Below are 57,671 nucleotides of genomic sequence, written 5' to 3'. Positions count from 1 at the left end.
TACCATGACAAAAAAAGTTACGGTCATTGCTTCTTCTGCATCGGGCTATCAATTTGAAGTGCTGCCTGAAACGACATCTGCAGATGCGGTATGGCGTGAAACTTTTGAAGCGGACTCTACTACTCGCAATGCATGGACAAGCTCACAGCCAAGTGTGGCGAATGTCGATTGGCAGCTGCTAAACAAAGGTCACAATATTCGTAATAATCAAGTGAATCAGCGTGTGCGCTTAGCGCCAAATGACCAAAGTCAAGGCAAGGTACCTGAGCCACTGCAAGGTAATACGGCATATTGGTATGGTGACAAAGTAAATGGCAACTTTATTGGTGCTTTAAGTGATTCATCTACGGCTCCAGAGTTTGATGGCGGCACCTCGCAGCATGACAATAGGGGAGAATTGATTTCACCTGTGATTAATCTAAGCCAGTATCAGGCGCCTTTGAGTTTAAGCTTTAAAACATGGTGGGAAATTGAGTCAGTCAATCCAAATAATCAGGGGTTTGATTTGATGAATATTTTAGTTTCTACCGACGGCGGTAACAGTTTTAAGACTTTGGCTCGATTAAACCCGCTGGCAGATCCATCTTCTGCATATGATCGCGCGCCGATTCCATACAGTAATTTAGGCTTTAACCTCGCACCGGCTGCTGTTCAGCAAGAAGCAATTTCATTAGATGAATATGCAGGCAAGGCCAATGTTCAGCTGAAATTCCAATTTAGAACGGTCGATGGACTTTATAATGGTTTCCGCGGCTGGATGATTGATGATGTGGTGATTCAGAAAAAAGCCGGAACTTTCCCATTATTTGATGGTGTGAGTTTTGATGAAAATTCAGATAGTTTCTCTCAGGACTATAGTGGCGTCGCTGCAAAACAAGCGGGCGTTTTGTTGAAAAGCACGAAGAGTTATGCACGGTGGGCTGACGAGCCACAGCGTAAATAAAGATTTACATGGCGGTGCAGTATGAATGAATAGAATAGGTTTAGACACATTGCATTCGCGATCAATCAACCATCAAGCGTGGTGAATACTAAAAACAGCTCTCTATTGAGGGCTGTTTATATTTAAAGGGGCAATTTATTCAGCCACTTCAGCATAGCGGTAACTAAAGCGTAAGCGTTCGCTGAACACAATCTTACGAATTCATCCTATAAGCCTTAATTCAATCCCCTTTAAAAAACAGGCGACTCAATTTTATGACTACAAATAACCAGACATTGATCGCATTTCTTGCCAAGAAACTAAGAACATACAGTGAATCATAGTGAGTTTGTCGAAGACGAGATTGTAAATAAAATTGCGTAATTGATTGAATTTTATATGTTCATAGTCACAACGAAGTCAGGCATCATGTTGGAAGAACAAAAATTAAATGACCTTATAGCAGAATTTGCTAAATCCATAAAAACAGAAGATGATCTAAATCCATTCAGCCGATTGTTGACTAAACTGACTATTTTAGCGGCTCTCAATGCCGGACTTACCCTACACCTCGGACATGAAAGAAAGCTCGTAAGCGCGGTTCTAATGCTCGCAATGGTCATTCAAGTAAGACCTTACGGATGATGGTGAGATTCAGATCACGACACCAGGAGATCGTGATGACACACTTCAGTCACAGCTGTTTAAAAAGAAAGAGAAGCACGACTTCGCAAGGCTATCACGCGAATGGATAGCCAGATTCTATCCCTTTATATCAAAGGCTCCCAGAGGGAAACTGGAATTTACAGCCTTGTACCCTGTCATTTTCTTCACCATTTTCAACTGCAATAAGCTTATGAGTATGATGACTGTGATTCAATCCTTTACTGAATTTCATGCTGGCTTTTTGAGTCCTGAACTTTGACTCATCCAGATAAGGAAAACGTCAGCTCAATATTGACGGGTATCTATGGAACACAAGGGGTTCTTAAAGCGAAATATGGGACAGTAGTGGCATTCGGACTCCTTTTTTTCTGCCTGTATTTTGGGCTAAATAAAAAAGTGTAACCCGAAGATTACACTTTTAAAGCTCAAAAACTAAAGTCCAAAACAGTTTTGTTTTAGAAATTACAAACGCATTTCAATGCCTTGCGCTGCCAAATATTGTTTGGCTTCTGGAATAGTGTGCTGACCAAAGTGGAAAATTGAGGCAGCTAGTACCGCATCTGCACCGCCTTTTAAAATACCATCTGCCAAGTGCTGTAAATTACCTACACCGCCAGACGCAATGGTGGGTACAGTTACACGGTCATTGATGGCACGCATGAGCGCCAAGTCATAGCCTGCCTTGGTACCATCGGCATCCATTGAAGTGACCAATAGCTCACCTGCGCCGTAGTCTGCCATTTTCACTGCCCATTCAATGGCATCAATACCTGTTGGTTTACGACCACCGTGGGTGAAAATTTCCCATTTGTTATCACCCGTTTTTTTCGCATCAATGGCAACCACAATACATTGCGCGCCAAAACGCTGTGAGGCTTCTTGCACAAATTCAGGGTTAAACACGGCTGCAGAGTTAATGCTGACTTTATCTGCACCTGCGTTCAATAATAGGCGAATGTCTTCAACCTTGCGCACGCCACCACCAACGGTGAGGGGCACGAACACGGTTTCTGCCATACGTTCTACGGTACGATAAGTCGTATCACGACCATGATGGGTAGCGGTAATGTCTAAAAAGGTGATTTCATCGGCACCTTGTTCATTATAACGACGCGCCACTTCGACAGGGTCGCCCGCATCACGAATATCAAGGAATTGCACGCCCTTAACCACGCGACCATTATCTACGTCTAGGCAAGGAATAATACGTTTCGCTAGCATAAATTTTTCCAATTATTACAGCCGATTATGAAACTCACCCACACAAGCGCTACACCTTGGCAGATGGAGCGGGTATTCTATCAAACTTAGCTCAGGTTTTTCGCAGGTTTTCTATGTCGGTTTATACTCCTTTGACTTTAAAGGAAGTTCAGGTCTTTGCAGCGCCTTATGGATTGGAGGTGGTCGAGCTGATTCCCATTCAAGGGGGGATTCAAAATACCAATTATTTTTTGCGTTGCGACAATCAAAACGAGTACGTGCTGACCATTTTTGAAGAATTAGATCAGCAAGCGGCAGGCGAATTAATTCCTGTATTACAGCATTTGGGGCAAGCGGGTTTGCCTGTGGCAGTGCCTTTATCCTATTCGGGACAAGCCATTCACCAATTAAAAGAAAAACCTGCACAAATTGCACCGCGTTTAATTGGGCAGCATCCGACACTGGCAACAGTGGCGCAAGTGGAAGCGATTGCGATTGCACAAGCCAAAATGCATGTGGCCTTACAAAATTTTCCTTTGCAGCGCGATCATGTACGTGATCACGCTTATTGGGCAGGGGTCGCACGCCAATTAAAACCAAGAATGCATGTGGCCGATCAAGCCTTACTGTCCAAACTTTTGGGCTTGTATGAAGCCTTAACCGCAGTCTATCCGCAGCGTCCTAAAGGTTTTATTCACTCGGATTTATTCCGTGACAATACCTTGTTTGCAGATGATCAGTTGCAAGGCATTTTAGATTTTTATGAATTAAATCAAGATGAATTGCTGTTTGATATTGCGATTACGCTGAATGATTTTTGTACCGATTTTCCTGAGCTGAGCTTAAATGAAAGCAAGGCGATTGCATTTTTAAATGCCTACGAAACGGTGCGTCCTTTAACCCAAGACGAAAAAGCCTGTTTGGAACTGTATTTGGCAATGGCGGCAGGACGTTTTTGGTTAATGCGTTTGCAGGTGGCTGCTAAAAATGCGGCAGAAGGGCGGACAGGCGCAGATATTTTGCAGAAAAATCCAGATGAAATGCGGAATATGCTGATTGAACGCTTAAAGTTTGTGACAGCTTGAGGGATATAGAACATGCGTGATCAAGGGCGTTTAGTCGAATGGTTTGATGAGCAGGGTTATGGGTTTATTCAGCCGAATGACCACCAAAAAGATCGCGTGTTTTTACACATTAAGGACTTCGCCCGACAAGGGCCACGTCCAATTGTGGGCTGTGCCTTGGAATATACCGTAACTGTGGATGAGCGCGGACGTTACCGAGCACAGCAAGCGGTGTATTTAAAAGCTTCGCAGACCAAAGCAGCAAAGGCATCTGCTGTGAGTGCGAAAACATCCAACATCACGCAAAAAATGCAGCCGATGCAAATATTATGTGTGGCTTATATTGTTGCTTTGGCTTTGCTGACGCTGTTGGGATTGCTCAGCGGCATGTTGTTATTATTCATCAGTTTGATGAATGCGCTGAGTTATTGGCTGTATGCACAAGATAAAGAAGCTGCACAGCAGGGTGGACGTCGTATTCCTGAAAATAACTTGCATATTGTGGCTTTTTTAGGGGGTTGGCCTGCAGCATGGTTAGCACAACAAAAATTACGCCATAAAACACAAAAACAACCCTTTGGTAAGATTTATTTTTGTACGATAGGCTTAAATATCTTTCTGATTTTATGGATGATTTCTCCGTTGAATCAGCTTAACATCTAATTGGGAATATTGTTCCAGTAACAGGCTTGTCAGGTGCATTATGTCAGACGCAGAGCATTCATATTCAGTAGATCAAGACCCACATCGTTCATTGACCATGATTTTATATGTGCTGTATATCGTGGCGATTTTTTCTGCGGGGATATTGGCCGTGATTGCCTTAATCATCAACTATTTAAAACGTAGTGATGTACAAGGTTCAATTTTTGCCAGTCATTTTACTTGGCAAATTCGCAGCTTCTGGTGGTATCTGTTTTGGAATATTGTGGCCTTTGTGCCGTTCTTTTTGGTGTTCTTTAGTCCAGATGCGCAAAGCTTTGCCAGTATGACTTTGGCTGCGACACTTTTCTGTATCGCAGTGGTTGCTATTTCGTGGTTATGGATTGTTTACCGTGCTATACGCGGTTTAATTCGCGTGAATGATAATTTACCGATGTATCATTAAATTCACGTTCGTTCGTCTTTTTAAGATGTTTTGAGCGATCTTGCCTAGATGCTGTTTATTCAACTTTTTGGGATGATGTGTTTCGTTTTAAAAATTTTGGTCGCCATTCGCTGACCAGCACGCCTAAAACCACCAGTAGTCCACCGAACAACGCCAGAACTGCCAAGCGCTCGCCTGCCAAACGTCCAATCAATGCGGCCCAAACAGGCTCACCTGCATAAATAATAGCAGCTTGCGCAGGGTCTACTTGTCGTTGCGCCCAGTTCATCACCAATTGAATCACGGCACTGGCAATGCCTAAGCCGAGCAAAACAGCAAGGAGTGACCACTGAAATTCGGGCAATTGAGTTTCTCCAACCCATGGTGCAATCGCAAAACACAATAACGATGCACAACCCAGTTGGATGAGGGTAACGCGCTTTAAATTGACCCGATTGGCAAAATAGCTAATTAAAATAATTTCAAAGGCAATCGCAATTGAACCGATTAAAGTAATGGCTTGTCCAAAACTTAACTGAATTGCGCCTAAGCCATTGCCTGTTAAAAAGACCAAGCCTACAAATGCCAAAATAGCACCCAACCAAGTCATGACATGCGGACGTTGATCAAAGCATAACCACAGCAATAGCGGTACAAGCGGGACATACAGCGCCGTTAAAAAGGCCGATTCGCTACTGCTGATACTTTGTAAGCCAATGGTTTGAGTGACATAACCTAGCGCAATGACTGCGCCTATGGCAAAGCCTGCATAGAGTTCATCGAGGCTAAAACCACGTAAGCTTCGCCATGAAATCAGCCCCACGGCCAACGTGGCTGCGGCAAAACGTAAGCCTACAAACAGTACTGGACTGCTGAAGTTCAAACCGTATTGCACGGTAATGAAGGTTGCACCCCAAATTAAGGTAATCAAAATGAGCGCCAGTTGCGGCGCTTTGCTGCGAAGCATTGGTGAAAGCTGAGACATAGAACCAGTGGGAGATGAAGAAAACTCAAAATGAGTAAAATAAAATCAAAATAAAAAAGAGGTCCGCAGACCTCTTTAAAAATACGCGGCAGAATTACAAAGATTGCTCATCTAAAAGCAACTGTGCCTCACGCAGGCTTAACGTGCCTTCGTAAATTGCACGACCTGTAATCGCACCTAAAATGCCAGGCTGACCTTTTAGGTTGCGTACGTCATCTAAATTGGTCACACCGCCAGAAGCAATCACGGGTAAGCCTGAATATTGCGCCAAGTTTACGGTTTGTTCTACGTTCACACCTTGCATCATGCCATCACGGGCAATATCGGTATAAACAATGCTAGATACACCTGCATCGGCAAAACGCTTAGCTAAATCTGTTGCCTTCACGTCTGTGACGTTGGCCCAACCATCAGTAGCCACCATGCCATTCATGGCGTCAATGCCGACAATGATGTGTCCTGCAAATTTCTTGCAGGCTTCTTCTACAAAAGTAGGCTCTTGTACGGCTTTGGTACCAATAATCACGAACGATACGCCTGCATCCAAATAGTGTTCGATGGTTTCGAGTGAACGAATACCGCCACCAATTTGAATTGGAAGATCCGGTTGTGATTTTGCAATCGCTTCAACCACAGGTTTATGAATTGGCGTACCTGCGAAAGCGCCGTTTAAATCGACTAAATGCAAGCGACGCGCGCCTTCATTTACCCAGTGTTGTGCTGTTGCCACTGGATCGTCAGAAAATACAGTATCATCTTCCATACGACCTTGTTTTAAACGAACACACTTGCCATCTTTCAGGTCAATTGCAGGGATGATCAGCATGCTTTCGCTCCTTGCCAAAAACTTATTGAATTCAATCTGTGCATCTTAACAAAGTATTGTTAAATATCTAAGCATCTGTTGTAGGTTTTGTTTTAGAGGGACGAATCCGCAATTTGAGTGAACTGTTTGGGATATGCTCGGGCAATAGACCCAAACGCCCCAATTCTTCAAATATCAACACAGGTGCGTAGGCATCGGCGGCAGCATAGGCAATTTGTGCTTCACTGAGCTGTTTGCATGCCCAGTTTGAGGTGCTGATACTTCGGCTTTTAGGGAAATGAACGTGAAATAATAATGCCATGGCATTTTTAAGCCCAAGCGGACTTTTAAAACCAAAACTGCCAAAACATTTGGATAGTTCAATCACGCTATTCAGTTGTATACCTTTTTTACGAAATAAATGGGCATCATTTTTCAGCCCAAAACCTACTTTAATTTGATCGCGATTGGCAAAAACTGGCTGCAAAAATTGCCAAATGTCATCATTGAGCTGAAATAGATAGGCTTTTTCTAAGGTTGCGAGCTGAATTAAATGCGGGCCTGTAGAAACTTCGCCTACATTAAACGTGGGTTTAGATTCAGAATCGAAACCCAAGACAGCTGCGGTTTTCAGTTCAGCTTCAATTGCTAGACATTGCTCTAGATTTTGAATCAGTACAATATTTTGACGCGCAATATTTTCAAACAGTGGCAATTGCCGAATTTCATCAGGGCTAGGCAGGGTACGCAGACGAGTGAGATCCATAACATTCAAAGCGGTAAAGAAGCGGTTTTAGCCTAAAGCGTTTTGCGGAATTTGGCAAAGTTTAAAAGATTGAAAATGCTGTGCAGGACAAAGATTGCAGCGAATATCCTGAAAAAATAGCCCAATAGATGGGCTATTTCGAAATATCAACCAAGTGGAATATTTTTGCTTAGACGTTGCTGAATATACCTGACAAGAAGCTGCCAATAATCGCCAAAATCATCAGCACAATAAAAATCCAAGCCAGTACTTTTTCCCAACCTGCAGTTTCACGTACCGCACCATAGCTATTTTGACGATCATCGCCAGGTGCAAATACCAAATATAAACCCATAATAATATTCACCAAAGGCACCAAAATCAGCAAAGATAACCAGCCAGTATGATTGCGGTCATGCAAGCGGCGGATGGTGAAAATAAAGCTAAAATAGAACGCAACGATATAAATGATCACGAGCAAGATCATGCCGATGCCCATAGAGCCAGAGCCGAGCTCTAGCAATAAATTGGGTGCAACAACGGCAATAATTGCAATCAGTACTGCAAGCCCCAAGCTGAGCAAACAGTTCCACGCTAAAAATGATAATCGACCAAAACGCCCCGCTGCACTGAGTGCAGAATCTTCTACATATTGACTCATTGTTGTAATTCCTAGATTTTTTGAATTTTCTGTCGCATACCGTATATTTGCTCAAAAATCTTGTGAGATATCTCTCTCACATCGCAAACATAGACCAATTATCGACAGACCCTCAGTTTATTTTGAATAAAAGGTATAAAAAACGCTTTAATTTTAAACACAAATCAATGTGCAATAAAAGTGAAAAACATTCACGCAAAAATAAAGCCGAGATTAACTCGGCTTTATTGATTGAAGCATCCTGAATATTAGATATTCCATTCCACAAAGTTTTTTAGTAACTGCAAACCAACAGTGTGACTTTTTTCTGGGTGGAACTGCGTTGCAAACAAGTTGTCTTGATGCAGGGCTGTACAGAAAGTTAAACCATAATCACAGGTCGCGGCCACGATTTTTTCATCTTGCGGTTCAACATAAAAACTATGCACGAAGTAAAAACGCGCATCTTGTTCAATGTTGTTCCACATAGGGTGGCTCGGGTCACGTTGATGTACCTGATTCCAACCCATGTGTGGCACTTTTAAACCTGCTACTTCAGGAAAGCGTTTGACTGTACCTGCAAAAATGCCCAGTGCATCTGCTCCGCCATTTTCTTCGGAATGTTGCATCAGCGCCTGCATGCCTACACAAATTGCAAGTACAGGTTTATTAAAGACCGCGTTGCGTACCACGTCATCAATGCCAGCTTCATGCATGCCTTGCATACAATCACGCATAGCACCCACACCTGGAAACACAATTTTATCGGCTTGTGCAATCAGTTTTGGGTCATTGGTCACATCTACCGTTGCACCCACATGCTCTAAAGCTTTCGCTGCAGAGTGTAAATTTCCCATGCCATAGTCAAGAAGGGCAATTCGGGTCATTAGAGTGTTCCTTTGGTTGATGCCACTGTATTTTCAGCACGCGGATCGACTTCACATGCCATGCGTAAAGCACGTGCAAATGCTTTAAATACGCTTTCAATTTGGTGGTGGCTGTTTTTACCTTTGAGGTTGTCGATGTGCAGTGTCATTAATGCATGGTTGACAAAGCCTTGGAAGAATTCTGAGAATAAATCCACATCAAAAGTACCAATACGTGCGCGGGTAAATGGAATATCCATAAATAAACCCGGACGACCCGATAAATCGACAATCACACGGCTTAAAGATTCATCAAGTGGTGCGTAAAAGTGACCGTAGCGTCGTAAACCTTTTTTATCGCCCAAAGCTTGAGCAAAAGCTTGTCCAAGCGTGATACCACAGTCTTCTACAGTGTGGTGATCATCAATTTCCAAGTCGCCATCACAATGAATATCAATATCAAACAAACCGTGTCGCTTGATTTGATCAATCATATGGTCTAAAAATGGAACTCCAGTGTTGAGTGTGCCTTGACCCGTACCGTCCAGATTCACACGAACTCGAATTTTAGTTTCGTTGGTATTTCTCACCACTTCACTGATACGTTGGGTCATAGACACGTTCCTCAAAAAACGTCAAAAATGATTGATGTAAAATGTTTTCGCTGTGACGAAGTCTCAGCATATTAGATTGCTCAGGAGGGTTAATCAATGCCTATTACCGTACATGCCTATACTTCACTGGAAAATACCGAAGTGCGCAGCCAGCTTGAGCGACTGTATGATACCAGCCCTGAATTTGGCGATGGGCAAGATGCGGTAAGCCAACTTGAGCAGAACTTGGCTCAGTATACCCTACTTTACACGGCAGAATTTAATACTAAAGTGATTGGTGCGATTTGGTGCACAGGGCAAGATGATCATCGTACGCTTGAATATATTGTGGTGCATCCTGCAAACCGTGGTCGAGGTGTGGCAGATCGTTTGGTGAGTGAGGTGTGCCGTATGGAAGAAGCCAAAGGTGTGCAGCACTTTCAGCCGGGTTGTGGTGCGATTCATCGTTGTTTGGCGCATTTGGGTAAGTTGTGAGTTTTTAAAAAGCTGACGTTGTGTCTGTCTTTTCAGTTTATCCGTATAGGTCAAAATTAAATTAGTATCGAAAATCCCTTCTCTTGCGCCATATATGGCTCAGGGATGAGGAATATCTTCCGTAAGAGGATGATGGGGGGTTGAAGTATGGTTTTAATCGGATTTGTGAAAGAAGTTTATCTAAATCCTATATTGTTTTTTGTGCTTGCACAGCCACAATTTTTAGCTAAGGTTTAAATAGCTTTGCGTAGGCATCTTCCTACTTTGGCAAGACCCAAAGTAGGCAAAAGTCTTTTGTTACCCATACACGACATCCTTGTCGTGATGGGTAACGTGGGGCATCCGTGCCCCACATTCGCGTATCGGAAGTTTGTCAAAATTTAATTGGAAAAGAACTCATTTTTAAATTTTTGGGTGATATTTCAGCAGAAATAGAATGAGGTTGCTGTAAAAGTAAACATTTGCACTGAAAAGCGAAAAAGACTATTGACGATTTACAGCTGAAACTGTTTAATACGCGTCATTGGCGTGATAGCTCAGTCGGTAGAGCAACGGATTGAAAATCCGTGTGTCCCCAGTTCGATCCTGGGTCTCGCCACCATATTCAAAACGGTTAAACGTTTTCAATCCCTGATCCCATCAGGGATTTTTTTTTGCATAAAATTTATGCGATCAAATAAAAAAGTGATGATTTTTATTGACTATTCAGCCGAGATACGGCTTAATACACGGCATTGGCGTGATAGCTCAGTCGGTAGAGCAACGGATTGAAAATCCGTGTGTCCCCAGTTCGATCCTGGGTCTCGCCACCATATTCAAAAAGCCTCAAACAATGTTTGGGGCTTTTTTATGCGCAAAATTTTTTATGTCTAAAATAAAATCTTGTATTCAAACCCGCTTTGCATCTTCATCTAAAGTCCACAATACGTATTAAACAAGCTGAATTAAAATCAAGCGATCATGGTCAGGGAATGCAGCATGAAAGATTTGTTTTCGCAGGGCAGCGATTTATATCGTCAGGCACGTCCGCAGTATTCAACCGCGATTGTCGATACGATTTTACAACATGTGCCAGAGCGCGGTTTGACATGGGACTGCGGTGCAGGTTCAGGGCAGTTTACCCAGTTATTAACGCCACATTTTCAGCAGATTTTAGCCACGGATTTAAGTCAGGCACAGCTGGATCAAGCACCACAGTGGGAAAATGTGCGTTATCGCGCTTGTTTGGCGCAAGACAGCGGATTGGCAGATGCGAGTGTGGATTTAATTACCGTTGCACAAGCGATTCACTGGTTCAATTTTGATGCCTTTTATGCCGAAGTGCATCGGGTGCTAAAACCGAGTGGAATATTTGCTGCGGTGGGCTACGGTCTGATTCAAGCTGTAGATCCTGAGGTGAATACCGCAATTCAACGCTTGTATTTTCAGACCTTAAAAGGTTGTTGGGATGCTGAACGTCGTTATATTGATGACTTATATCGCACGATTCCTTTCCCATTTCAAGAAATCGTGACACCCGAACTTTGCCTGAAATATCGTTGGTCGGCAGCACAATTGCTGAATTATTTAAACACTTGGTCGGGACTGCAGCATTATTTAAAGCAACATACTGATACGCCCTTGCTTGAATTACAACAATTGTTGCAGCAGCAACCTGCTCAGGGCTTGGAAATTCAGTTTCCAGTTTTGCTGCGTTTAGGTCGCTTGGTATAAAAAGTCAATGTATTGAGTGATTTTTGAACTTAAAATATAAGTTGGTGAAAAAAGGATGTTTCTCCACAGGTGTAATTTACCTATGTGCGAGGTGTCCAATGTTAAAATTTTCTCTCCCTATTTTATTCAGTCTTGCGCTGAGTCTCCCTGCGACTGCTTTTGCCAATCTTGATCAGCCTTTACAGGTCTTGGATGATTGTGCATTAAGTGCAGAATATGGGCAATCCAACAGCTTAAATTTGCTGCATGATCAATACCGTTTTACCGCGCAAGATGTGGTGAATCAAGTTCGAGCTGAACAAAACCTAGACTTAGCAAGCAAATTTGCAACTTTGGGTTCTCGTTTTTATATCAACCCGCAAGGTCAAACTGTGCTGCAAATTCAACGTGATGTGGTGTCTTTGGGTGTGATTGAAACCACACTCAGTGTGGATGGTTTACGCCAGTTAGGGCAGCATTTTATAGATGAATTTAAAGCTTTGGCATTTGAGTAAAATGGAGTGCGTTGTCGCAAATGACCTTGTGACAATCTAAGACATAAAAACTTAAGACATAAAAAAACGCCCTGAAAAATCAGGGCGTTTTTTATTGCACGCGAATTATGCTGGTTGCGCAGATTCTTGTTGTGCAGGAGTCAACATGTGACCGTGTTCTTCGAAGTTTGCATGCCAAGATAATGCTTCACGAAGTAGGTGAGGAGTGTGACCACCTTTTGCACATGCACGCTCAAAGTAATCATTCAATGCATTGCGGTACATTGGGTGTACACAGTTGTCGATAATCGCACGAGCGCGTTCACGTGGTGCAAGACCGCGTAAATCTGCTAAACCTTGCTCAGTGACTAAGATGTCAACGTCGTGTTCGTTGTGGTCTACATGCGCAGCCATTGGAACGATAGATGAAATGTCACCGCCTTTCGCAATCGATTTAGTCACGAAAATCGCCAAGTGTGCGTTACGCGCGAAGTCACCTGAACCACCAATACCGTTCATCATTTTGGTACCGCATACGTGGGTTGAGTTCACGTTACCGTAAATATCAAACTCAAGTGCAGTGTTAATACCAATGATGCCTAAACGACGTACTAACTCAGGGAAGTTAGAAATTTCTTGTGGACGTAAAATGAATTTGTCTTTGTAGTGTGCAAGATTACCAAATACGCGATCGCCACATTTTTCAGACAAGGTCATTGAACAGCCAGAAGCGAACTTCATTTTGCCTGCATCAATCAATTCAAACGTACAGTCTTGGAGTACTTCTGAGTACATCACCAAGTCTTCAAAGTTAGAGTGTTTGAAGCCTGTTAATACTGCGTTTGCAATTGAACCGATACCTGCTTGTAAAGGTGCCAAGTTTTTCGGTAAACGACCTTGAGCTACTTCGTTTTCAAAGAATGCGATCAAGTGATCTGCAATTGCTTGAGTTTCGTCATCTGGATCGGTCACGTTAGATGGAGAGTCAAGCAAGGTATCGTTAAATACAATACCCACAACTTTTGCAGGGTCTAACTGAATACCTTTGGTTCCAATACGTTGTTCAACGTGAGTTAATGGCACTGGACCACGTGTTGGACGTGCTTCAGGAATATAAATGTCGTGTAGGCCTTCAAATTCTGTGCTTACAGTGGTGTTGATTTCGATAATGACTTTATCTGCATATTCAACAAAGCTTGCAGAGTTACCTACAGAAGTTGTTGGAATAATTAAGCTGTCTTCAGTAATTGCAACTGCTTCAACAATCGCGATGTCTGGGCGTTTTAGCGTGTTGTTACGCATTTGCTCAACAGTTTCAGACAAGTGTTGGTCAATGAACATAACTTGACCTTGGTTAATTGCTTTACGCAAGGTGTTGTCTACTTGGAACGGCATACGACGAGCCAAAACACCTGCTTCAGTCAATTGCTTGTCTAAATCATTACCAAGACTTGCGCCAGTAATTAAGTCAATTTTTAAAGGGTTGGTTTTAGCGCGTGCCACCAATGCAAGTGGAACAGCTTTTGCTTCACCCGCACGAGTAAAGCCACTCATACCTACGGTCATACCATCTTGAACGAATTCAGCAGCTTGTTCTGCGCTGATTACTTTGTCGTGGAGGGAGGCTAAACGGATGCGATCTAAAGACATGGCGAACTCTCGTAAAATACTAGACTGATACCGATTGTACCGATCAAAAAAGGTATTTTGCATAGGTGTTAGGCTAAGGTCTAATTTTTTGCCTAAATGGTGGTATAAAAATATAAAATAATACATAAATAATTGAATTTAATCGTTTATTTATATATCAAAAGGTAAATATTACAATTTGTTTGATATATTTTTATACAATTTTGATATGCACCATCTGAATTTTTTACTTTGATCGTCCATCCGATTTGCTGTTGGTCTGAAATTGGTATATAGCAAGCCAGATAGAGATCAAAAGCGTCAGCCGTTTAGAAGTGTTCACTCAAACTTTGTTTGATTTTTTCCAGCGTGCCAACATTATTTTTTTCTTCAACGATTTCAGGTTGTAACGGCAGGGTAATGATGGCTTCAAGACCACCGTGTTCACGGTTTTGAATGGTGAGCTCGCCCTGATGAATATCGACAATACGTTTTACAATTGCCAAACCTAAGCCACTGCCTTGTACAGTACGTGCTTCATTGCCGCGTACAAAAGGCTGCATTAAATCGGCAATTTGGTCTTCTGGAATGCCTGTACCGTTGTCTGCCACGCTAATCCGAATGTGTTCATCCAGCACTTCTGCAGACAACTCAATTGGCTCTGCACCATAGCGTTTCGAGTTATTAATCAGGTTGCCAATCAGACGTTTCAGCGACAAACTGCGCGCCTGAATTAAAGGTAATTCTTGTGCGTTAAAGCGAATATCCAACGGTTTAAATTGAATAATCAATTCCTGCAGCAAAACATTTAAATCGGTTTCTTGTAATTCTTCATCGGAACCATCACGCATATAAGAAATGAATTGATTTAAAATCGCATCCATATCTTCTACATCGTAAATTAAGCCTTCTTTTAAAAAATCATCATCGGGCATCATTTCGGCACTTAAACGAATCCGTGTCAGTGGCGTGCGCAGGTCGTGTGAAATACCTGCCAACATGATACGACGGTCACGTTCAGTCTGTTCCAAGGTATAAATCATGTGATTAAAGGCTTGGTTGACCTCACGAATTTCCTGCGGACCGTGATTGGTTTCTAAATAAGGTGCTTTGCCTGTTTTACTGTAGCTATTGGCGGCATTTTGCAGACGACGCAAAGGACGATTCAGCTGACGTACTAGAGTTAAAATAATTGCTGCAGCTAACAGTGGAATACCCAAAAGCCAGCCAAAGACCAATTCAGGGCTGTAGTTGGCATAGGTTTTAAGGGGTTCACGTACCCAGTTGCCATTCATTTCTGGGGTTTGAATCCAAATACGCGGGCTTGGTTTGAACTGGAAATAGACCGTGACATCCTGCATTTTTAATTCAGTTGCCAGTTTCTTTTCTATTTGTTGGGTAAAAAACTCTGCAATGACTTTTTCCCGTACATTAGGAAACTCACGTGGATCGGTTACATATTCAATGCCGACCCGATTTTTAAGCCACGCATCGACATCGACTTCGGCTTCATTGTGAAAAATGCGCAAATCTGGATTGTTTAAAATTTCCAGTTCAACCGCTAAATAGCGGGCGTGTTGTTGAATTTCAGGTAAATACAAGGTGCGCCAAAAGAACCACAACGACATAAACAGGCTAAACAACACCACAAAAACCACCAGTACCGTGGTGCGCATGGCTGCAGAGCGTGGTTTGATTTTGTCCAGAAAACGCTCCCAGCGGGTACGTTTCTTTTCAGAATACGCCACATAGTCGGTAAATTCTTGTGGGTCGATGGGTTCGAGTTTCACATCTTGTCCTGTGGCAGAGGTTGTAAAGCGAATTTAGTAAGTGAAATTTTATGATGAATATACTTGTTATTGGAATGTCTGTTCTTTAAATCTAGCACAATGATCGGTGTGCATAAATGTTGATCATTGCATGAAGATGTGAGGCTGAAGCCTCACATCATTTTCAACTTATTCCGCACCATCTGGAACAAATACATAACCGACACCCCAAACCGTTTGAATATAACGTGCACGGGCAGGGTTTTCTTCAATTAAACGACGTAAACGTGAAACCTGAACATCAATCGAACGCTCCATCGCACCCCATTCACGACCACGCGCCAAATTCATTAACTTGTCACGGGTTAAAGGCTCACGAGGATGTTGTACCAACGCTTTGAGTACTGCAAATTCACCTGTAGTTAGGGTCACGACCTGACCTTCACGTGTCAAAGTACGGGTCGATAAATCTAGTGACCATGGGCCAAAACCAACCACTTCCATTTGCTGACTTGGTGCACCTGGTACCTCGCGCACTTGACGACGCAATACAGCACGAATACGCGCTAACAGCTCATTTGGATTAAACGGTTTTGGTAAATAATCATCTGCACCTGCTTCAAGTCCTGCAATACGGTCAGAGTCACTGCCGCGAGCCGTCAGCATAATAATTGGCGTGTCGATGTTAGATTGACGTAAACGACGGCAAATACTTAAACCATCTTCAACAGGCAGCATAAAATCAAGCACGATTAAAGAGAACAGTTCACGCTGTAACAAACGATCCATTTGTGTCGCATCGTGGGCAGTTTTGACCACAAAGCCCTTATCTTCCAAGAAACGCTGTAACAGGGTACGTAAACGCACATCATCATCGACAACGAGAATGCGTTCAACGCGGTCAGTTTCGCTGTGTACGGTATCTGTTTTTTCAGCAGGTACAACTAAACTCATGATGTGCTCCTTTATTCTTTATTGTCATCGTAAACAAAAAGTTGAGTTGGCTTTGAGTATACGATTCATTGGTATCTATTGCCTATGCTCTAAAGCAACAAATATTGCAGATAAAATCAAGACATAGATACCAAATATATACAGCATTCCCATGCGAAAAACTGACATATTTGTCCGTTTGAGTCTAACATAAGCCTGAATTTTATTTAGATTTATAAAATTTAGCCGAATTGGCAAAAATCGCCAAAAAACCACCATTTATAAAATTCATAAAACAATTGTGGATTTTATAGTCTTGGTCTTTATAATCATGGCTTTTAGTACTTATCCTTGTAGGATCACACACGATGACTGACTTAGTTCAGCAGTTAGCAAAAGAACTTGCCGTACGACCAAATCAAGTAGAAGCTGCCATCAAACTTATTGATGAAGGTGCTAGCGTTCCATTTATTGCACGTTACCGTAAAGAAGTGACGCAAGGTTTAGATGACACGCAGCTACGTCAGCTCGATACACGTTTATCGTATTTACGTGATTTATATGAGCGTCGCGAAAAAGTAATAGAATCACTCAAAGAACAAGATAAATTATCTGATGATTTATTGGCACGGGTTAACGCTGCTGAAACCAAAAATGCTTTAGAAGAAATTTACGCGCCTTACCGTCCAAAACGCACCAGTAAATCGTTTAAAGCTAAAGAAGCAGGTTTAGGCCCAATTGCAGCGCAAATTTTTGCAGAACAGGTTGAGCCAAGCGAAGCTTTAGCAGGCTTTAGTCATGCAGACTATCCTGATGCAGACAGTCAGCTAGATGCGGTACAACACATTCTGATTGATGAATGGGCACAAAATATTGCCTTAACCACAGAATTAAAAGAAATTTTTGCCAAAACAGCGGTATTAAAAAGCTTGGTTGCTTCTGAAGAGAAAAAAGAAGTGGGCAAAAAATTCCGTGATTACTTCGATTTTTCAGAAAACCTCAACAAAGTGCCTTCACATCGCCTATTGGCGATGTTGCGTGGTCGCCAAGAAAACGTCTTGGGTTTAAAAGTTGATGGTGAAGACAGTGCACCTTTGGCACGTATTGAAACTGAATACAATTTAGATCAAATTCAGCCGCAAGCACGTCAGGACTTTTTAAAGCAAACGGCAAAATTGTTCTGGTTGGGCAAAGTGCGTCCACAAATCGAACATTCATTATTGACTGAAAAGCGTTTGGCTGCCGAAGCTGAAGCGATGGATGTCTTTGCAGAAAACTTGCGTCATTTATTGCTCTCTGCACCTGCAGGTGCGCGTTGTACGCTGGGCGTAGACCCTGGCATCCGTACAGGTGTCAAACTGGCTGTGGTGAACCAATCTGGCGATGTGGTTGCACATAGCACGGTTTATCCATTTGCACCTAAAGAAGACAAAGCAGGCGCGATTGAAGAACTTGCACGTTTATGCCGTGAGCACAATGTTGATTTAATCGCGATTGGTAACGGGACTGCAAGCCGTGAAACTGAAGCGGTTGTGGCAGAAATGATGGCGGCGCACAGTGACTTGAAATTAACACGTGTGTCTGTATCTGAAGCGGGTGCATCTGTGTATTCAGCTTCTGAATTGGCATCGCAAGAGTTGCCAGAACTAGATGTGTCGATTCGTGGTGCAGTGTCGATTGCACGTCGTTTGCAAGACCCATTGGCAGAGTTGGTAAAAATTGATCCAAAATCAATCGGTGTGGGTCAGTATCAACATGACGTGAATCAGGCAGGTTTAGCAAAAACCTTAGAAGCTGTGGTAGAAGACTGTGTGAACTCGGTCGGTGTCGATGTCAACACGGCATCTTCAGCAATTTTGGGTTATATCGCAGGTTTGAATAAAGCCATTGCACAGCAAATTGTTGAATACCGTAAAGAACATGGCCATTTTGACAATCGCCAAGCTTTGAAAAACGTACCGCGTTTAGGCGAACGTACTTTTGAACAAGCAGCAGGTTTCTTACGTATTCAGGCAGGTTCTGAGCCTTTGGATGCTTCTGCAGTGCACCCTGAATCTTATGGTTTAGTAGAAAAAATTGTGGCTGCCAAAGCGACCACGGTTAAAGATATTATTGGTAATACTGAAATTATCCGTTCGGTGAATGCTGAAGAATTTGTGGATGAGCAAGTCGGCTTACCAACTATTCAGGATGTTTTGTCTGAATTGGAAAAACCAGGTCGTGACCCACGTCCTGAATTCCGTACGGCTAAATTCCGTGAAGATATTACTGAAGTGGCGCAGTTGACTGAAGGCATGCAGCTTGAAGGTGTTGTAACCAACGTGACCAACTTTGGTGCTTTCGTGGATGTGGGCGTACATCAGGATGGTTTGGTGCATATTTCTGAGTTGGCCAATGAATTTGTGGCTGATCCGCATAAAGTGGTGAAACCAGGTCAAATTGTTCAAGTGCGTGTGTTGCAGGTTGATGTAGAGCGTAACCGTGTGAATTTATCGATGCGTCCTGAAGGTTCGGCTGCACCTGCAAAAGCAGCGCGTGCACCACGTCGTGATCAAGAACAGCGTACAGAGCGTAAGCCACAAGCGAAACGTCCACAGCAGTCACGTCCTCAGACTGAGCGTCCACAAGCGAAAAAACCACAAGCCGCTAAACCACAAGAAAATAAAATTGGTGGTTTAGGTGCATTGTTGTTACAAGCAGGGATTAAAGGTTCGAAGTAATTTTGAATTGCTCTAACAAAAAGCTCCCGAAATTCGGGAGCTTTTTGTTTTGCAGGAACATTTTTATATACAGATTTTTTGATGGATTTTAAATCAACGGTACAATCCAACTCACCAAAATCAGCATAATTCCCAAATGTCCAAGTTTACGAGTCACTGCGACTAGTTTTGACGGTGGTGCTTCAAGTTGGCGAGCATATTCCTGAAGATTTAAACCTTGTGAGGCTTTGCTGCTAAATAAAAATACGCCCAAATCAATACAAATTAAAATCGTGCCGACATCGGCAACAACCTCTAAAAGTTCATATTCTTGCTGATAAAGCGCCGTTGCAACCTGATAACTCAGAAACAAGGCAAAGGCAAAACAGCCATACTGTAAAATGAGGGCCAGTGCTCGCATAATCCATTCAAAATACTTAAAACAGCTGTGTTATAGCATAAAAATGCGGTGCAATTGAATGTTTTGTTATGGTTGAGATTGTGGATCTTAAATAAGCAATTAACGGATTAAGCCTTGCAGAACAAAACTTGTGGCAATACTGCCTGCTGCCAATTTAGACATGAAATAACTGTAATTAGAAGAGGCAGAAACTTCGGACATCGCACCAGATGAATGCGACATGGACACGGCAAGTTGGCTGCGATAGCCCAATTCGACTAACAAGACCACCAGGCCTGTCAGTGTCATCACTTGAAATGTGTCTACATGATTGCGCGTAAGCTCAGTATATAAGTGATAAAAACTTAAGCCCGCAGCAGAAAAACAAAATAGCTTAAACAGATACAGAGTTTTCATGTGTTGTACCTTTTTCTTAAACCAATATTAAAATCACATGAAAAGTTGCGGCTGCACAATTTAAAAATTGTTGAAGTGATGTTGTATTGTTGTGCGCTGTTCAACCTAAGCTGTAAAAACAAATAGGCGACCCGTAGGTCGCCTAAAGCAAAACTTGAATTGTGTATAAATTACCAGTGTTCACCTGGGAACAAGCGCGCATACGCTTTTTGTACCCAGTTCAGTTTTTGCTGCTCGCCCACAGAAGCGGTAGAGCTTGGGAATAAGTTATAACCAATCGACATGAGTTTGTTGTTAATGTCTGGTGCAATCGCATAAGTGATTGAAGCCAAACGACCCAAATGTGTCGCAATTTTCTTCGGACGTTTCACAATCGCATAAGCAATTAAATCTGCCGCTTGCTCAGGTGAAAGGGTGGGCACGTACTTATAAATTTTGGTTGGTGCGATCATTGGGGTACGAACCAATGGCATATACACCGAAGTAATCGCAATTTTGTGTGTATGCGCTTCTGCAGATAGACAGCGACTAAACGCATCCAATGCGGCTTTAGATGCCACATAAGCCGAGAAACGCGTTGCGTTGGCTAATACACCAATCGAGCTGATGTTGATGATGTGACCATCTTTACGGTGCATCATCTGCGGCAAAATATTGAGTACCAAACGCACAGCACCAAAATAGTTGAGCTGCATGGTACGTTCAAAGTCGTGGAAACGATCAACCGACTCATGTACTGCACGACGGATTGAGCGGCCTGCGTTGTTAATTAAAATATCAATATGATCGACAGAGGCAAGAATTTGTTGCGATACAGCATCAATAGAGTCCATATCGTTTAGATCACAAGGGAAAACTGAAGCCTTGCCACCACGTGCTTCAATTTCAGCTTTGACTTGTTCGAGCGTTTCCTGAGTACGTGCCACCAAAAGCACATGCGCACCTGCATCGGCTAGCTTATGTGCCACGGTTAAACCAATACCACTCGATGCACCTGTAATAAGGGCAACTTTACCATTTACACGCTGTTGAAAAAGTTTCTCTAATTTTGGCTTCACGCTAATATTCCTGATTTAGATTCCTGAGTTGTCATTTTTATTGAGATTGATGATTCAAATTTCAGACTGAATTTGAACTGTTTTACTTGGCTTTATGATAGCCGATTGCACAAAAAAAGCTATGGAATAAGTGGTTGAATTTAAAAATGAATTTAGAGTAATTGCTCTATTTTTGTGAGCTGTATATCTTTATTTTTACCATGAAATAAAGCTAATGCAAAGACATACAAAGAAAAATTAAAATAAAAAAGCATCCTGTTGAAATTAATCAGCAGGATGCCAGTACAAAGTTTGAACTGATGAGTTTTTATACGGCTGCTAAAGCTTGCTCTAAATCGGCAATTAAGTCATCGGCATGTTCAATCCCGATGGATAAACGCACCATATCTTCACTCACACCAGCCGCTTTGAGTTCATCTGCACTCAACTGACGGTGAGTGGTGGTTGCAGGGTGGCAAGCCAGACTCTTGGCATCGCCAATATTGACCAAGCGTGTGAATAATTGCAGTGCATCAATAAAGCGGGTTCCGCCTTCACGGCCATCTTGCACACCAAAAGACAGAATTGCAGAAGGTTTGCCTTTCACATATTTTTGTGCCAACGCATGTTGCGGGTGATCTTTCAAACCTGCGTAATTGACCCATTTCACTTTTGGATGTGCCTGTAAATATTCCGCTACTTTTTGCGCGTTTTCAGTATGGCGTTCCATACGCAGGCTTAAGGTTTCTAAACCTTGTAAAATTAGGAATACGTTATGCGGGCTAATCGCTGCACCTGTATTGCGTAGTGGTACTACACGTGCACGTGCAATAAATGCTGCAGCGCCTAAGGCTTCTACATAGTTCACACCATGGTAACTTGGGTCAGGTGTATTTAAGGCTTTAAAACGCTCAGGATATTTGCCCCAAGGGAATTTACCGCTATCGACAATAATGCCGCCAATAGACGTACCGTGACCACCAATATATTTGGTCAGTGAGTGAATGATGATGTCTGCGCCAAAATCAAATGATTTTTGCAAGACAGGCGTGGCTACAGTGTTATCCACCACCACTGGAATGCCGTATTCGTGCGCAATTTTCGCAATCGCTTCAAGGTCAATAATATTGCCCAATGGGTTACCAATGGATTCTACAAAGACCAGTTTGGTTTTGTCATCAATCAGGTCGCGTAAGCTTTCAGGCTGTTGATAATCGAAGAAACGTACTTCAATGCCTTGTTTAGGCAAGGTGTGGGCAAATAAGTTGTAAGTACCGCCGTATAAAGTTGATACTGAAGCAATGTTATCGCCTGCTTCGGTAATGGTCTGAATTGCGTAGGTAATTGCAGCCATACCCGATGCTAAAGCCAATGCGCCAATCCCGCCTTCAAGTGCTGCAACACGTTGCTCCAATACTGCAGTGGTTGGGTTCATAATACGGGTGTAAATATTGCCTTGTACTTTTAAATCAAATAAATCGGCACCATGTTGCGTATTATCAAAGGCATAAGAAGTGGTTTGGTAAATAGGCACAGCCACGGCTTTGGTGGTTGGTTCTGGGCTATAGCCTGCATGAATGGCCAAAGTTTCGTCTTTATAGGTCATGTTTACTTCATCTTCGTGAGTTAAATTGGTTTGAGTCTAGCACTTTTAAATATGAAAGAAAGTGTAAAAATGCTGCAATATTTAGCTGTAAATTTGATATAGCAGGCAAAAAGTCCTGTGCTTATCCGCTGATCGCTAGAGTTGTAACAAAGCATGCAAGATGTTTGTGGTGTCTTATTTTTTCTCCGTATTCAGGTATAATACCCGATTATTTTTTCGCTCATTAGAGCAGGGGCTGCTCATCTGAGCCCCAGATTTGGTTTTCTATTGAGGAGTCCTACGTGGCCCAATATATTTATACGATGAACCGAGTGTCGAAAATGGTTCCGCCTAAGCGCGAAATCTTGAAAGACATCTCCTTATCATTTTTCCCAGGTGCGAAAATTGGTGTGCTTGGTTTAAACGGTGCAGGTAAATCGACTTTGCTCCGTATTATGGCGGGCGTAGATAAAGATTTCTCTGGTGAAGCTCGTGCACAGCCAGGCATCAAAATTGGTTATCTTGAGCAAGAACCACCACTAGACCCGAGCAAAGATGTACGCGGCAACGTGGAAGATGGTGTGCGTGAAGCTTTAGATGCTTTAGAGCGTTTAGACCAAGTTTTTGCAGAATATGCAGATCCAGATGCAGATTTCGACAAACTTGCAAAAGAGCAAGAGAAGTTAGAAGCGATTATCCAAACTTGGGATGCACACAACCTGAACAATCAGCTTGAACAAGCAGCGGCAGCATTAAATTTGCCAGCTTGGGATGCTGATGTTAACAAATTATCGGGTGGTGAGCGTCGTCGTGTGGCTTTATGCCGTTTGTTATTGTCTAAACCAGACATGCTGCTTCTAGACGAGCCGACGAACCACTTGGATGCAGAATCTGTATCTTGGTTAGAGCGTTTCTTAAAAGACTTCCCGGGTACGATTGTGGCAATTACCCACGACCGTTACTTCTTGGATAACGTTGCAGAATGGATTTTAGAACTTGACCGTGGACATGGTATTCCATATCAAGGTAACTACTCTTCATGGTTAGAGCAGAAAAATAACCGTTTAGAGCAAGAACAGAAGCAAGAAGAATCTTTTGCTAAAGCCTTGAAAAAAGAATTGGAATGGGTACGTTCCAATGCGAAAGGCCAGCAAAAGAAAAACAAAGCGCGTATGGAGCGTTTTGAAGAGCTTAACTCGCGTGAATTCCAACAGCGTAACGAAACTTCTGAAATTTATATTCCACCTGGCCCACGTTTAGGGAACAAAGTGGTGGAAGTGGAAAACATCAGCAAGTCATTTGGTGATCGCTTACTTTACGAAAACCTTTCCTTTACTGTGCCGCCTGCAGCGATTGTGGGGATTGTCGGTCCAAACGGTGCGGGTAAAACGACTTTATTCCGTATGATGACTGGCGAGCAGCAACCTGATACGGGCAGCGTGACTTTAGGTGACTCGGTAAAAGTGGCTTATGTCGGTCAGATTCGTGACACTCTAGATGATGACAAAACTGTTTGGGAAGAAGTTTCTGGCGGTTTAGACATTTTGAAAGTGGGCGATTATGAAATTGCATCGCGTGCTTATATTGGTCGCTTTAACTTTAAAGGTCAGGATCAGCAAAAACGCGTTGGTGAATTGTCGGGTGGTGAGCGTAACCGTTTACAACTGGCAAAAATTCTACAGCAGGGCGCAAACGTGATCTTGCTGGATGAGCCATCAAACGACTTGGATATTGAAACTTTACGTGCACTGGAAGATGCAATTTTAGTCTTCCCAGGTACAGTGATGGTGGTATCGCACGACCGTTGGTTCCTAGACCGTATTGCAACGCACATCTTGTCATTCGAAGATGAGCAACCAGAATTCTTTACAGGTAACTATACTGAGTTTGAAGAATATCGCCGTAAGAAATATGGTGATGATCTGGCAACCAAACGTAGCAAATACCGTAAAATTGGCGCTTAAGTCTAAAAACTTGAGTTCTCATTAAAAAAACCAGCCGAGAAGGCTGGTTTTTTTATATTTGCTCGATGATGTGGTCTTGTGATCAACCTAGCAACATTTTTCTTAATCTAGATGTAGACCAGTGAGGTTTAAACTTCCCACTCATGTGCACATTCACGGCACTTCCATTTTTTTTGTGACTGCATAAAGGCTTGCATAGAAATTTTGAAATCAGGCAAATCACGATAAAACAAGAAACCTGCAATTACACACAGCACAAATACCGCCACAGTAATGCTTTGTAAGGTTGTGCCTGCACCATCACCAAAAATCCACATGGCGATACTGATCAAGACAAGAAGTAATAAGACAAATACCGCTGGAATAAGCATCACCAAGCTTTTTGGCACCACAGGACGCGGTGTTGTTTGACCTGCCTGCGCAACAGGCATGATTTTTGGGCTTTGACATTTAGGGCATCGGTATTGCATTACAACTCCAAAATTCTAATCTGATCGTTATTCTAACCAAATGTACGGCAAATCAAAAACAGTCTGTCAGAAAACAGGGCAATAAAAAAGCCCAAGTCATTGCTTGAGCTTTATTATAAGATGAAGATAAGTGAATTTATATTCATCTTGAATATGGCGTCCCTACGGGGATTCGAACCCCGGTTACCGCCGTGAAAGGGCGATGTCCTAGGCCTCTAGACGATAGGGACTTGATGAGGCAACACAGGTAAAGCCTTATTTAAACTTGGTGGAGTCAAGCGGGATCGAACCGCTGACCTCTACAATGCCATTGTAGCGCTCTACCAACTGAGCTATGACCCCAGTCTGTGTGAGCGCAATATTAGGGCTATTGCGCTCACACGTCAACAAAAAAATGAATTAAGCTGGATCAATTGCATCATTTTTCGGCAATTTGATGCTTTCATTCAGTTTTTCCCAGACTTTAACTTCTTTTTTGCTTGGTCCGCCAACCACTTCTAAGGCATGACGCAAACGCGCAAAGGTCAGGTCAGGACCAATGGTGACCATGGTTTGCATCACAGGTGTAGATGCGGTTGAACCTGCAATTGCAATAAAGAACGCAGGCATGAAATCACGCAATTTGATTTCCATTTGGTTGGCTAAATCCATTAGGGTTTGGCTCACCGTGTCGTTGTTCCAAGTAAATAGACTTTCTAAACGCCAAATTGCAAATTGTAGGCTTTGACGCACTTGTTCTTCAGACAGTTTTTTACTTTCAAACTGTTCCTTGCTCAAGCTTGGGAAATGGTTGAAGTAATGTGCAGACCAATTGACCGCTTCTGAGAGTAAATTAATACGCGGTTGAATCGCGGCAGCAATCTCTTCCAATTTGGCACGATCTGCTTTCCAAGCCAATAAGGTATCTAACAGCTCAGCAGGTGAAAGCGCTTTAATCCATTGACCATTCAGCCAATTGAGTTTTTCCACATCAAAGATAGGGCCGCCTAGTGAAACACGTTGAATATCAAAGTGTTCAATCATTTCGGCTAAGGTGAATTTTTCACTTTCATCTGGCATTGACCAACCCATGCGACCTAAATAATTCAGCAAAGCTTCAGGTAATACGCCAATGTCTTTGTAGTAGTTGATTGAAGTTGGGTTTTTACGTTTAGATAATTTTGATTTGTCTGGGTTACGCAACAATGGCATGTGGCATAACACAGGCATATCCCAACCAAAATATTGATAAAGCAATTGGTGTTTCGGTGCCGATGGAATCCATTCTTCACCACGAATCACGTGAGTGATTTGCATCAAATGGTCATCGACCACATTCGCCAAATGGTAAGTTGGCAAGCCATCTGTTTTCAGCAAAATTTGCATATCGACTTGCGCCCATGGAATTTCCACTTCACCGCGCAGCATGTCATTAAATTTACATACGCCTTCGGTTGGCACTTTCATACGAATAACATGCGCTTCGCCTGCCGCTAAACGACGCTGCACTTCATCTGCAGACAAGTTTAAACCACGACCATCGTAGCGCGGGCTTTCACCACGTGCTTGTTGTTCTGCACGCATTTGATCGAGTTCTTCGCTAGTAGCGAAGCAATAGAAAGCATGCCCTTGTTCAACCAATTGCAAGGCGTATTGCTTATAAATATCCATACGTTCAGATTGGCGATACGGTGCATGTGGGCCGCCGATATCTGGACCTTCTGCCCAATTTAAGCCTAACCAACGCAATGAATCCAAAATCATTTTTTCAGATTCAGGGGTTGAGCGCAGTTGGTCAGTATCTTCAATACGAAGAATAAATTCACCACCGTGTTGTTTGGCAAAACATAAGTTAAACAAGGCGATATACGCTGTTCCCACGTGCGGGAAACCAGTAGGAGAAGGCGCGATACGAGTACGAACAGTCATAAGCAAAAATTAATTCAAAATGTAAATTGCAACCATTATAACGAAAAAGCCCAAGTACTTAATGTTAAATTCAACATTCTGTACTTGGGCGTTTCAACTGCATTTGAAAAGGGGATCAAAGGCAGTGAATTTAATGCGGAGTTATGAGTTATCTTGCGGGAATAAGGCTTGTACAAAACGGCTAAAACGCTGATTTTGCAAGGCAAAGAAATTTTGAGTTGGAGCGACATGAATGGAAGTCAGCACTTTTAAATCATTATTTGATTCAAACTTTTGCTTGTCTGCCTGTTTTTGTTGGGTAAGGGCTTTTTCAATTAAAGACCCCTTTTCCGCAGTTAAATGGGTTTTGCTTTCAGCAGATTTGATCACTGCACTGTGACCGACTGTACTTAAGCTGAGTAATACTGCGAACATGAGTTTAGATTTCATTTTGATTCCCCCTTTCCTTTATGAGTGAACTCACAATTTATAAATTGTTTTAATCACTTTAATATTTAATCACAAAAATCATAACAAAAGTAGATTTGCGTCACACTCTTAATAAGATCTTTATCATCATTTACTCACTATATACCGATTTTTCAGATGATCTTTGATTTAGAACATGTTGTAACAAACAACTGTGGAGATATCGTGAAGATTGTTACAAAAGTCACAATAAAATAGTTTTGAAGCGGGTTTGATTGCTGTGATGTCGCTTATTTTACCGTTGAGTCTAAAAACGGATCAAAGTTTTATTCACTTTTCATATATCTAATCCATAAAAAGGTATAAATTTGGAATAAACGCCGCATCTTGAATTAAATTGATTAAAAACAATTAATTAAAGCTAAATTATTTGAATTTAATCATTTTTTGCATGTTTTTTACAAATTGCGCAGCGCCTGAGCATTGCATATATTGAGCGACAGATTAAAGGTGATGTGTGCTGTAATGAAAACTCAATTGAAAGCTTTATTGGCTGCTGCGCTATTGGCAACAGGTTTTGCTGCAACGACTGCTCAGGCTGCAGATCGTCAGTTTTTAAATGTATCGTATGATGCGACCCGCGAATTTTATGATGAATTTAACAAGTCGTTTGGTCAGTACTGGAAAAAACGTACAGGTTTAGACGTCAACTTTAAACAATCACATGGTGGTTCAGGCAAGCAAGCGCGTTCTGTGGTCGATGGTTTAAAGGGCGATGTCGTAACTTTGGCATTGGCGAATGACATTGAAGAAATTGTAAAGTCAGGTCAAATCCAAGCAGGTTGGCAAAAAGAATTTCCTCATAACTCTGCGCCTTATACCTCGACCATCGTCTTTATGGTGCGTAAAGGCAATCCGAAAAACATTAAAGACTGGAATGACTTAACCAAACCAGGCGTACAAATTATTACCCCTAACCCGAAAACAGGTGGTTTGCCACGTTGGGTGTATTTATCGGCTTGGGGTTATGCAGAAAAGCAGCCGGGCGGCTCTAAGGCCAAAGCGCAAGAATTTGTGGGCAAGATGTACCACAATGTAAAAGTGATGGATTCGGCAGCACGTGCGTCGATGACTACATTTGCTGAACGTGGCATTGGTGATGTGTTGTTGACTTGGGAAAATGAAGCCCTTGTAACTTTAAAAACCTTAGGCAAAGACAAGTTTGATATTGTTTATCCATCTATTTCTATTTTGACTGAACCTTCGGTGGCAATCGTAGACCGCACAGTAGAAAAAAATGGCAATAAATGGTTAGCGACAGGCTATATCAACTATTTATATTCACCTTTAGGTCAGGAAATGGCGGCTAAGCATTTCTACCGTCCACGTAATGAAAAAGTCCTTGCAAAATATGCAGCACAATTCCCGAAATTAAAAACCTTCACGATTGATGAAGTGTTCGGTGGCTGGGAAAATGCACAAAAAACACATTTTGTGAATGGTGCGATTTTCGACCAAATTTATAATACTAAGCGTTAAACAGATATCCATTTTCGGCTAATCTTTTATTGGATTGGCACACAAAAAAATCTCTACGGAGATTTTTTTGTGCTTTAAAAAAGTCAAAAACGGTTTTCCCTATGGAAAGTAATATTTATCTACAAAAAGACGTTTGGAGCTTTGCCAAAACAAGGTAATAATGTGCAGTTACATTTTAGCTGTATTGATTGAACCTTATGTCGCATATTTCTGTATTACTTCATGAAACTGTTGATGCCGTGTTGGCAGATCGCAATACAGGAATTTATGTCGATGCCACCTTTGGACGAGGTGGACACACGCGTTTGTTGTTATCCAAATTGGATGCGCAGGCACGAGTCTATGCCTTTGATAAAGATCCACAAGCTTTGGCCGTGGCAGCAGAATTGGCGCAGCAAGATTCGCGCTTTCAGATTATTCATGCCAGTTTTGCCGATATGCAGCAAGCGTTGAATGATTTGGGCGTCACTCAGGTCGATGGTGTGATGGCCGATTTAGGCGTGTCGTCACCACAGCTAGATCAGGCAGAACGCGGTTTTAGCTTTATGAAAGATGGCCCGCTTGATATGCGTATGGACAACTCACAAGGCCCGACTGCAGCAGAATGGCTGGTGGATATTGAAGAAGAAGCCTTAGCCAATGTGATTTTTCAATATGGTGAAGAACGTTATAGCCGCCGTATTGCCAAAGCCATTAAACAGGCGGGTTATATTGAAACCACCGCACAATTGGCTGAAATTGTAAAAGTTGCCCATCCGAAGTGGGAAAAAAACAAACACGCTGCAACGCGTACTTTTCAGGCAATTCGTATTGCGATTAATAAAGAATTAGAAGATATTGAAAACTTCTTACCGCAGGCGGTTGAGGTATTAAAACCCGAAGGTCGTTTGGCTGTAATTAGCTTCCACTCTTTGGAAGATCGTTTAATTAAACAGTTTATTCAAAAAGAATCGAGCCTGCCTGAAGATTCAGGTTGGGGCTTGCCACAACAGCAACAAGATACACGTCGATTGAAAAAAATCTCACGTGTGCGTGCCAGTGATGAAGAAGTCAAAGCCAATCCACGCTCACGCAGCGCATGGCTACGTGTTGCAGAACGATTAGCTTGAAAAGGCCAATAATGAAAACTGAAACCGTTAAAAAAAATCAATCTCAAGTGCGACTGAAAAAAATGGTCGCCTATTTTATTTTATTGGCGCTGGTGTTTATCAGCGCGATTATGGTGGTGTTTCAAGTGTTTGAATATCGCCATGATTATCGCGAGCTGAGTTCTTATATGCGCGAGCGAGATGACTTAAATGCCGAATGGGGGCGTTTGTTAATTGAACAGCAGACCTTTGGTGCAACTGCACAAATTGGCACCCGTGCGGTGACGCAACTGCGTATGTATTCACCGCCCGCACCGCAAACTGTGGTGATTTCTTTGCCTACAACCTCAGAACAACAATAAGGCGAGTTGCACATGGTCGATACGCGTAAAAAGCAAACCCGAAAGAAACAGCAATCGGTAACTGGAAAAAATGCCATTCATGTAGAAATGTGGCGTTTTTACTTAATGTGGGCTGTGGTACTGCTGGTGTTCGTGGCACTGGTGGGACGTGCTTTTTATGTGCAAATTGTGAACCATGACTTTTTACAAAACAAAGCCAATGCCAATATTTTAAGAACAGAAAAGCTCAAAGCTATGCGCGGGGTGATTTATGATCGCCACGGTGTGCCTTTGGCAATTAGTACCCCTGTAATGAAAGTGGTGATTGATCCACGTGATTATTTTGACAATAAAAAACTGTTTGAAGAAATTACAGCCGAGTTGGAAAAAAATCCGACCAGTCGTAAATTGCAGCGTCAATTACCAGATAAAAACTTGAATTTAGATGAACTTGCCGATGCAGTTGGGATGGATCGCCAAGAACTGAAAAATAAAATGAACGAGCGTCCGCGTTCACGTTATTTGGTTTTACAAAAAGAAGTGCCGCCGCAACAGGCAGAGCTGATTCTAAAACGTAATTTCCAAGGGGTATATACCGAGAAAAACTATAAGCGTTATTACCCGCAGCCACAGCCGAATGCACAAATTATTGGTTTGACCAATAGTGAAGGCATAGGCATTGAAGGCTTGGAAATGCAGCTAAATACCCGCTTGGCAGGCGTGGATGGCGAACAGCAAATCGTGCGCGATAAAAAGGGTAACCGTGTCAAAGACCCAGAAGTGGTGAGAGAGGTTGAACCGGGCGAAAATATTACCCTGAGTATCGACTCACGTTTGCAATACATTATGTATCGTGAATTGACTGCAGCAGGGGTGGCAAATAATGCCCGTTCAGCCACAGCAATTGCGGTAGATGTGAAAACGGGTGAAATTTTGGCGATGACCAGTTGGCCGTCGTATAACCCGAATGACAAAAAAAGTTTGTCCAATAAAGATGCCATGCGTAACCGTGGTGCGGTGGATTCCTTTGAACCGGGTTCGACCATGAAGCCTATGACGGTGGCAATGGCACTGGAAAGTGGCAAATATTCACCGAATACCGTGGTCAATTTAAGTGGTGGTTCAATGCGGGTGGGTAATCACACCATTCGTGATACCCACAATTATGGCTCACTGACTTTGGCGGGAATTATCCAAAAATCGTCAAACGTGGGTGTGGCGAAAATTGCTTTATCTTTACCGTATGCGACCTTGCCGACTTTTTATAAGCGTTTAGGGTTTGGTGCGCGTTCTGCAGTGAAATTTCCGGGTGAAAGTGCAGGTTTAATTTTGCCGCCAAGCAAGTGGAATGTGTCGGAAGTGGCGACCATGTCTTATGGTTATGGTTTGAACGCCACTGTGCTGCAATTGGCAGATGCCTATGCCATGCTTGCCAATAAAGGCGTAAAAATGCCGCTGAGTTTATACAAATTAGAAGAACAGCCTAAAGGCGAACAAATTGTTGATGCTAAAATTGCCGATCAAGTTCTACTGATGATGGAAGCCGTAACGTTACCCGGTGGTACGGCACGTCAAGCCAATATTCCAGGCTATCGGGTTGCAGGTAAAACGGGAACAGCGCATAAACTTCGTGCAGACCGCAAAGGCTATTCACAGACTGAATATCGTGCCTTGTTTGCTGGGGTTGCGCCAGTCAGTGATCCGCGTTTAGCCATGGTGGTCGTGGTGGAAAATCCAACAGGACAGTATTATGGTGGTTTGGTGGCAGCGCCTGTATTTGCTCGTGTGATGCAAGAATCTTTACGTTTAATGAACGTACCTTTAGATAAACCTTTAGAAACTCCCAACATCCAATAACAGGTGACGCATGTCTATCAGCTTTCAAAATATTTATCGCAGTTCCCGCGTTGCAGATTGGATGATACAAGACTTTCAGGGCTTTCAACTTGACAGCCGCCATGTGACAGCAGGGCAAATTTTTATTGCCCTGACCAGTTTGTCGCAGCCTGAAAAAACCGCACAATTTGCACAAGCAGCTTTAGATCAAGGTGCTTTGGCGGTGATTTCGGAAACTGAACTGGCAGTTGCCAATAATTTGGTGGTGCCAGATGTGCGTCAGCGCATGGGACAGTGGCAAAAACAATATTTACAAGCACGACAGCCTGTACCTTTAGCGCGTATGCTTGCAGTCACGGGCACCAATGGTAAAACCACGATTTCCCGCTTAATTGCTGAGTTGTTAATGTTACAAGCCCAACGCTGTGCGGTAATGGGCACCACAGGCAACGGAATTTTGCCTAATTTGGAAGCTTCAACACATACCACTTTAGATGCCTTACAACTGCAAAATGCTTTATACAGCTATGCACAACAGGGGGCAAAATTTGCCGCAATTGAAGCCAGTTCACATGGTTTGGAGCAAGGGCGCTTAAATGGCTGCGATATTGAAATTGCGGTATATAGCAACCTGAGCCGTGATCATTTGGATTATCACGGTACTTTAGAGGCGTATGCTGCAGCCAAAGCCATGCTGTTTCAGTTTGCCAGTTTAAAAGTTGCAATTGTCAATTTAGATGATGAATATGCTGGGATCATGTTGCAAGCGGCGCAACAGAACCCTGCGCAACCGAAAATTTTGACTTATTCCACGCAGCAAGCGGCAGACTATCAAGTACAGCAGATTGAATACAGTCTGAATGGTGTACGTTTCCATCTACAAACTGCTACGGCAGAATATGTGGTGCAAAGTCCGTTGCTCGGACATTTTAATGTTGAAAACTTGGTCGCGAGTTTAATCGCAGCAGAGCAAGCAGGTTTTGCATTACAGGATTTAATACACACGACTGCACAACTTAAAGGCGCACCGGGGCGTATGCAAGTGTTGCGTGATGCAGAGCGTTTATTTGTGGTGGATTATGCACACACGCCAGATGCCCTAATTCAAGTGTTGCAAACCTTAAAACGCCATGTTAGCGCACAGCTTTGGGCGGTGTTTGGCTGCGGTGGAGATCGGGATCGTGGTAAACGCCCACTGATGACCCAAGCGGCATTGGACTATGCCAATGTTGTGCTTTTGACTTCTGATAACCCGCGTACAGAAGATCCTTTGCAAATTTTTGCCGATATGCAGACAGGGGTCGATTTGTCGGTGGCACAGAGCCATGAAATTCATGATCGTCGTGAAGCGATTAAATATGCAGTCAAACATGCACAGTCAGGCGATATTGTCTTGATTGCAGGCAAAGGTCATGAAAACTATCAAGAAATAGATGGGGTAAGACACTGGTTTGACGATGTGGTTGAAGTGCAATCTGCGATAGATGCACAGCATTGTTCACCTTCTGCTTATCCTGCCCAATAAGGAATTTGTATGCACACTTCCACCACCAGTACCGCAATTTTAGAACCTTGGACTGCCGAACAACTCAAACAGGCAACACAGGGTTATTGGTTCAATGGGCAAGCACCGCAAGGCGAGATTAAACGTATTTTAACCGATTCACGCCATGCTGAAGCAGGCGATGCCTTTTTGGCTTTAAAAGGTGAGCGTTTTGATGCGCATGATTTTGTGGCACAAGTAGCGACTCAGGGCTGTTCTATGGCAATTGTCAGCCAGCCTGTCGATGCAGATATTTGCCAATTGGTCGTGCCTGATACCCGTTTAGCCTTAGGACACTTAGGCGCATTTCGTCGTCAGCAACATCCACACTTAAAAGTGATTGCATTAACAGGCAGTAGCGGCAAAACCACCACCAAGGAAATGCTCGGTAGTATTTTGTCACGTTTGGCACCGACTTTAATTACCCGTGGCAACTTGAATAATGATTTGGGTGTGCCGATGATGTTGTTGGAATTGAATGCAAGCCATCAATATGCGGTAATGGAATTGGGTGCCAGTCATCAAGGTGAAATCGACTACACCTCAAACTTGGTGCAACCGCATGTGGCAGGCATTATCAATATTGGTACGGCACATTTGGGTGAGTTTGGTGGACGTGAGGGCATTTGTCAGGCGAAGTCAGAAATCTATGCACATCTTGCACCACAAGGTACTGCCATTGTACCTGCTGCCGATGATTTTGCTGCGCAGATTCAACAAGCCGTTCAGTTAGAACAGCGTCTAAGTTTTGGTGAAGGCGGTGATGTTTTTGCCACAGAGATTCAGTTGCAGCCACAATCGGCAAGTTTTTGCTTAAATACCGCACAAGGCACACGTCAGGTCCATTTACCCTTTGCAGGCGAACACAATGTACAAAATGCTACGGCTGCTGCAGCCTTTGCACTGGCAATTGGCGTGAGTTTAGATGATATTGTGGCGGGCTTGGAGCAAGCACAAGGGGCCAAAGGCCGTTTAAACTTTATTCATCAAGGCGCACATTTGTTCATTGATGACACTTATAATGCCAATCCAACTTCTATGCGTGCTGCAGGTGAAGTCCTTGCACAGCAAACAGGTGTGCGGGTTATGGTAATCGGTGATATTGGCGAACTGGGCAATAGCGCAGCACAACAGCACTATATGTTGGGGCGTGATTTGGTGTCTATTCGTGGCATCAACTTTGTGGTGGCAGTTGGTGAATTTGCACCAGCGACCCAAGAAGGTGCACGTAGTACCCAATATGGAAAAAAATTACAGGCTTTTGTCACTCAAGAACAAGCCTTGCCGTTTTTAATTGATCTGGTAAAAACACATCAACCTCAGTCCATGAGTTTCCTATTTAAAGGTTCTCGTTATACCCATATGGAAACGTTGATGGCTGCATTGATGGAGAAAATTTAAATGCTGTTATGGTTATTTGAGCAGCTGGCGGGCTATAACAGCTCGTTTCAGGTGGTTCGTTATTTAACATTACGTTCATTACTGAGTGTATTGACTGCGCTTGGCATCGGTTTGGTGCTAGGCCCTGTGATGATTCGTAAACTGCAAGCATTAAAATACGGTCAGGCAGTCAGCTCTTATGCACCTGAAGGGCATGCCAAAAAAATGGGTACGCCAACCATGGGCGGGGTATTAATCCTGCTTTCCATTGGTATTTCGACCCTATTATGGGCAGATTTATCTAACCCTTACGTCTGGATTGTACTGGCGGTCATGGTCATTTTTGGCGCTGTAGGCTGGGCAGATGACTGGATTAAAATTCGCTACAAAGACAATGCGGGTTTGCCTGCGCGTAAAAAATTCTTCTGGACTTCGGTAGCATCATTGGGTGCGGGTATTGCGTTGTATGTGATTGCAACCCAACAGCCAAATCCTGCACAAACCGCAGATATGTTGGATGTGTTGATTCCATTCTTTAAAGATTTCAGCATTCCATTGTCTTTGATTCCACTCGGTATTGGCTTCATTATCTTTACCTATTTGGTAATTAACGGTGCCTCAAATGCGGTGAACCTGACTGATGGTTTAGATGGCTTGGCAATTATGCCAATCGTATTAGTTGCAGCAGGTTTGGGCGTCTTTGCCTACTTGGCGGGGGATGTTCGTTTTGCTGATTATTTGCATATCCCTTATGTGAAATATGCGTCTGAGTTGGTGGTAATCTGTGCCGCGATGATTGGAGCAGGCTTAGCCTTCCTGTGGTATAACGCGCATCCTGCACAAGTCTTTATGGGCGATGTCGGCGCATTGTCTTTGGGGGCAATGCTGGGTACGATTGCCGTGATGGTACGTCAGGAAATCGTGTTTGCGATTATGGGTGGGGTGTTTGTAGTTGAAGCAATTTCGGTATTTCTGCAAATTGGTTCACTACGTATGCGCAATAAACGGGTATTCTTAATGGCGCCGTTGCATCACCACTATGAAAAGAAAGGCTGGCGTGAAACTCAAGTGGTGATTCGTTTCTGGATTATCACAATTATGCTGGTGGTTTTAGGTTTAATGACTTTAAAATTACGTTAAGCCTATCCAACCGAAAATTTTAAAAGTCGGCACTCGCCGACTTTTTTATGTGGTTCACTCTGGAGAAAATGATGAATTTGCTGATGTGTCCTGTGTGTCGTCAGGTATTGCAACTGCATAATCGAACGTGGCGTTGTGCCAGCAATCACAGCTATGATGTTGCGAAACAAGGCTACGTCAATTTGCATGTGGTGCAGCATAAGCACAGTAAAAATCCGGGGGATACACCTGCTTCGGTGCAGGCACGTCGTGCATTTTTAAGTGCAGGGCATTATGCGCCCTTGCAACAGGCAGTGGTGCAAAAAATTCGCACCTTACGCATCGAAAATTTGTTGGATATTGGCTGTGGTGAAGGCTATTACACCGCTGCCATGCAAGGCGAAGTGTTGCAGTGTGTCGGGGTGGATATTGCCAAGAATGCCGTACAAGTGGCGGCGAAACTGAATCCCGCAGTGACTTGGGTGGTGGGGACAGGGGCAACTTTGCCTGTTTTAGAACATTGTATTGATTTATGTGCCAGTCTGTTTAGCCCAATCCCGCAACATGAAATTTTGCGGGTTTTAAAACCACAAGGCTATTTGTTGGTAGTAACGCCTGCGCCTGAGCATTTATTGGCGATGCGTCAAGCGTTGTTCGAAGAGGTAAAGCCACATGAACCCGAAAAATTTATCACCCAATTACAAACTACTTTTGATTTGATTGATGCCAGCGTGGTGGAAACACCATTACAGCTCAATCAAAGCGATTTAATTCATTTAATTGCTATGACACCTTATGCCTATAAAGCCAAAGCAGAGCGCCGTCAGGCATTGGAACAGCGAACCCAGTTTGACGTGACAGCACAGCATCAAATTTATCTGTTTCAGAAAAAATAAGTTTGAATAGCCCATAAAAAAGCCCTCATCTTTGCATAAGAGGGCTTTTTTCTGACTGCTTGTCTGTGGTTATAAGACTTCGTCAATTAAGTTTTCTAAAGCATCGGGAGCAGGTTTAGGTGCTGCATTTGGTTTGGCAGGGCTGTTGTTTGGCGCGTGCATGGCAGGCGGTGCAGCGTTGTCAGGAATTAATACTTCCTCGCCTGGTAAATCGTCAAAATCTCGCTCAGGCGCACGTGCTGGCGCAACAGGTGCAGGTCGATACAGTGGACGTGCCAATGGCGGTGAAGCACGATAATCCTGCTTCTGTTCTGCATTCATTTGATTGAGTTCACGTTGTGGCGCTTTGGCTTTGCTGTCTAAACTGACCCATGCTTCAGGTGTGCCTTTAAGTGCATTGCCCATAAAGTCTGTCCAAATTGGCAGCGCTGCAACCCCCCCATATTCACGACGTCCTAAAGTTGTTGGTTGGTCAAAGCCCACCCAAGCCACAGTCACCAGTTTGCCGTTGAAACCTGCGAACCAAGCGTCTTTTGCATCGTTGGTGGTTCCTGTTTTACCGCCAATATCACCACGACCAATTCTGAGCGCAGCACGTCCAGTACCATGTTGAATTACGTCACGTAAAATATTGGACATATCATACGCCGAGCTAGATTTTAAAATACGTTGTGCCTGTTTGTACTGACTACGCTCTGCCAATAATTGTGGATCCTGTTCAGCTTGTGCCAGTTTTTTATTGGTCACTTCAATCACTTCATCATCTGGTGTGGTGGCTTCGGCGCTTTCAGTCGTTTGTTCTTTGGAATTAATACAAGCAATACACGCATATTCAGGATTGGCTTGATAAATCACCTTGCCATAAGCATCTTCAATACGGTTAATGAAGTGCGGTTGAATACGGTAACCACCGTTGGCAAAAGTGGCATAGCCCGTTGCCATTTGAATAGGCAAAACTTGTGGTGTACCCAATGCAATGGTGTAGTTACGCGGAATCTGATCTTCCTGCAAACCAAAATCCATGAATAGTTGGCGGGTACGCTCAATACCGACTTCTTGTAATAAGCGTACCGAAACCGTGTTACGAGATAAATAGAGAGCACGACGTAACGGAATCATGCCTAAATGGCGACCATCGGAGTTACGTGGTGACCATTTACCAATGGTGATTGGACTGTCATTGACCATGGTGTGTGGCGTCATACCACGCTCTAAAGCCAGTGCATACACAAAAGGTTTAATGGTAGAACCTGGCTGGCGCCAACCCTGTAAGGTACGGTTAAATTTAGATTGATAGAAGTTGTATCCACCGACCAACGCTTCAATGGCGCCATTATTCGGGTTAATTGCGACCAATTGACCTTGCACTTTCGGTACTTGTACCAATGACCAAGCGGTTTTATTTTCATTTGGACGTAAACGGACAATATCTTTGACTTTTACAATCTGTGCCGCACGACTTGGCGCATTGCCTACACTGTTGGCATTGCGATAGGGGCGCGCCCAAGACATACCTGACCATGGTACAGTAACTGTTGTGCCATCTTGCATTAACGCTTCAAAAGAATTATTCAGCACTTTGCTGACTTGCGCAGGGTAGGTGTTGGCATAAGCACGAAACTCATTCAGCGGTTTGTCGTGTGCCTCTGCACCACGCCAGCCGTGGCGACGGTCATAGGCTTCTAAGCCTTCTTGTACCGCCTGTTCTGCATACATCTGACGTTTGCTGTCTACCGTGGTGTAAACTTTATAGCCCGAATCAACCGCTTGTTCGCCAAATTTACTAACCAGTTCAGCACGCACCATTTCACCAATATACGGATGTTTATTGCTGATGCTGCGGTCTGGCATATCTAAATTAATGGGTTCAGCAATGGCTTTTTGGTATTCATTTTGGTTGATATAGCCCAGTTGCAGCATACGCCCCAAAATCCAGTTACGACGTTCTAAAGCACGCTCAGGATTCACCACTGGATTGTAGCGTGAAGGTGCTTTAGGTAAGCCTGCAATCATCGCCATTTGTGCAATTGTCAGCTCTTCTAAGCTTTTGTTGTAATAAATTTTGGCAGCTGCCGCGATGCCATAGGCATTTTTACCCAAAAAGATTTTATTGACGTATAAAGTCAAAATTTCTTCTTTGCTCAGGTTCTGTTCAATTTTACGCGCTAAAAAGATTTCGGTGAGTTTACGCTTTAGAGTACGATCAGGGCTGAGATAATAGTTTTTTGCCACTTGCATGGTAATGGTTGAGCCGCCAGTTTGCACATTGGAGCCTGTTACCGCCTCGCTCAACGCGCGCCCTAAGCCTTTGAAGCTAATCCCACTGTGTTCAAAAAAGGCAGAATCTTCTGCAGCTAAGAATGCAAAAATGAATTTTTCAGGAATATGTTCATAATCGACAGGCACAGAAAGCTTGCCGCCATACTCGGCAATTAGCTCATTATCGGCACTATAAACCTGTAATGGTTTTAATAATGGCGCTTTTTTTAAGGTGGTCATTTCTGGCAAAGATGGGGCAATATAGAGATACATGCCATAGAAACCCATCGGTATTGCGACCAAAATTATAATTATGATCAAAAAAAATGGATGAACACGACCCGAACAAGATAGCTTTTTCATAACAAGTGCGTTTTAATAAGCGCTAATAGCAAACTAATTGCTGGTCAGTATAGCGAGTAGATTTACGGATTGTTAGATGAATTATTGTATCCGTAAAAAATTATAGACCAGCGCGGATTAGTAGGTTAAATTTTTTTGGGGATAAAAAAATAATAGGAATGGTACTATTGTGCGTAGGTTATATCGTAAGCCAAGTAAGGGGTTAATAGGTGTAGATATTAGTTCTACTTCTGTTAAGTTATTAGAACTCTCTGTTAAGAATGGTAGATACTGGGTCGAGAGCTATGCGCTGGTCCCACTTCCAGAAGGCAGTGTGGTTGAAAAAAACATTCTCAATCCAGAAGCAGTCGGGGATGCGCTTGAACGTGCATTGAACTTAGCAAACACGCAATCTACATCTGCAGCATTAGCAATTCCAACCTCAATGGTGATTACCAAAATCATTGAAATGGATGCAGATATGACTAGCGATGAGCGTGAAGTTCAAATTCGTATGGACGCCGAGCAATATATTCCATTCCCATTAGATGAAGTCAGCCTAGACTTTGAAGTCCAACCAGACCGTTTAGCCAATCCAAACCGAGTCAATGTGTTACTGGTTGCAACACGTTTAGAAAACGTAGAAGCACGAGTAGAAGCATTGGAGTTGGGCGGCTTGACAGCCAAAATTGCCGATGTCGAAAGTTTTGCCATCGAAAATGCCTTTAAAGTGTTCTCCGATACCCTGCCAATGGGTGTGAACACCATTGGTATTTTGGATATTGGTCATACCATGACCACCTTGTCGGTACTGCAAAATAACAAAATTATTTATACCCGCGAGCAAACCTTTGGCGGTAAGCAGCTGACACAAGAAATTCAAAACCGTTATGGTTTGTCGTATGAAGAAGCAGGGCGTGCGAAAAAAAGCCGTACTTTGCCAGATGACTACGATGTAGAGGTGCTCGAACCGTTCTTAGAAGCGGTGGTGCAACAAGCGGCACGTTCATTGCAGTTCTTTTTCTCATCTTCACAATTTAACGAAATTGATCACATTTTATTGGCAGGGGGGAATGCCAATATTCCAGGTCTTGCGAAGTTGTTGCAGCAAAAACTGGGCTACCGTGTGACCATTGCCAATCCATTCTTACAAATGGGCTTCTCTCCACAAATCGACATTAAAAGAATTGAAAGTGATGCGCCGTCATTGATGGTGGCATGTGGTTTAGCAATGAGGAGTTTTGATTAATGGCAAAGATTAACTTACTCCCTTGGCGCGATGAGCTAAGAGAAAAACGTAAAAAAGAATTTATTGTATTTTGTATTGCAGCGGCTGCTGTTGGGGTGTTATTGGTGGCTTTGGCGTGGTTCTTCTACAACGCGAAGTTACAAGATCAAGAACAAGCCAATCAATTGGTGATCAGTACCAACCAAAACCTAGATGTACAATTAAAATCTTTAGAAGGCTTGCAAGAACAGCGTAATGCTATTGTTGAGCGCATGAAGCTTATTCAGGGTCTACAAAGTCAGCGTCCAATTGCCGTGCGTTTGGTGGATGAATTGGTGCGTGTGACACCAAGCAATATGTACTTAACCAAAGTGAGCCGTACAGGCAATAAATTCACTTTTGAGGGCAAGGCTGAAAGTCCAAATACGGTGGCTGAATTCTTGCGTAATTTGGAAGCATCGCCGTGGTATCGCAATGCATTTATGAATTCATTCTTAGCCAAAGAAGAAAATAAAGATAAAGCACCAAGCTCTGTGGTTCCTCGTGTAGAGGAAAGTTACGGTACTTTTGTAGTGACTTCAGATTTAGAAGAAATTGCAATTCCAGTAACACCAACAGAATCTAATTCAACATCAGCAGCGGGGGCAGCACAATGAGTCTCGATGAATTTGATGAAGTAAATCAGGATGCTGCTGTTGCTCCGAAAAAGAAAATGACAGTTGAAAAGTTTTTTCAACAGTTCAATACCCTAGATCCTAACAATTATGGTGCTTGGCCACTTTCGGTCAAAATTACCTGCTGGATTTTTATTATTTTCCTGATTCTAGCTTTAGGTTACTTTGTCGTAATCAAGCCAAAGTTAGATGCCATTGCAGCAGCACATACACAAGAACAAAACTTGTTAAATGAGTTCCGTGAAAAAGATTCTAAATTGCGTAATTTGCAGCAATACCAAGCGCAATTACAAGAAATGGAAGCGAACTTTAACCAACAACTTGAACAATTGCCAAAAGAAACTGAAATTCCAGGTTTAGTTGAAGATATTAACGTCACAGGCGTGAATTCAGGTTTGAAGTTTAAAAACATTCGTTTAGAGAACGAAATTAAACAAGAGTTCTTTATTGAACAGCCAATTTCAATTGAAGCGACAGGCGATTATCATGCCTTTGGTTCATTCGTAAGCGGTACAGCAGCATTGCCACGTATTGTGACCATGCACGACTTTGAAATTGTGGCGACTGAAAATAAAGACAAGAAAACCGATATTCCGCAAGTGACCTATAAAGCACAAGCAAAAACTTATCGTTATGTCGGCAGTGCAGATGCACAAACCGCGGGTAATGCTGGAGGAGCGAAATAATGAAAATTGAAAAGCTTTCGTTGGCTCTGATGGCGACTTTGTTGATGGTGGGGTGTGATTCACGGATTGATGCAGTCAATGCACAAATGGCTGAAATTCGTAATCAGCCACCACTACCCATTGAACCTGCACCTGTGTTTGAGCCTGCACCAACCTTTAACTATGCAGCACACCAGCTCAAAAGCCCATTTATGCCAAGTTCATTGGCGGCAGAGCTTAAAATTATGGCAGGGAAGCGCGTTTATCCGAACCTTGCTCGCCAGTTACAACCACTGGAAAATTACGCACTTGAGTCACTGACTATGAAAGGCAGTATGCGTCAAAATGGTCAAATTTTGGCATTGATTCAAACACCTGATGGTGAAATTGAGCGTATCCAGCGTGGTAGCTATATGGGGGTAAATCATGGTCGTGTGGTGAATATTACACCTACACAAATTGATTTAATCGAAATTATTCCAGATGGTCGTGAAGGTTATGTAGAACGTCCAAGAAGTTTAGTTTTAATTGGGCCTGCGCCATAAATTAAAGGAATAAAAATGAATAACAGTGTGAAAGATTTTATTTTTGGGGATGGTAATACAATGAACAATTTGTTCCGTCAGTTTTCAATGGGCGCAGTCGCAATGGCAGTGATGCAAGTTGCCAATGCCCAAGTCAGCATTACCAACATCGTACCCATGCAAATTCCGGGACAGGGCACCGAAATTCGTGTCATGTTTAATGGTTTGCCACCTCAACCTGCAGCATATCAGCTGGAACAACCTTCCCGCTTGATTTTAGATTTTGATAAAGCGCAACAAACGCTTAAGCAAAACAGCGTTGCAGTCGCGACCAAAGAAGCCAGCTCTGTAGAGGTAAGCTCAGATGCACAGCGTTCACGTTTAACTGTGAACTTGGCCGATGCGGGCGCATTTACCACGCGTGTTGAAGGCAACACCTTTATTTTAAAAATCAACTCAACAACGGCAACCCCTGTGGCTGCCGTGACTGCCCAACGTAGTGCGCAAGGTGTATCCAATATTGGTTTCCAGCGTGGCGGTGAAGGCGAAGGTCAGGTGGTGATTGATCTACTCGGTAGCAATACGCCTGTAGATGTGCAGCAGCAAGGCAGCAAAATTGTGGTGCGTACTTTAGGCAATAAAGTACCAACACATTTGGCACGCCGTTTAAATGTAAATGATTTTGCAACACCTGTGTCGACCATTGATGCACACAATGATGGCAGCAATGGCGTGATTACCATTCAGGCTGCGGGCAGCTATGAATATATGGCATATCAGGCAGAAGACAAGCTAACCATCAGCTTAAAACGCCCTGTCGATAAAAACCCGTTTAAACCGCGTGCAGCGCAAAGCTATACAGGCAAAAAGATTTCACTGGATTTCCAAGACATCGAAGTGCGTCGTGTATTGCAGTTATTGGCTGATTTCACAGGCATTAACATGGTGGCAGCAGACACTGTGCAAGGCAACATTACCTTACGTTTAAAAGATGTACCTTGGGATCAGGCTTTAGATATTATCCTGAAAACCAAAAACTTAGATAAGCGTCGTAATGGCAACGTGATTTGGATTGCACCTGTTTCTGAATTGATTAAAGCCGAAGAAGAAGAAGCCAAAGCGATTGCGCAAAGTGTGAAACTGGCGCCACTACAAACTGAATATATTCAATTGAACTATGCCAAAGCGGCAGATATTGAAAAACTAATTACGCAAGGCAAGAATGCATCACGTGGTGGTTCAAATACCAATACAGGTACTGATCCATTAGGCGATAGCGTTGGTAGCTTGTTGAGTCCACGCGGTACAGTGTCGGTAGATCCACGTACCAATACCTTAATCATCAACGATACATCGGCAAAAATTGATCAGATTCGTCAAATGATTGATTTGCTAGATGTATCTGTGAAGCAGGTGATGATTGAAGCACGTATTGTTCGTGCAACCACAGATTTCACCAAGGAAATGGGGGTGAAGTGGGGCATCTTGTCACAAGGGATTACCAACAATAACCACTTGTTGGTGGGTGGTAGCGATACGACTTTGTGGAACTTGCGTGAACCAGAAAAAGATAGTGATACGGGTGGTTGGAAGTACGAAATTGAACGTCCACAAAACCTGAATGTCGATTTGGGTGTGACCAGTCCAGGTGCCAGCCGTATTGCATTTGGTTTAATCAGCTTGTCTGACTTTATGCTCGATTTGGAGTTGTCGGCATTACAAGCAGATGGTTACGGTGAAGTGATTTCGACACCAAAAGTCCTGACTGCAGATAAGCAAAATGCCAAAGTGGCATCGGGTACGCAAATTCCGTATCAATCTTCTGAAGGTGGTGGTGTCAATGCCGTATCTACCACAGAATTCATTGATGCGACTTTAAGTTTGGATGTGACCCCAAGTATTACGCCTGACGGTAAAGTCCAAATGCAATTAAATATCACCAGTGACTCGCCAGGTGCACCTACACCTACAGGTCAGCTCACCATTAATAAGAACGCCGTGAATACCAACGTTTTGGTGGATAATGGTGAAACTGTGGTCTTGGGTGGTATTTTTGAGCAACAAACGGCTAACTCACAAACCAAAGTTCCATTCTTGGGCGATATTCCTTATATCGGACGTTTATTCCGTAAAGATATCAAGTCGGACAACAAACGTGAGTTGCTGATTTTTGTTACACCACGAATTGTTAATGACAGTGTTTCAAGAAATCATTAATATATTTTCAATTTAAACAAAATTTATAGGTGACTCCTTGCTAAGCAAAGAGTTTGACACCCTACCAAATATCTATTTGGTAGGGCCGATGGGGGCAGGCAAGACCACTGTAGGACGCCATTTGGCGGAATTGTTAGGGCGTGAATTTCTAGATAGTGATCATGAAATTGAACGCAAAACTGGCGCTACGATTCCTTGGATCTTTGAAAAAGAAGGTGAACAAGGGTTTCGTAGTCGTGAAACAGCGGTTATTGATGAGTTAACCACACGGCATAAACTTGTACTTGCTACAGGTGGCGGCGCGGTGACTCAAGCCCCGAATCGAGACTTCTTAAAACAACGTGGTATTGTTGTTTATCTATATACCCCTGTCGAAATTCAACTTCAGCGAACCTATCGCGATAAAAACCGTCCTTTACTTCAAGTCGAAAACCCCGAACAAAGATTACGTGATTTGCTTGCAGTGCGTGATCCGTTGTATCGTGAGGTGGCACATTATATTATTGAAACCAATCAGGGTGCTGCGCGAGATTTGGCGCAAAAAATCTTAAATACGATTGTTTCAGAGCAAATATCTTAGGTAGAAAGCGACTTTTTCATGCAGACTTTACACGTTGAACTTGGCGATCGCCGTTACCCAATTTTTATTGGCAGTGATCTTCAACCCCAAGAATTACTTGCACCTTATATTAAAGGTCAGCAAGTCATGATTGTGACCAATACCACGGTTGCACCTTTGTATTTAAATCACTATGTGACGGCTGTTGAAGCACTGGGCAAGAAAGTGGCAACCTGTATTTTGCCTGATGGAGAAAAATACAAAGATATTCAGCATCTCACCCTTATTTTTGATGCCTTGCTGGAAGCTGGTTTTAACCGTGATTGTACGGTGCTGGCTTTGGGCGGTGGCGTGATTGGAGATATGGCAGGTTTTGCTTCGGCAAGCTTTCAGCGTGGGGTGTACTTCGTTCAAGTACCAACTACTTTACTGTCACAAGTCGATTCCAGTGTCGGTGGCAAAACAGGGATTAATCATCCGCTGGGTAAAAACATGATTGGTGCATTTCAGCAGCCCCAAGTGGTGTTGGCAGATATGTCGCAACTGAATACTTTACCTGAGCGTGAGTTGTCTGCAGGCCTAGCCGAAGTCATTAAATATGCGCTTTTGGGTGATGTCGAGTTTCTAGAATGGCTTGAAACGCACATGGAAGCATTAGTGGCGCGTGATCCTGCTGTACTGGCAGAAGCGGTATATCGTTCATGTGCACATAAAGCGCGTATTGTTGCCAATGATGAAAAAGAGCAAGGTGAACGCGCTTTATTGAATCTTGGGCATACTTTTGGGCACGCAATTGAATCTTATTTGGGTTATGGTGAATGGTTACACGGTGAAGCTGTTGCGACAGGGATGGTAATGGCAGCCGATTTATCACAGCGTATGGGCTGGATTTCTGCCGAAGATGTAGAGCGTACAAAAAATATCATTTCTCGCGCCAATTTACCGATAGTATGTCCGCAAATTCCACTGGATCAGTTTTTGGCTTATATGGCACACGATAAAAAAGTGCTGAATGGTCAATTACGTTTGGTGCTCATGAAGCAATTGGGTCAAGCCATCATCACCAAAGAGTTTGACTTAGAATTGATGAAACAGGCGATTTTAGCCAATCAAGCATAAAAGGCAGCATATGACAGCACTGCGTACACACTGGCAAAAAATTCAACAGTCAATTTGGTTGCTGGGCGCGGTGCTGTGTTTATTGGCGGCACTGATTTTTTGGGCGGTGACAGACCGTGAAGAACTGGTTGAAATTGAAAAACAACCAGAGTCTGAAATTGAATTACAAATTCAACCCGAGAAGGTTGCTGCAACCACCTATTTGGGTGGCTTGCAAGAAGAAGTCAGACCTTTGGAACTCACCACGCGTTTAACGGCTTCTGGTTTGCATGAGGCTGAGTTTCGCGGTACTAAATTTATTCAGGAACAAAAAAATAATAGCACGATTGAACTGTTTCGGGTCAATGATGAAAACATCATTAAAAGTTTTATTAAAAAGCAAACAGATCGGAGCAAGCTGTTTTATATCCGTTTAAGCGGTGAGGGGCAGGCTGAACAATATGTGATGTTATATGGCAGTTTTGGCAATAAACGCGACGCTGCACAGACTTTGACCGCATTGCCATTCAAATTTCCTGAAACGATTCAGCCTGTTGTGGTGCAATTTGCTGACTATCGTCCTTATGTCAATGATTTAGGGGCGGATGAAATGGGGCTGAGCACTAAGCTATATGCGGTAAATTTACGTCCAGCAGCTGTGCCTAAAATAGATGAAAGTGCTTTGGCACGTCCACCTGCAACCACAACGACTGCACCGACTACGCAGGCAGTTGCACCGCAAAATAGTACCACCAGCACTACAATTACCCGCCGTGATCAGGAGGGTAATGTCGTTGATGTACAAAAATCACAAAGTGGTACAGCACCTGCTCAGCCAGATGCACCTGAACCTGAAGTGCGCGATCCTTTTAACTAATCATAAACACTTCCAATATTCTTTTAGCTCAAGTCGAGTCATTCAAATAGCTACTTGAGCTTTATCCTTTTTGTCTATTATTTGCATTGAGCTATTTTGGCTCAATTGCACCAATTTGATCTAAAAAAATTATTCTTCTCACTAAAAAATGCGTTCTAAAATGGCGCAGCATGGTGTATAAAAATAATGAAATGCACAAAAATAGTGCGAATTTGACTTAAAAATGTGATCTGATTTTACATTTTTAGGGTTAAAGCTGAGATTTGGCTCATGTGCGAATAAAAAATAAAGTTGGCATTGTTTTTGCTTTTATTGGTGCGTGAATTGAGTTGTTGTCCCTATTTTGGCGCAAAAAAGATTCAATGATTGTGCGAAACTGTCAAATTTGCCTGCTACATTAAAGTGTAAAAGTTGCGTAAATGATGAATCGGTCACTCAGGCTTTTTAATCGGTATTGATTGAAATAAATGTGTGACATTTCATTTACCCAAGGTTGATGTTTAGAGTTGTAAATTGAGTTAAATCGCAAAAACAGATTGTTTAATTGGCCCAATTGGGCAAGTAAAAGAAGGGTACGCTATGCACATGCCATCGCCTAATACTGTAGCTCCCGCTCAAGGTTTATACCAACCGGATGAGTTTAAAGATAACTGTGGTTTCGGTTTAATTGCCCATATGCAGGGTGATGCAAGCCATGATCTCGTCAAAACGGCTATTCATAGTTTAAGTTGTATGACCCACCGTGGCGGGATTGCCGCAGATGGTAAAACAGGGGATGGCTGTGGTTTGCTGTTGGCAATGCCAAAGCAATTTTTCCGTGAAGAGGCAAAACGCTTAAGTGACATTACCCTAAGCGAAATCTTTGCCGTAGGTACAGTGTTTTTAAACCTAGACCCTGCCTTGGCGACTCATGCTAAAAATATTCTGACTAAAGAAATTGAAGCTGAAGGCTGTAAAGTTCTGGCTTGGCGTGTGGTGCCAACCAATAATGAGGCATTGGGCGAAATTGCGATGCAATCTTTGCCTGCCTTTGAGCAAATTATTGTCAACTGTCCAATTGGTGTGACAGAAGTTGAGTTTAATCGCAAGTTATTCTTGGCGCGTCGTCGTGCAGAGCAACAATTAACTGCTGATCCATATTTTTATGTGACCACCTTATGTTCAACTGTGATCAGCTATAAAGGTTTGATGATGCCTGCTGCGATTGCAGACTTCTATACGGACCTTGCCGATGAACGTTTGGCATCACATATTGTGGTATTCCACCAACGTTTCTCGACTAATACCTTACCACGTTGGCCATTGGCGCAACCGTTCCGTTATTTGGCACACAATGGTGAAATTAACACCATTACCGCAAACCGTAACTGGGCGATGGCACGTACGCCTAAATTTGACAACCCACTTTTGCCAGGTTTAACTGAGCTGAAACCTATTGTGAACCGTACAGGTTCAGACTCTTCTAGCTTAGACAACATGCTGGAAATTCTGGTGGGTGGTGGAATGGATTTATTCCGTGCCTTGCGTATGCTGGTTCCGCCTGCATGGCAGAACGTAGAAACCATTGATGCCGATTTACGTGCTTTCTATGAGTTCAACTCTAAGCACATGGAAGCGTGGGATGGCCCTGCGGGTCTGGTGATTCAGGATGGTCGTCATGCAATTTGTATGCTGGACCGTAATGGCTTACGTCCTGCACGTTGGGTGATTACCAAAAACGGCTACATCACTTTGGCCTCTGAAATTGGGGTATGGGGTTATGAGCCTGAAGATGTGATCTCTAAAGGACGTGTTGGTCCAGGTCAAATTTTGGTAGTCGATACCTTTACTGGCAAAGTGCTCGATACGCAGGATGTGAATAACCATCTGAAAAGAATGCGTCCTTACCGTGAATGGTTACGTGAAAATTCAATCCGTTTACAAGGTAGCCCAGAGCTTGAAGAATATTTATGTGACCACGGCTTAAAAGGCGATGCCTTAAAAGCTGCACAAAAAATGTTTATGGTGACCTTTGAAGAACGTGACCAGTTATTGCGTCCAATTGCAGAAAGTGGTCAGGAAGCTGTGGGTTCAATGGGGGATGACACCCCAATGGCGGTATTGTCGCGTCAGGTACGCCATGTGTCGGATTATTTCCGTCAGCAGTTCGCACAGGTAACCAATCCACCGATTGACCCATTGCGTGAATCTATCGTGATGTCTTTGGAAACCTGTTTAGGCCGTGAACAAAACGTATTTGAGCAAGGCCCAGAACATGCAGACCGCTTGATTATTTCAAGCCCTGTACTGACCAATTCCAAAATGCATCAGATTCGCACTTTGGGGCGTAAAGGCTATGAAATTGCCGACATCGATCTGAACTATGCAGAAAGTGAAGGTTTGCAAGCTGCTATTCAGCGTATTTGTGAAGCAGCTGCGCAAGCGGTGCGTGATGGAAAAACTTTATTGGTGCTTACTGATAAAAAAATCCGTGAAGGTTATTTGCCTGCCAATGCCGTCATGGCCACAGGTGCGGTACATCACTACTTAATTCAAGTCGGTTTACGTACCGATGCCAACATTATTGTCGAAACTGGCTTTGCCCGTGATCCACATCAATTTGCAGTATTGCTCGGTTTTGGTGCAACCGCAGTGTACCCATATTTGGCTTATGATGTGATTAATGACTTGATTGCCAAAGGTGAGTTATTGGGTGACCCAGTCTATGCGCAAAGTAATTTCCGCAAAGGCATTGAAAAAGGCTTGCTCAAAGTCTTATCAAAAATGGGTATTTCAACTGTAGCTTCTTACCGTGGTGGACAATTATTTGAAGCGGTTGGTTTGTCTGCTGAAGTGGTGAATACCTGTTTTATTGGTGTACCGAGCCGTATTCAGGGTGCTACTTTTGCCGACCTTGAAAATGATCAGAAAAAACTGGCAGACACTGCGTGGAAATCACGTAAGCCAATTGATCAGGGCGGTTTGCTGAAATTTGTCTTTGGCAAGGAATACCATGCCTTTAACCCAGATGTGATCAATGCCTTACACAAAGCGGTACGTTCTGGCAATTATGCAGATTTTAAAGAATATGCAGAAATCGTGAACAATCGCCCTATCGCGACCATTCGTGATCTCTTTAAATTGAAAACAGACAATTCAATTGCCTTAGATCAAGTAGAATCGGTTGAGCAAATTTTACCGCGTTTTGACTCTGCGGGGATGTCTTTGGGTGCATTGTCACCAGAAGCACATGAAGCGATTGCGATTGCGATGAACACAATTGGTGGACGTTCAAACTCAGGTGAGGGTGGTGAAGACCCTGCGCGTTATGGCACGATTCGTAACTCGAAAATCAAACAGATTGCTTCGGGACGTTTTGGGGTAACACCTGCTTACTTAACATCTGCAGAAGTGTTGCAGATTAAAGTGGCGCAGGGTGCAAAACCAGGTGAAGGTGGTCAGTTACCGGGTGGTAAAGTGAATGGCTTGATTGCACGTTTGCGTTACTCTGTGCCAGGTGTCACTTTGATTTCACCACCACCACACCACGATATTTATTCGATTGAAGACTTGTCACAATTGATTTTTGATTTAAAACAAGTCAATCCACAAGCCATGGTATCGGTCAAGTTGGTATCTGAACCAGGGGTGGGGACCATTGCAGCAGGTGTGGCCAAAGCCTATGCCGACTTCATTACCATCTCGGGCTATGATGGCGGTACAGCAGCATCGCCACTGTCATCTATTCACCATGCAGGTTCGCCGTGGGAGTTGGGTTTAAGTGAGGCGCATCAGGCACTACGTGTGAATGACTTGCGTGGCAAAGTTCGTGTGCAAACCGATGGTGGCTTAAAAACTGGCCTAGATGTGGTTAAAGCTGCAATTTTAGGTGCAGAAAGCTTCGGTTTTGGTTCAACACCAATGATTGCTTTAGGCTGTAAATATTTGCGTATTTGCCACTTAAACAACTGTGCTACTGGTGTAGCAACGCAGCAAGATCATTTGCGTCAGGAACACTATATTGGTGAACCACAAATGCTGATCAACTTCTTCACTTTCATTGCAGAAGAAACACGTGAATGGTTAGCAGCATTGGGTGTGGCGAGCTTAAAAGACTTGATTGGTCGTACCGACTTACTGGAAATTTTACCAGGTGAAACTGAAAAACATGCACATCTTGATTTAAGTGCCTTGTTAGAATCACACCCTGCGGCAGAAGGCAAAGCGCAATACTGTCAAGTTGAAGGCAATGCGCCATTTGACAAAGGCATCTTGGCTGAAAAAATGATTGCAGAGATGTTGCCTGCAATTGAAGCAGGTACAGGTGGTGAATATTACTTTAATGTGAGCAACTGTGACCGTTCAATTGGTGCGCGTATTTCAGGTGAAATTGCGCGTCGTTATGGTAACTTGAGCATGGAACATCATCCTGTCAAAGTGAATCTTACAGGTACTGCAGGGCAGTCTTTAGGTGTTTGGAATGCAGGTGGTTTGCATATCAAACTTGAAGGTGATGCCAATGACTATGTGGGTAAAGGCATGGCGGGTGGACGTATTTCCATCTTCCCACCAAAAGGTTCGCCATTCCAAACTCAAAACACAGCCATTATTGGTAATACCTGCCTCTATGGTGCAACTGGTGGTAAATTATTTGCTGCGGGCACTGCGGGCGAGCGTTTTGCGGTGCGTAACTCGGGCGCGTTTGCGGTAATTGAAGGTGCAGGCGACCACTGCTGTGAATATATGACTGGCGGGATTGTCACGGTATTGGGCAAAGTGGGACACAACTTTGGTGCGGGTATGACAGGTGGTTTTGCCTATGTACTGGATTTGGATAATGACTTTGTAGATCGTTACAACCACGAACTGATTGAGCTGAATCGTATTTCGACTGAAGCGATGGAAGAACATAAAGCATTCTTAGGACGTATTTTAGATGAACACATTGCCGAAACAGGTAGTGCGTGGGCATATAAAATCCGCCATGAGTTTGATTTCTATAGCCGTAAATTCTGGTTGGTAAAACCAAAAGCTGCAAACTTGCAGACTTTGTTGAAAACCACCCAAGCAGATCCACAATAATCCACGACTCAGCATTCGGCAGATGTGGATAACTTTAGACTTATACCCAGTGTAAATGTCGCGTTATCCACATCCACCTACGGAGAAAGACATGGCAGAACGCCTACATAATGACTTTCAATTTCTGGATGTAGCACGCCAAGATCCAGAGAAAAAAGATCTCGATGTCCGCAAAAATGAGTTTGTGGAAATTTATAAACCGTTTACTGCAGAAGTGGCAGCCAATCAGACCCATCGTTGTTTGGGCTGTGGTAACCCATACTGTGAATGGAAATGCCCTGTGCATAACTACATTCCGAACTGGCTTAAACTGATTTCGGAAGGCCGTATTTTTCAGGCAGCAGAATTGTGTCATCAAACCAATACTTTGCCTGAAGTTTGTGGACGGGTTTGTCCACAAGATCGTTTGTGTGAAGGCGCATGTACCTTAAATGATGGTTTTGGTGCAGTGACCATTGGCAATGCCGAAAAGTACATCAATGATACTGCTTTTGCCTTGGGTTGGCGTCCAGACATGTCGCATGTGAAATGGACCGATAAAAAAGTGGCGATTATTGGTGCAGGCCCTGCAGGTTTGGGCTGTGCTGATATTTTGGTGCGTAATGGCGTCAAACCAGTAGTTTTTGACAAACGCCCTGAAATTGGTGGCTTGCTCACCTTTGGTATTCCAGAATTTAAAATGGAAAAAGACGTGATGAAACGCCGCCGAGAAATTTTTTCTGGCATGGGGGTTGAATTCCGTTTAAATACCGAAATTGGTACAGATATCACGATTGAACAATTGCTTGCAGATTACGATGCCGTGTTCATGGGCATGGGCACTTATACCTATATGAAAGGTGGATTTGCTGGTGAAGATTTAGATGGTGTTTATGATGCGCTGGACTTCTTGATTGCCAATGTCAACCGTTGCCAAGGCTGGGAAAAAGACCCTGCAGAATACATCAGTGTTGAAGGCAAAAAAGTGATTGTACTGGGTGGTGGAGATACTGCCATGGACTGTAACCGTACTTCTATTCGTCAAGGTGCGCAGCAAGTCACTTGTGCCTACCGTCGTGATGAAGCCAATATGCCAGGTTCACGTCGTGAAGTGACCAACGCCCGTGAAGAAGGGGTGAATTTCTTATTTAATCGTCAACCCATTGAAATTGTTGGTGAAAATGGTAAAGTCACAGGTGTGAAAGTGGTAACGACTCAATTGGGTGAGCCTGACAGTCGTGGTCGTCGCAGCCCAGAGCCTGTGCCAGGTTCCGAAGAAGTTTTAGCTGCAGATGCCGTTTTGCTTGCTTTTGGTTTCCGTGCCAGCCCTGCAGATTGGTTTGCCTCTGCCAATGTTGGAGTAGACGGTTCTGGTCGTGTGCTGGCAGCAGAACAACAAACTTTTAAGTTCCAAACCTCAAACCCGAAAATTTTTGCAGGGGGCGATATGGTGCGTGGTTCTGATTTGGTCGTGACTGCAATTTGGGAAGGTCGTCAGGCGGCAGAAGGTATTTTAGATTATTTAGAGCTCTAAACGAGTTTGCTTTGCTTAGATCTAGAAAGGGCTGAGTTTTAAGGAATTCAGTCCTTTTTTATTGGATATTTTATCCCGCTCATCTTCTTGCGGAATATATTGCCATCCCTGATTCATATAAGGTTTAAGAGCTGAAACTTCAATATCAATTCAATCTGCTGTACAAGGTTATTGTTTGATGTAAACAGTTTGGTGATTCGCTCGATTAAACAAAATACACAAACAGGTCAGAATTTCACGTTAGAATGAAATCATTTCAAACAAATACAAAGAAAATTTAGAGGTTAATCTATGAATTTCACAAAAAAAACCATGCTCGCGGTGGCTTTAACCAGTACTTTGACATTAAGCGGCTGTGGCTATAACACCTTACAAGTGAAAGATGAAGCCGTAACAGCATCTTGGTCAGAAGTCCAAAACCAATATCAACGCCGTGCCGATTTAGTGCCAAACTTGGTGAATGTAGTCAAAGGCTATGCCAAACATGAAGAACAAGTCTTGACTGAAGTCACTCAGGCACGTGCCAATGTCGCAGGCTTAAAAGTGGATAAGTCGGTATTGGAAGACCCTGCGTTATTCCAGAAATATCAGGAAGCACAGGCGCAAATGACCAGTGCCTTATCACGTTTAATTGCGGTGTCTGAAAATTATCCAGACTTAAAAGCCAATGAGCAATTCCGTGATTTACAAGTACAACTAGAAGGCACAGAAAACCGTATTGCCGTGGCGCGTAACCGTTACATCAGCACAGTGCAAGACTTTAACAGCTATGCACGTCAGTTCCCGCAAGTGATGACCGCAAAAGTCATTGGTATGGACACCAAACCAAACTTCAGTGCCGAACAAAGCGCACAAACAGCACCGAAAGTTTCGTTTGAATAACGACTAGGAGGATGTCTGGATGCTGCAATCGCACAGCAAGACCCACATGAGTCTAGCGCAGATGCTGCTGCTGATGGTTGTCATGTGTTTTAGTGGCTTGGCATATAGTGAAGTTGCTACAGCAACTGATGAAAATGCCGAAGCTGTGGTGCTGGGTAAAATTGTGCAGCAACAGCATCCTCAAACTGCCAATCCCATCCCAGATCTTGCAAACTCACGCCAGTCTACATCGAGCACTCAGCAAACACCTGTAGAAGCACCTGTTCAGCAACCGCAAATTGCCAATGATATGGCAGAGGGTGAGTCCATCCGCGCTTTGCCGACCTTGAATCAGCCCGTAGTCGATCAAGCCAATTTGCTGACTGCCACAGAAAAACAGCAAATCAGCCAGCGGATTTTAAATTTACATCAACAAGCCAAAGCGCAAATTGGCGTGGTGATTGTACCGACCACAGGGCAGGAAGATATTTTTGATTTTGCTATGCGTGTCGCAGAACAATGGCAACTTGGTTCTGCCAAGCAAGACAATGGTTTGCTAATGGCAATAGCAGTCAATGACCGCCGTATTCAGATTTTAACGGGGTATGGTCTAGAAGGCGTGCTGCCTGATATTGTAGTGAGCCGTATTATTAACCAGCGCATTACCCCCTATTTTAAACAAGCCCAATATGCACAAGGTATTGATGCAGGCTTAGCAGAAATTGAACGGATTTTAAACCTAGACCCTGAAGTTGCCGCACAGGCTGCACAAGAGTTGAAACAACGTCAGGAACAAGCCTTGCAACAACAACAGGCGCGTGAAAAAACCTTGAGCACTGCTTTATTTATTTTAATTGCAGGGGTAATTGGCTCACTGATTGTTGGAAAACGCTTAAGTGCTTCAACCGCTGCCGTGGCAGGTACAGTGGCAGGTTTGGTCAATGGTGCAGGCTTAATCACCAGTTTAATGATTGGCGCGGGAATTTTCTTTTTACTCATCACAGCCATTGCACAGACCATTTTCCAAATTTTCTTGTCCTCTGCAGGACGTGGAGGCGGACGTGGTGGCGGTGGTTTTGGTGGCGGTGGCTATAGCGGCGGCGGTGGTGGCTTTGGTGGGGGAGGAGCATCAGGATCATGGTAACCAAAACAGATACAACAGAAATTATTACTCAACCGAAAATTGACATTGAAGCGCGTCCGAGTGTAAAGCGTTGGCTGAAGCATTTCTTTTATTTACCTGCTACTAAGCGTTTCTTTAATGCGCAGGATCAGCATGCCATTGCAGAAGCGGTGACTGCTGCCGAGCATGGGCATGTGGGGGAAATTCAGGTGGTGATTGAAGGCTGTTTACCATCGCGGTTGGCGTATGCGGTAGATACGCATACCCGTGCACGCCAATTATTTGCAGAATTGGGTGTTTGGGATACCGAACTAAACAGCGGCGTTTTACTGTATCTGAATTTGTGTGAACGCAAAGTGGAAATTGTGATTGACCGTGGCATTAAAACAGCAACCACGCAACAGGTATGGGATGAGCTCTGTGCGCATATTGTGCAGGGTTTGGCACAGCAGCAATATCGGCAAGCGGTAATCACAGGTGTGCAAGAAATTGGTGAAATTTTGGATGTGTTTTATGACCGCCAGCTGCTAGATCAGCAAAATGAATTGGGGAATGTGCCGATTATTTTGGGATGAGGGTTGTTGGTGTTTTTCTTATTTTAATTCCTTCCTGAGCACAAATTTAAGCATGGCTTTAAGTTTGTGCGCAAGAAAGAATGCAATGAGGGTTCCTCCCTTTTTAAAAGGGAGGTTAGGAGGGATTTGGGATATTGGCAATTGTTACCATACACGGCTCACCTTTGATAAAGGGAGGAAGCTTGAAAAGCATGTTTGCACATGAAATCAATTTTATAATGAATGTTCCTCTCTTTTCTAAAGAGAGGCTAGGAGAGATTTTAAACATTGGCAGCTTTCACTACCTCTGACTCACTTTTTTCAAAAAGGGGATGTCTCATCAATACAAAAGATAAGCACTGCACATAAGTTAAATTTGCTGAAATTTAGATCAAAAATACAAATATATATGTGATGAATTTATTTCCAAAATATAAAAATGTGATGTAATTCGCAAAAAAATGACAAAATTTGTTAAATTTATAATTTGAAATTGACAATATTTGTCACTTTTTAACAAAAATACACAGTCAAATTAAAAGTTCTAAATTTTTTATGTGTAAGGTGCTGTTTTTTTGTGAGAATTGTCTATAATAAAAGTTGGCACGTTTAGTGCTAAGTATAAAATAGCTTACAAAGCTTATAATTAAATTAACAAACATTTGTGGAGAATGTTTATGAAGACGATGCAAAAAGGTTTTACCCTTATCGAATTAATGATCGTTGTGGCGATCATTGGTATTTTGGCTGCAATTGCGATTCCTGCTTATCAGGATTACACTAAACGTGCAAAAGTGACTGAGGGCTTGTCATTGGCAGCTAGCGCTAAAACTGCTGTAACAGAAAATGCTTCAAATGGTGTGGCTTATGGTTTAGGTTGGACTGCTCCAGCAACAACAGC

49 protein-coding genes, 4 tRNA genes and 1 pseudogene (2 of these 54 cut by a window edge) are annotated in these 57,671 nt (G+C 43.2%); 34 read left to right on the top strand and 20 right to left on the bottom strand.

The window, feature by feature from the left end:
• Positions 1–943, top strand: the 3' portion of a protein-coding gene (locus J4G44_RS01675; RefSeq protein ID WP_131260656.1) for a carboxypeptidase regulatory-like domain-containing protein. 761 nt of this gene lie to the left of the window's left edge; 943 of the gene's 1,704 nt are visible here — the last part of the coding sequence; its start codon lies beyond the left edge, outside the window; its stop codon occupies positions 941–943.
• A gap of 411 nt (positions 944–1,354) precedes the next feature.
• Positions 1,355–1,705, top strand: a pseudogene (locus tag J4G44_RS01670) (transposase); the annotation flags it as partial.
• 345 nt (positions 1,706–2,050) lie between these two features.
• On the opposite strand, the gene hisF reads toward J4G44_RS01670, so the two are convergent.
• Entirely contained in the window at positions 2,051–2,809 is a 759-nt protein-coding gene (gene hisF, locus J4G44_RS01665; protein WP_004974384.1) for an imidazole glycerol phosphate synthase subunit HisF, read from the bottom strand.
• 113 nt (positions 2,810–2,922) lie between these two features.
• Here hisF and J4G44_RS01660 point away from each other — a divergent pair, with 113 nt between their 5' ends.
• The 3 genes from J4G44_RS01660 to J4G44_RS01650 are packed head-to-tail and all read left to right on the top strand — an operon-like array spanning position 2,923 to position 4,960.
• Positions 2,923–3,873 carry a homoserine kinase gene (locus tag J4G44_RS01660; protein WP_179990270.1) on the top strand — a complete coding sequence of 317 codons (951 nt, stop codon included), beginning with the start codon at positions 2,923–2,925 and terminating at the stop codon, positions 3,871–3,873.
• Between the two features lie 12 nt (positions 3,874–3,885).
• Positions 3,886–4,515: a DUF1294 domain-containing protein gene (locus J4G44_RS01655; RefSeq protein WP_096902640.1), complete on the top strand. Its 630-nt coding sequence runs from the start codon at positions 3,886–3,888 to the stop codon at positions 4,513–4,515.
• Positions 4,516–4,555: 40 nt separating this feature from the next.
• The gene (locus J4G44_RS01650; protein ID WP_004974391.1) at positions 4,556–4,960 is read left to right on the top strand and encodes a DUF4870 family protein; all 405 of its coding nucleotides are present in this window, start codon (positions 4,556–4,558) and stop codon (positions 4,958–4,960) included.
• 55 nt (positions 4,961–5,015) lie between these two features.
• Here the strand turns inward: J4G44_RS01650 and J4G44_RS01645 are convergent, their stop codons facing one another.
• The 6 genes from J4G44_RS01645 to hisB form a co-directional block, all read right to left on the bottom strand.
• The gene (locus J4G44_RS01645; protein WP_131260653.1) at positions 5,016–5,924 is read right to left on the bottom strand and encodes a DMT family transporter; all 909 of its coding nucleotides are present in this window, start codon (positions 5,922–5,924) and stop codon (positions 5,016–5,018) included.
• Positions 5,925–6,018: 94 nt separating this feature from the next.
• Positions 6,019–6,750 carry a 1-(5-phosphoribosyl)-5-[(5-phosphoribosylamino)methylideneamino]imidazole-4-carboxamide isomerase gene (gene hisA / locus J4G44_RS01640; protein WP_004974395.1) on the bottom strand — a complete coding sequence of 244 codons (732 nt, stop codon included), beginning with the start codon at positions 6,748–6,750 and terminating at the stop codon, positions 6,019–6,021.
• 67 nt (positions 6,751–6,817) lie between these two features.
• Entirely contained in the window at positions 6,818–7,495 is a 678-nt protein-coding gene (locus J4G44_RS01635) for a 3'-5' exonuclease family protein (RefSeq protein ID WP_004974396.1), read from the bottom strand.
• A gap of 169 nt (positions 7,496–7,664) precedes the next feature.
• A complete protein-coding gene (locus J4G44_RS01630) occupies positions 7,665–8,135 on the bottom strand; it encodes a DUF805 domain-containing protein (protein ID WP_004974398.1) in 471 nt (156 codons plus the stop codon).
• A gap of 248 nt (positions 8,136–8,383) precedes the next feature.
• Complete coding sequence (gene hisH, locus J4G44_RS01625) at positions 8,384–9,001, bottom strand: imidazole glycerol phosphate synthase subunit HisH (RefSeq protein WP_004974401.1); 618 nt, start codon at positions 8,999–9,001, stop codon at positions 8,384–8,386.
• Positions 9,001–9,594: an imidazoleglycerol-phosphate dehydratase HisB gene (hisB, locus tag J4G44_RS01620; protein WP_096902642.1), complete on the bottom strand. Its 594-nt coding sequence runs from the start codon at positions 9,592–9,594 to the stop codon at positions 9,001–9,003. The genes hisH and hisB overlap by 1 nt, the downstream gene beginning before the upstream one ends.
• 96 nt (positions 9,595–9,690) lie before the next feature.
• Between hisB and J4G44_RS01615 the strand changes: the two genes are divergently transcribed.
• From J4G44_RS01615 to J4G44_RS01595, 5 genes are all read left to right on the top strand, one after another.
• Positions 9,691–10,068 (top strand): GNAT family N-acetyltransferase, encoded by a 378-nt coding sequence (locus J4G44_RS01615; protein ID WP_096902643.1) that lies wholly within the window; start codon positions 9,691–9,693, stop codon positions 10,066–10,068.
• A gap of 525 nt (positions 10,069–10,593) precedes the next feature.
• Positions 10,594–10,669 (top strand) — tRNA-Phe (locus J4G44_RS01610).
• A gap of 135 nt (positions 10,670–10,804) precedes the next feature.
• A tRNA-Phe gene (locus J4G44_RS01605) sits at positions 10,805–10,880 on the top strand.
• Positions 10,881–11,046: 166 nt separating this feature from the next.
• Complete coding sequence (locus tag J4G44_RS01600; RefSeq protein ID WP_207973787.1) at positions 11,047–11,781, top strand: class I SAM-dependent methyltransferase; 735 nt, start codon at positions 11,047–11,049, stop codon at positions 11,779–11,781.
• A 98-nt stretch (positions 11,782–11,879) separates the two neighbouring features.
• Complete coding sequence (locus J4G44_RS01595; RefSeq protein ID WP_004974410.1) at positions 11,880–12,275, top strand: hypothetical protein; 396 nt, start codon at positions 11,880–11,882, stop codon at positions 12,273–12,275.
• Between the two features lie 105 nt (positions 12,276–12,380).
• On the opposite strand, the gene J4G44_RS01590 is transcribed toward J4G44_RS01595, so the two are convergent.
• The 3 genes from J4G44_RS01590 to ompR all read right to left on the bottom strand — a co-directional run bounded on the left by J4G44_RS01590 (position 12,381) and on the right by ompR (position 16,606).
• Complete coding sequence (locus J4G44_RS01590) at positions 12,381–13,904, bottom strand: acetyl-CoA hydrolase/transferase family protein (RefSeq protein WP_004974412.1); 1,524 nt, start codon at positions 13,902–13,904, stop codon at positions 12,381–12,383.
• A gap of 308 nt (positions 13,905–14,212) precedes the next feature.
• Entirely contained in the window at positions 14,213–15,673 is a 1,461-nt protein-coding gene (locus tag J4G44_RS01585; RefSeq protein ID WP_004974413.1) for an ATP-binding protein, read from the bottom strand.
• A 168-nt stretch (positions 15,674–15,841) separates the two neighbouring features.
• Positions 15,842–16,606, bottom strand: coding sequence for an osmolarity response regulator transcription factor OmpR (gene ompR / locus J4G44_RS01580; RefSeq protein WP_004974415.1), 765 nt, complete (start codon positions 16,604–16,606; stop codon positions 15,842–15,844).
• Positions 16,607–16,953: 347 nt separating this feature from the next.
• Between ompR and J4G44_RS01575 the strand changes: the two genes are divergently transcribed.
• Positions 16,954–19,305, top strand: a complete 2,352-nt coding sequence (locus J4G44_RS01575; RefSeq protein ID WP_207973786.1) for a Tex family protein — start codon at positions 16,954–16,956, stop codon at positions 19,303–19,305.
• A gap of 88 nt (positions 19,306–19,393) precedes the next feature.
• On the opposite strand, the gene J4G44_RS01570 is transcribed toward J4G44_RS01575, so the two are convergent.
• From J4G44_RS01570 to J4G44_RS01555, 4 genes are all read right to left on the bottom strand, one after another.
• Positions 19,394–19,705, bottom strand: coding sequence for a hypothetical protein (locus J4G44_RS01570; protein ID WP_019838218.1), 312 nt, complete (start codon positions 19,703–19,705; stop codon positions 19,394–19,396).
• 99 nt (positions 19,706–19,804) lie between these two features.
• The gene (locus J4G44_RS01565) at positions 19,805–20,101 is read right to left on the bottom strand and encodes a hypothetical protein (protein ID WP_004974421.1); all 297 of its coding nucleotides are present in this window, start codon (positions 20,099–20,101) and stop codon (positions 19,805–19,807) included.
• A gap of 170 nt (positions 20,102–20,271) precedes the next feature.
• Complete coding sequence (locus tag J4G44_RS01560) at positions 20,272–21,159, bottom strand: SDR family NAD(P)-dependent oxidoreductase (protein WP_004974423.1); 888 nt, start codon at positions 21,157–21,159, stop codon at positions 20,272–20,274.
• A 307-nt stretch (positions 21,160–21,466) separates the two neighbouring features.
• Positions 21,467–22,744, bottom strand: coding sequence for an O-acetylhomoserine aminocarboxypropyltransferase/cysteine synthase family protein (locus J4G44_RS01555; protein WP_004974425.1), 1,278 nt, complete (start codon positions 22,742–22,744; stop codon positions 21,467–21,469).
• Between the two features lie 281 nt (positions 22,745–23,025).
• On the opposite strand from J4G44_RS01555, the gene ettA reads away from it, so the two are divergent.
• Positions 23,026–24,687, top strand: a complete 1,662-nt coding sequence (gene ettA / locus J4G44_RS01550; RefSeq protein ID WP_004974427.1) for an energy-dependent translational throttle protein EttA — start codon at positions 23,026–23,028, stop codon at positions 24,685–24,687.
• 128 nt (positions 24,688–24,815) lie between these two features.
• Here ettA and J4G44_RS01545 read toward each other — a convergent pair whose 3' ends face one another.
• The 5 genes from J4G44_RS01545 to J4G44_RS01525 form a co-directional block, all read right to left on the bottom strand.
• Positions 24,816–25,157 (bottom strand): hypothetical protein, encoded by a 342-nt coding sequence (locus tag J4G44_RS01545; protein WP_004974430.1) that lies wholly within the window; start codon positions 25,155–25,157, stop codon positions 24,816–24,818.
• Positions 25,158–25,311: 154 nt separating this feature from the next.
• Positions 25,312–25,387, bottom strand: a tRNA-Glu gene (locus J4G44_RS01540).
• A gap of 36 nt (positions 25,388–25,423) precedes the next feature.
• Positions 25,424–25,499, bottom strand: a tRNA-Ala gene (locus J4G44_RS01535).
• 57 nt (positions 25,500–25,556) lie between these two features.
• Positions 25,557–27,065 (bottom strand): glutamate--tRNA ligase, encoded by a 1,509-nt coding sequence (gltX, locus tag J4G44_RS01530; RefSeq protein ID WP_096901292.1) that lies wholly within the window; start codon positions 27,063–27,065, stop codon positions 25,557–25,559.
• Between the two features lie 141 nt (positions 27,066–27,206).
• Positions 27,207–27,494, bottom strand: coding sequence for a hypothetical protein (locus J4G44_RS01525; RefSeq protein ID WP_154320244.1), 288 nt, complete (start codon positions 27,492–27,494; stop codon positions 27,207–27,209).
• A 504-nt stretch (positions 27,495–27,998) separates the two neighbouring features.
• On the opposite strand from J4G44_RS01525, the gene J4G44_RS01520 reads away from it, so the two are divergent.
• The 8 genes from J4G44_RS01520 (at position 27,999) to J4G44_RS01485 (ending at position 37,215) form a co-directional block, all read left to right on the top strand.
• On the top strand, positions 27,999–29,012 hold the full coding sequence (locus tag J4G44_RS01520; RefSeq protein ID WP_096901291.1) for a sulfate ABC transporter substrate-binding protein: 1,014 nt from the start codon (positions 27,999–28,001) through the stop codon (positions 29,010–29,012).
• Between the two features lie 197 nt (positions 29,013–29,209).
• Complete coding sequence (rsmH, locus tag J4G44_RS01515; protein ID WP_004974437.1) at positions 29,210–30,121, top strand: 16S rRNA (cytosine(1402)-N(4))-methyltransferase RsmH; 912 nt, start codon at positions 29,210–29,212, stop codon at positions 30,119–30,121.
• A gap of 11 nt (positions 30,122–30,132) precedes the next feature.
• Entirely contained in the window at positions 30,133–30,462 is a 330-nt protein-coding gene (gene ftsL / locus J4G44_RS01510; RefSeq protein ID WP_136144459.1) for a cell division protein FtsL, read from the top strand.
• A gap of 12 nt (positions 30,463–30,474) precedes the next feature.
• Positions 30,475–32,298 (top strand): peptidoglycan D,D-transpeptidase FtsI family protein, encoded by a 1,824-nt coding sequence (ftsI, locus tag J4G44_RS01505; RefSeq protein WP_207973785.1) that lies wholly within the window; start codon positions 30,475–30,477, stop codon positions 32,296–32,298.
• 10 nt (positions 32,299–32,308) lie between these two features.
• A complete protein-coding gene (locus J4G44_RS01500; RefSeq protein WP_004974444.1) occupies positions 32,309–33,802 on the top strand; it encodes a UDP-N-acetylmuramoyl-L-alanyl-D-glutamate--2,6-diaminopimelate ligase in 1,494 nt (497 codons plus the stop codon).
• Between the two features lie 9 nt (positions 33,803–33,811).
• Positions 33,812–35,221: a UDP-N-acetylmuramoyl-tripeptide--D-alanyl-D-alanine ligase gene (locus J4G44_RS01495; RefSeq protein ID WP_207973784.1), complete on the top strand. Its 1,410-nt coding sequence runs from the start codon at positions 33,812–33,814 to the stop codon at positions 35,219–35,221.
• Positions 35,222–36,340, top strand: coding sequence for a phospho-N-acetylmuramoyl-pentapeptide-transferase (gene mraY / locus J4G44_RS01490; protein ID WP_019836136.1), 1,119 nt, complete (start codon positions 35,222–35,224; stop codon positions 36,338–36,340).
• Between the two features lie 71 nt (positions 36,341–36,411).
• Complete coding sequence (locus J4G44_RS01485) at positions 36,412–37,215, top strand: putative RNA methyltransferase (protein WP_207973783.1); 804 nt, start codon at positions 36,412–36,414, stop codon at positions 37,213–37,215.
• Positions 37,216–37,284: 69 nt separating this feature from the next.
• On the opposite strand, the gene ponA is transcribed toward J4G44_RS01485, so the two are convergent.
• Complete coding sequence (ponA, locus tag J4G44_RS01480; RefSeq protein WP_207973782.1) at positions 37,285–39,837, bottom strand: penicillin-binding protein 1A; 2,553 nt, start codon at positions 39,835–39,837, stop codon at positions 37,285–37,287.
• Between the two features lie 169 nt (positions 39,838–40,006).
• On the opposite strand from ponA, the gene J4G44_RS01475 reads away from it, so the two are divergent.
• The 14 genes from J4G44_RS01475 to J4G44_RS01410 form a co-directional block, all read left to right on the top strand.
• Positions 40,007–41,065, top strand: coding sequence for a pilus assembly protein PilM (locus tag J4G44_RS01475; RefSeq protein ID WP_004974460.1), 1,059 nt, complete (start codon positions 40,007–40,009; stop codon positions 41,063–41,065).
• Positions 41,065–41,700 (top strand): PilN domain-containing protein, encoded by a 636-nt coding sequence (locus tag J4G44_RS01470; RefSeq protein WP_004974461.1) that lies wholly within the window; start codon positions 41,065–41,067, stop codon positions 41,698–41,700. Before J4G44_RS01475 ends, J4G44_RS01470 begins: the two co-directional genes overlap by 1 nt.
• On the top strand, positions 41,697–42,404 hold the full coding sequence (locus J4G44_RS01465) for a type IV pilus inner membrane component PilO (protein WP_004974463.1): 708 nt from the start codon (positions 41,697–41,699) through the stop codon (positions 42,402–42,404). The genes J4G44_RS01470 and J4G44_RS01465 overlap by 4 nt, the downstream gene beginning before the upstream one ends.
• Positions 42,404–42,928: a pilus assembly protein PilP gene (locus J4G44_RS01460; protein ID WP_179997195.1), complete on the top strand. Its 525-nt coding sequence runs from the start codon at positions 42,404–42,406 to the stop codon at positions 42,926–42,928. Before J4G44_RS01465 ends, J4G44_RS01460 begins: the two co-directional genes overlap by 1 nt.
• 60 nt (positions 42,929–42,988) lie before the next feature.
• Positions 42,989–45,124 (top strand): type IV pilus secretin PilQ, encoded by a 2,136-nt coding sequence (locus J4G44_RS01455; protein ID WP_179996007.1) that lies wholly within the window; start codon positions 42,989–42,991, stop codon positions 45,122–45,124.
• A 37-nt stretch (positions 45,125–45,161) separates the two neighbouring features.
• Positions 45,162–45,704, top strand: a complete 543-nt coding sequence (gene aroK, locus J4G44_RS01450; RefSeq protein WP_004974468.1) for a shikimate kinase AroK — start codon at positions 45,162–45,164, stop codon at positions 45,702–45,704.
• A gap of 18 nt (positions 45,705–45,722) precedes the next feature.
• Positions 45,723–46,802, top strand: coding sequence for a 3-dehydroquinate synthase (gene aroB, locus J4G44_RS01445; RefSeq protein ID WP_104852647.1), 1,080 nt, complete (start codon positions 45,723–45,725; stop codon positions 46,800–46,802).
• A 10-nt stretch (positions 46,803–46,812) separates the two neighbouring features.
• On the top strand, positions 46,813–47,658 hold the full coding sequence (locus tag J4G44_RS01440) for a hypothetical protein (protein ID WP_136143922.1): 846 nt from the start codon (positions 46,813–46,815) through the stop codon (positions 47,656–47,658).
• A gap of 585 nt (positions 47,659–48,243) precedes the next feature.
• Positions 48,244–52,719, top strand: coding sequence for a glutamate synthase large subunit (gene gltB, locus J4G44_RS01435; protein ID WP_207973781.1), 4,476 nt, complete (start codon positions 48,244–48,246; stop codon positions 52,717–52,719).
• A 91-nt stretch (positions 52,720–52,810) separates the two neighbouring features.
• The gene (locus J4G44_RS01430; protein ID WP_207973780.1) at positions 52,811–54,232 is read left to right on the top strand and encodes an FAD-dependent oxidoreductase; all 1,422 of its coding nucleotides are present in this window, start codon (positions 52,811–52,813) and stop codon (positions 54,230–54,232) included.
• A 291-nt stretch (positions 54,233–54,523) separates the two neighbouring features.
• Complete coding sequence (locus tag J4G44_RS01425) at positions 54,524–55,114, top strand: LemA family protein (protein WP_019836149.1); 591 nt, start codon at positions 54,524–54,526, stop codon at positions 55,112–55,114.
• Positions 55,115–55,133: 19 nt separating this feature from the next.
• Positions 55,134–56,237 carry a TPM domain-containing protein gene (locus J4G44_RS01420; RefSeq protein ID WP_207973779.1) on the top strand — a complete coding sequence of 368 codons (1,104 nt, stop codon included), beginning with the start codon at positions 55,134–55,136 and terminating at the stop codon, positions 56,235–56,237.
• Positions 56,231–56,791 carry a TPM domain-containing protein gene (locus J4G44_RS01415; RefSeq protein ID WP_207973778.1) on the top strand — a complete coding sequence of 187 codons (561 nt, stop codon included), beginning with the start codon at positions 56,231–56,233 and terminating at the stop codon, positions 56,789–56,791. Before J4G44_RS01420 ends, J4G44_RS01415 begins: the two co-directional genes overlap by 7 nt.
• A gap of 665 nt (positions 56,792–57,456) precedes the next feature.
• Positions 57,457–57,671: the 5' portion of a pilin gene (locus J4G44_RS01410; RefSeq protein WP_420830717.1), read on the top strand. The gene runs 265 nt beyond the window's last position; 215 of the gene's 480 nt are visible here — the first part of the coding sequence; the start codon lies at positions 57,457–57,459; the stop codon falls past the right edge of the window.

This window comes from Acinetobacter towneri, assembly GCF_017498585.1.
In the GTDB taxonomy this organism is placed as follows: domain Bacteria; phylum Pseudomonadota; class Gammaproteobacteria; order Pseudomonadales; family Moraxellaceae; genus Acinetobacter; species Acinetobacter towneri.
This window is presented reverse-complemented; position numbering and strand designations above follow the sequence as displayed.

Excerpts from the sequence above, each read along its gene's own strand:
- J4G44_RS01545 (WP_004974430.1), bottom strand. The coding sequence starts at position 25,157 with ATGCAATACCGATGCCCTAAATGTCAAAGCCCAAAAATCATGCCTGTT.
- gltB (WP_207973781.1), top strand. The coding sequence starts at position 48,244 with ATGCCATCGCCTAATACTGTAGCTCCCGCTCAAGGTTTATACCAACCG.
- hisF (WP_004974384.1), bottom strand. The coding sequence starts at position 2,809 with ATGCTAGCGAAACGTATTATTCCTTGCCTAGACGTAGATAATGGTCGC.
- J4G44_RS01465 (WP_004974463.1), top strand. The coding sequence starts at position 41,697 with ATGAGTCTCGATGAATTTGATGAAGTAAATCAGGATGCTGCTGTTGCT.
- hisH (WP_004974401.1), bottom strand. The coding sequence starts at position 9,001 with ATGACCCGAATTGCCCTTCTTGACTATGGCATGGGAAATTTACACTCT.
- ponA (WP_207973782.1), bottom strand. The coding sequence starts at position 39,837 with ATGAAAAAGCTATCTTGTTCGGGTCGTGTTCATCCATTTTTTTTGATC.
- J4G44_RS01655 (WP_096902640.1), top strand. The coding sequence starts at position 3,886 with ATGCGTGATCAAGGGCGTTTAGTCGAATGGTTTGATGAGCAGGGTTAT.
- J4G44_RS01630 (WP_004974398.1), bottom strand. The coding sequence starts at position 8,135 with ATGAGTCAATATGTAGAAGATTCTGCACTCAGTGCAGCGGGGCGTTTT.
- J4G44_RS01430 (WP_207973780.1), top strand. The coding sequence starts at position 52,811 with ATGGCAGAACGCCTACATAATGACTTTCAATTTCTGGATGTAGCACGC.
- J4G44_RS01420 (WP_207973779.1), top strand. The coding sequence starts at position 55,134 with ATGCTGCAATCGCACAGCAAGACCCACATGAGTCTAGCGCAGATGCTG.
- J4G44_RS01590 (WP_004974412.1), bottom strand. The coding sequence starts at position 13,904 with ATGTCTTTAGATCGCATCCGTTTAGCCTCCCTCCACGACAAAGTAATC.
- J4G44_RS01575 (WP_207973786.1), top strand. The coding sequence starts at position 16,954 with ATGACTGACTTAGTTCAGCAGTTAGCAAAAGAACTTGCCGTACGACCA.
- J4G44_RS01595 (WP_004974410.1), top strand. The coding sequence starts at position 11,880 with ATGTTAAAATTTTCTCTCCCTATTTTATTCAGTCTTGCGCTGAGTCTC.
- J4G44_RS01415 (WP_207973778.1), top strand. The coding sequence starts at position 56,231 with ATGGTAACCAAAACAGATACAACAGAAATTATTACTCAACCGAAAATT.
- gltX (WP_096901292.1), bottom strand. The coding sequence starts at position 27,065 with ATGACTGTTCGTACTCGTATCGCGCCTTCTCCTACTGGTTTCCCGCAC.
- ftsI (WP_207973785.1), top strand. The coding sequence starts at position 30,475 with ATGGTCGATACGCGTAAAAAGCAAACCCGAAAGAAACAGCAATCGGTA.
- J4G44_RS01600 (WP_207973787.1), top strand. The coding sequence starts at position 11,047 with ATGAAAGATTTGTTTTCGCAGGGCAGCGATTTATATCGTCAGGCACGT.
- J4G44_RS01660 (WP_179990270.1), top strand. The coding sequence starts at position 2,923 with ATGTCGGTTTATACTCCTTTGACTTTAAAGGAAGTTCAGGTCTTTGCA.
- J4G44_RS01500 (WP_004974444.1), top strand. The coding sequence starts at position 32,309 with ATGTCTATCAGCTTTCAAAATATTTATCGCAGTTCCCGCGTTGCAGAT.
- ftsL (WP_136144459.1), top strand. The coding sequence starts at position 30,133 with ATGAAAACTGAAACCGTTAAAAAAAATCAATCTCAAGTGCGACTGAAA.
- ompR (WP_004974415.1), bottom strand. The coding sequence starts at position 16,606 with ATGAGTTTAGTTGTACCTGCTGAAAAAACAGATACCGTACACAGCGAA.
- J4G44_RS01650 (WP_004974391.1), top strand. The coding sequence starts at position 4,556 with ATGTCAGACGCAGAGCATTCATATTCAGTAGATCAAGACCCACATCGT.
- J4G44_RS01460 (WP_179997195.1), top strand. The coding sequence starts at position 42,404 with ATGAAAATTGAAAAGCTTTCGTTGGCTCTGATGGCGACTTTGTTGATG.
- J4G44_RS01470 (WP_004974461.1), top strand. The coding sequence starts at position 41,065 with ATGGCAAAGATTAACTTACTCCCTTGGCGCGATGAGCTAAGAGAAAAA.
- J4G44_RS01440 (WP_136143922.1), top strand. The coding sequence starts at position 46,813 with ATGACAGCACTGCGTACACACTGGCAAAAAATTCAACAGTCAATTTGG.
- hisA (WP_004974395.1), bottom strand. The coding sequence starts at position 6,750 with ATGCTGATCATCCCTGCAATTGACCTGAAAGATGGCAAGTGTGTTCGT.
- aroB (WP_104852647.1), top strand. The coding sequence starts at position 45,723 with ATGCAGACTTTACACGTTGAACTTGGCGATCGCCGTTACCCAATTTTT.
- J4G44_RS01645 (WP_131260653.1), bottom strand. The coding sequence starts at position 5,924 with ATGTCTCAGCTTTCACCAATGCTTCGCAGCAAAGCGCCGCAACTGGCG.
- J4G44_RS01455 (WP_179996007.1), top strand. The coding sequence starts at position 42,989 with ATGAACAATTTGTTCCGTCAGTTTTCAATGGGCGCAGTCGCAATGGCA.
- rsmH (WP_004974437.1), top strand. The coding sequence starts at position 29,210 with ATGTCGCATATTTCTGTATTACTTCATGAAACTGTTGATGCCGTGTTG.
- mraY (WP_019836136.1), top strand. The coding sequence starts at position 35,222 with ATGCTGTTATGGTTATTTGAGCAGCTGGCGGGCTATAACAGCTCGTTT.
- J4G44_RS01520 (WP_096901291.1), top strand. The coding sequence starts at position 27,999 with ATGAAAACTCAATTGAAAGCTTTATTGGCTGCTGCGCTATTGGCAACA.
- J4G44_RS01635 (WP_004974396.1), bottom strand. The coding sequence starts at position 7,495 with ATGGATCTCACTCGTCTGCGTACCCTGCCTAGCCCTGATGAAATTCGG.
- J4G44_RS01425 (WP_019836149.1), top strand. The coding sequence starts at position 54,524 with ATGAATTTCACAAAAAAAACCATGCTCGCGGTGGCTTTAACCAGTACT.
- J4G44_RS01485 (WP_207973783.1), top strand. The coding sequence starts at position 36,412 with ATGAATTTGCTGATGTGTCCTGTGTGTCGTCAGGTATTGCAACTGCAT.
- J4G44_RS01565 (WP_004974421.1), bottom strand. The coding sequence starts at position 20,101 with ATGAAAACTCTGTATCTGTTTAAGCTATTTTGTTTTTCTGCTGCGGGC.
- J4G44_RS01555 (WP_004974425.1), bottom strand. The coding sequence starts at position 22,744 with ATGACCTATAAAGACGAAACTTTGGCCATTCATGCAGGCTATAGCCCA.
- J4G44_RS01525 (WP_154320244.1), bottom strand. The coding sequence starts at position 27,494 with ATGAAATCTAAACTCATGTTCGCAGTATTACTCAGCTTAAGTACAGTC.
- hisB (WP_096902642.1), bottom strand. The coding sequence starts at position 9,594 with ATGACCCAACGTATCAGTGAAGTGGTGAGAAATACCAACGAAACTAAA.
- J4G44_RS01495 (WP_207973784.1), top strand. The coding sequence starts at position 33,812 with ATGCACACTTCCACCACCAGTACCGCAATTTTAGAACCTTGGACTGCC.
- J4G44_RS01615 (WP_096902643.1), top strand. The coding sequence starts at position 9,691 with ATGCCTATTACCGTACATGCCTATACTTCACTGGAAAATACCGAAGTG.
- J4G44_RS01570 (WP_019838218.1), bottom strand. The coding sequence starts at position 19,705 with ATGCGAGCACTGGCCCTCATTTTACAGTATGGCTGTTTTGCCTTTGCC.